This is a genomic window from Streptomyces sp. BYX5S, assembly GCF_054724165.1.
In genome coordinates this window covers 57672-113581 of record NZ_CM138829.1, presented here as the reverse complement: position 1 = coordinate 113581, position 55910 = coordinate 57672, and the positions used below count along the sequence as shown (strand labels likewise).

Here is a 55910-nt window from a genome sequence, read left to right as displayed (position 1 = left end):
AGGCCCTCGGCGTCGTCCCCGCGGCCGTCTTCCTCGCCGCCCGCCCGCACCACAAGGAGGCCGTCGGCGGGGCCCCGTACGTCGTGCTGCACGGTCACCGGCGGCTCGCGGCGGCCCGGATGGCGGGCCTCGACGAGGTTCCGGTGCTGGTCAGGGACGACGCGACGCGGTCCGACGAGGACGCGCTGATCGAGAACGTGCAGCGCGACGACCTCACGGAACTGGAGCAGGCGCAGGCCATCCAGGGCCTGATCACCTCCTACGGCTACTCGCAGCGCCAGGTCGCCGCCCGGATCGGCAAGACACAGGGCTTCATCTCGCAGCGCCTGTCGCTGATGAAGCTGCGCGAGGACATCCAGGAGGCGCTCGCCGACGGCCGCGTCTCCATCGAGGACGCCCGCCGCATCGCCCGCCTGCCGAAGGAGGAGCAGACCCTCCCCGGCGAGCCGGACGCCACCGCGACGGTCCCGGCCGCTCGCAAGGAGAAGCGGGGCCGCGATTACGGCGTAATCAAGATCGACAGCCGGGGCACCCCGGACGACGTGGTCGAGGCACTGCGCCGCCACCTCGCCCCGGCGACCCTCGACCGGATCGTCGAACTGCTCGGCCGCTGAGCGGGCCCGGTCGCTTACCGTGGCCCCGTGCTCGAAGTACCGACCGTGCCGTCCCCGTCCGTGACCCCGCAGCCGCCCGCCGAGGCCGTGGCCCCGCTGATGCGCGGCCTCGACGTGCTGCGGCGCCTCACGGACGCGGACGGCACGCTCGCGCTCGCCGAACTCGCCCGCGCCACCGGCCTGGCCCGCGCCACGGTCGACCGGATCTGCGCGACCCTCGCCCACCTGGGCTTCGTACGCCTCGACGGGCGGGACGCCTCGCTGGCGCCGCCCCTGATGGCCGTCGCCAACGCCTGCCTGGACGCGCTGCGGGTGCCGGAGCCGCTGGGGCCGCTCGCCGACCGGCTGGCGGACGAGCTCGACGAGTCCGTGTCGATCGCGGTCCCCGACGGCGACGCCATCCGCTTCGTCCACCAGGTGCTGCGCAGGCGGGCCCTGTCCATCAGTTTCCGGGTGGGCGACGCCCTGCCGATGGCCGGCTGCGCACCGGGCCTCGTGCTCCGCGACGGCCTCCCCGAAGCGGTCGACGACCAGCTCGTGGAACCGGGCCTCGTCGCCGTGGCGGTTCCCGTGCGGGGGCCGGACGGGGCGGTGGCGTGCGCGGTGAGCGTGGTCAGCCACACGAGCCGGCATGCCGCCGGGGAGCTGGCGGGGGCGGTGCGGGAGGCGTTGGGGACGTGCGTGCGCGGAATGGAAGCCGCGCTGCGGGCTTATCAAGCCCCTGCGGCGATTGAGCAGCGGGGTCCGGGGCGGAGCCCCGTGGCCGAGGCGGACGCTCCCGCAACGATCCAGTCCCTGGCCAGAGGCCTGCGCGTCCTGACCGCCACCCACGCCCAGCGCCTGAACGAGATCGCTCAGGCCACCGGCCTCGCCCGCGCGACCGCCCGCCGCGCCCTCATCACGTACGAGCACCTCGGCTACGTCACCCGCGAGGACGGCACCTACCGGCTCACGCCGCGCGTGCTGGCGCTCGGGTGCGCGCCGCTGTCCCGCACCACGCTCCCCCGGATCGCCGCCCCGCACCTGGCGGCGCTGTCGGAGCGGCTCGGCGAGTCCGTGGGGCTCTCGGTGCCGGACGGCGCGGCCGTGCGGTGCACGGCGCGGGTGGCGCCGCGCCGCGTCATGAGCGTCGACATCGGCGTCGGCTCCCGGCTGCCCGCCACGGACACGGCGGCCGGGCGGCTGCTGCGCGACGGCGGGGAGCGGGCGGCGGCCGACGGGCCCGAGGCCGGGCTGCGGTCGGTCGCCGTGCCGGTGCGGGACCGGGCGGGCCGGGTCGTGTCCGCCCTCGACGTCACCGCGCACCAGGGCCGCGGGGACGACGCGGCGTGGGCGGCGGCGCTCACGGAGACCGCGGCGCGCATCGCGGCCGACCTGCACGTCACGTCACGGTTCGTCACGGTCCCCGTGCACTGAGACGGCGCACTGAGACGGTGCACTGAGACGAGGGTCTCAGCCGGGTACGGACCTTGGTCCCTACGCGCCGCGACGAATGCCCCGCATGCTCATATGTGATGGCATTCGGCAGCTCCGGTGGCCCCAGCGGCTACTACCAGTACGCGACCCGTGGCGCGGCACCCTCCACCGCCCGCCCCGCGGGCGGCTGGCGTGCCGTGGTGCTGCTCGTCGCGGTGCTGGCGCTCATCATCGTCACCCTCGACCTGGCGACGCCCTCGGACTTCCGGGCGCGCGCCCTGCTCGGCCTGGTGCCGATCCTCGTGGCGGTCCTCGCGTCCGTGGGCGTCACCGCCGTCGTCACCGGGCTGCTCGTCTGCGTCTACATCGGCCTCCAGTTCTTCGCGCCGCTGCCGACCGTCGGGGACTGGGCGGTGCTCGGCCCGCTGATGATCGGCACGGGCGGCCTGCTGGGCGTGCTCATCGCGCGCCGCAGGGAGGAGCAGCGCAGCCGCGTCCAGGCGCTCACCGACATCGCCGAGGCCACCCAGCGCGCGGTGATGCGGAGCCTGCCCGAGCACGTCGAGGACCTGTGGCTCGCCGACCTCTACCAGCCCGCCGCCCGCGCGGCCCGGGTCGGCGGCGACTGGTACGACTTCCAGCCCTCGCCGCACGGGGTGCGCGCGGTGCTCGGCGACGTCAGCGGCAAGGGGCTGCCCGCGGTGTCGGCGTCGGCATGGCTGCTCGGCGCGTTCCGGGAGGCGGCGTACCACGAGGAGCGGATCGAGGAGGTGGCGCGGCGCCTTGAGGTCGCCATGCGGCGCTACAGCGCCTGGAACCGGATCACCGACGACGAGGGACTCCCCGACGCGTTCTCCACGGGCCTGCTGCTGCACTTCCCGCCCGCGTCCGCCGAGTACGTCGATGTCGTCAGCTTCGGGCACGAGCCCCCGCTGGTCGTCACCGCCGACGGCGACGTGCGCACCCCCGACCTGCCCACCGGGCTGCCGCTCGGCATGGCGGAGCTGAGCGGCGCGGCACCCCGCGTGGCCCGGATCCCGTTCGCGGCCGGGGACTCGCTGATCCTCTTCACCGACGGCGTGACCGAGTGCCGGGACGCGGACGGCACGTTCTACCCCGTGCGCGAGCGGCTGCCGCGCCTGGTGGACGCGCGCACCGCGAAGGAGCCGCCCGCGACGCTGCTGGGGCGGCTCGCGGCGGACCTGGGCGCGCACCGGCACGGGCCGCCGAGCGACGACACCGCGATCACCGTCATCCGCAGGACCGCGCGGCGGGCGCCGTACCTGGACGAGGCGGACGCCGGGCTGTACCGGTACCGGTCGGCCACCGCGTCCGGTCCGGAGCAGGAGCGGGGGCCGGAGCCCGCGGCTCAGTACGCCACCGACATGCGCTTCCTGGAGTGCGCGTCGCGCTCGACCTCGTCGACGAACGCCAGCGCGTAGTCCTCGGCGCTGATCCGGCTGGCGCCGTCGGCGTCCGTCATGAGCCGGTCGCCGCCGATCCGGAACTCCTCCGTGCGCTCCCCCGGGCCGATCTCCGAGGCCGGTGAGATGTACGTCCAGTCGAGGTCGTCGACCGTGCGCAGGTACGCGAGCACGTCCCGGTGCGCGAGCGCCTCGCCGCGGTAGGCGTCGGGGAAGCCCGGCTGGTCCACGAGCGCCTCGCCGGGCGCGACCTCCAGGCTGCCCGCCCCGCCGACCACCACGAGCCGCGCGACCTGCGACGCGCGCACCCCGTCGACCACGGACTCGTAGAGCGCGAGGAACGGCGCGATGGGGTCCGAGCCGTCGCGGGGCGGCGACAGGGCGGAGGCCACGGCGTCGTGCCCGCCCGCGAGTTCCGCGAGCCGCCGGGCGTCGGTGACGTCCGCCGCGACGGGCGTGACCCCGGCGACGGGCGCGTCCCCGGAGCGGCTGACGGCGGTCACACGGTGGCCGCGGCCCAGGGCCTCGGCGGCGATGCGGCTGCCGACCATGCCGGTGGCGCCCAGGAGCAGGATGTTCATGCGCTCAGCGAAACACGGGGTGCCCCGGTGCGCATGTTGCGGGGCGGGCGCCGCGAGCGGTCAATGGAGGGGCGGGGGACTACCGGAAAGGAGCCTGTCATGGCTCAGCACGCGGCACCCGCCCCGAGACGCCCCGGCACCGGCGGCGCGGCCCTCTCCCCCGCGAGCGCGGCGGTCGTCGTCCCCGTTCTGGCCGGCGTCGCGTACGGCTTCTGGGCGGCGAACATCGACCGTTACGGCAGTGCGGTCACCGGCGGCAACATCGCGCTCGGGTTCGTCACCGGGATCCTGGTGGCGGCCCTGTGCTTCGGCATCCACCAGTGGTCGAAGCGGCAGGCGGGCCGGCACTTCGTGGCGCGGGCCGGGGCCTGGGGCGCGTTCGCCGGGATCGCGGTCGGCTTCCTGCACAGCCTCTCCGACTCCGGGGTCATCTGGTCGGCCGTGCTCGGCCTGTTCGCCGCGGCGGCGACGTTCGTGGGGACGTACTACCGGTACTACTCGGCGAGCGAGTACGCGCCGGTGTGACCGCACCCTCCGGCCGGACCTAGAACGTACGTTCTAGTACCTCTAGTACCAGACCCCGAACTCCCGGGTCTCCGTCTCCCGGTACCACCAGCCGCTCGGGCCGTGGTCGTGATCGTGCCGCGGCCCGTCGGACGGCGCCCGCGAGTCGCAGCTCGGCACGCCGTGGCCGCCGGTGTCGACGTACGCGGCGCTGGCCCAGCCGCGGGCGCCCGTGAACCAGTACCAGGTCGTGGTGCCGTGCACGGACGAGCCGTCGGTGGCGCACTCGATACGGTCCTGGCTGCCCGGCGCGAGCCGGTACACGACGGACGACGAGGTGCTGGGGCCCGAGCGCAGGTTCAGGTCCGAGTGGGAGACGACGGTCCCCCAGACGACGCCGCTGTCGGCGGTGGCGGGCGCCGCGGCCGTGACGGCGAGCACGCCGCCCGCCAGAAGCCCGGCGGCGGCCAGGGCGGGAGTGGTTCGGCGCATGATCGGCCTCCTCGGGTGGCCCAGGATCTTGACGCCCCCACGTCCAGGAAACACCCGATCGGCCCAGTGCTCCACCGGAGATCCACGGCCCCGGCGCCCCGGGCCGGACCCGGCGGCCCCGCCCCGGCAGCCGGCGGCCCGGCCGATGAGTTCCGGCGCCGGGACCGGTCTCTCCTGTGACGTGACCGAGAGGGGCACCCGACATGAGCACCACCGCCACCACCCACGGCCTGGCCATCGAGACCGCGGGCCTCGTCAAGACCTTCGGCGACAACCGCGCCGTCGACGGCGTCGACCTGACCGTCCCGGCCGGGACCGTCTACGGCGTGCTCGGGCCGAACGGCGCGGGCAAGACCACCACGGTCAAGATGCTCGCCACGCTGCTGCGGCCCGACGCGGGCGAGGCCCATGTCTTCGGCCGTGACGTGGTGCGCGAGGCCGACGCGGTCCGCTGCCGCGTCAGCCTCACCGGCCAGTACGCCTCCGTGGACGAGGACCTGACGGGGCAGGAGAACCTCGTGCTGCTGGCCCGTCTGACCGGGCACGGCAGGAAACCGGCGGCCGCGCGGGCCGACCAGCTGCTGTCCGCCTTCGGCCTGTCCGAGGCGGCGGGCCGCCAGGTGAAGAACTACTCGGGCGGCATGCGGCGCCGCATCGACATCGCCGCGTCCATCCTCAACACCCCCGACCTGCTGTTCCTGGACGAGCCGACCACGGGGCTCGACCCGCGCAGCCGCAACCAGGTGTGGGAGATCGTCCGCGCCGTCGTCGCGCAGGGCACGACGGTCCTGCTCACCACCCAATACCTCGACGAGGCCGACCAGTTGGCGTCCCGGATCGCCGTCATCGACCGGGGCCGGGTGATCGCCGAGGGCACCAAGGGCGAGCTGAAGGCGTCGGTCGGCTCCGGCTCCGTGCACGTACGGCTGCGTGACGCGCACCAACGCCCGGACGCCGAGCGGCTGTTGAACACCGTGCTCGACGCCCAGGTGGTCCTGGAGCCCGACCCCGTCGCCCTCACCGCCCGCGTGGGCGGCGCCGCGAACGGCCGGGACGCCGCCGAGCAGGCCTCCCGCGCGCTCGCCGAACTGGCGGCGGCCCGCATCATCGTGGACACCTTCGCCCTCGGCCAGCCCAGCCTCGACGAGGTGTTCCTGGCCCTCACCGACCAGCCCGTGCAGGACCAGGCGCCCGAGGAGGCGACGGCATGAGCACCACGACCACCCCCAGCGCCGAGGCGCAGGAACTCGCCCCGGTCAGCGCCGCGTCCCTCGCCGAGCTGCTGATCGCCAAGGAGCGCCCGCCCCGGCCCAGCGCCCTGGCGGCGTCGCTCACCTTCGGCTGGCGCGCCATGCTGAAGATCAAGCACGTGCCGGAGCAGCTCTTCGACGTCACCGCGTTCCCGATCATGCTGGTGCTGATGTACACGTACCTGTTCGGCGGCGCCCTGGCCGGCTCCCCGACCCAGTACATCCAGTACCTGCTGCCCGGCATCCTCGTGATGTCGGTCGTGATGATCACGATGTACACGGGCGTCTCGGTCAACACCGACATCGAGAAGGGCGTCTTCGACCGCTTCCGTACGCTGCCGATCTGGCGCCCCGCGGTCATGGTCGGCTATCTGCTCGGCGACGCCCTGCGCTACACGATCGCGTCGGTCGTGATGCTCGTGGTCGGCCTGATCATGGGCTTCCGGCCGGGCGGCGGCTTCCCCGGGGTCGTCGCGGGCGTCGCGCTGCTGCTGGTGTTCTCCTTCGCGTTCTCGTGGATCTGGACGATGTTCGGGCTGCTGCTGCGCACCGAGAAGTCGGTGATGGGCGTCAGCATGATGGTGATCTTCCCGCTGACGTTCCTCAGCGACATCTTCGTGAAGCCCGAGACGATGCCGGGCTGGCTCCAGGCCTTCGTCAACAACAACCCCGTCACGCACGCCGCGTCCGCCGTGCGCGGCCTGATGGACGGCGACTGGCCGACGGCCGAGGTGCTGTGGACGCTGGGCTGGGCGGCGCTGCTGATCGCCGTGTTCGGCCCCGTCACGATGCGCCTGTACAACCGCAAGTAGGGACCCGGTGGTCCGTCTGCACGCACCCCGCTCGCGCACCGCGCGGGCGGGGACTTGCCTGGGACGGTGATCCGAAGAACCGCCTCCGCCGTCCTGCTCGTCCTCGCCTGCCTCCTCGTGCCCCTCGGCACGCTCTCCACGTGGGCGAAGTACGAGATCGGCGACAGCGACCGGTACGTGTCCACGATGGCGCCGCTGGCCGGCGACGAGGACGTACGCGGCGCGGTCGCCGACGCGGTGACCAGCGGCGTCATGGACAGCGTCGACCTGGGCGCCCTCGCCCCGGCCCTTGAGGAGTACCTGCGCGACGCGGTCGTCTCGTTCACGGACACCGACGCCTTCCAGGACGCCTGGAACACCGCGAACCGGGCCGCCCACGACGCCGTGCAGCAGGCCCTCGACGAGGGCGCCACGGGCCCGGTCACGCTCGATCTGGCGCCCGTCACCGAGCAGGTCAAGCGGCAACTGGAGGACGACGGCGTGCCGTTCGCCTCCCGGATCCCCGTCGCCCACACCGAGATCACCCTGCTGTCCGCCGACGACCTCGCCGGTCTGCGCCAGGGGTTCCACCTGCTGCAACGCGCGGGCCTGTGGCTGCCCCTGGCCGCCGTCGTCTGCGCCGCCCTGGGCCTCGCCCTGGCCGTCCGCCGCCGCCGGGCGCTCGCCGCGACGGCCCTCGGCGTCGCCCTGGGCGCCGCCGCGCTCCTCATCGCCCTGCCGCTCGCCCGCGCCCTGACCCTGGACGACATCTCCGGCGCCGCGAACAAGGCGGCGGCCGGGGCGGTCTACGACGCGCTGACCTCGCCGATGCGCACCGCGTCGTGGGTGCTCGTGGCGGTGGGGCTGGTGGTGGCGCTCGCGGTGTGGGGCGGCAGGCACCCGTTCGGGCGCGCCCGGAATGCCGTACGGGGGCTGCGGCGCGAGCATTCCCGTGACACGAGGAGGCGCGCCCATGACGAACACACCGCCGGAGAACGAGACATCTACCTGGTCCCAGGCCCACCGCACGCCCGGCCCTGACCCCACCCGCGGCACGGGGCCCCGCACCGACTGGGCGGCGAGCGGCACCCTCTTCGCCGGCGTCCTGATGCTGGTCAGCGGCTGCCTCGGCGTCCTCAACGGGATCGCGGCGATCGCCAAGGACGACGTCTACAGCCGGATCGGCGACTACGTGTACGCCTTCGACCTCACCACGTGGGGCTGGATCCACCTGGTCATCGGCGCGCTCGTCGCCGTCACCGGCTGGGGCGTGCTCAAGGACAAGGACTGGGCGCGCGGCGCGGGCATCGCCTTCGGCGCGCTCTACGTCGTCGAGTACTTCCTGTTCCTGCCGTACGCGCCCGTGTGGTCGCTCATCTCCATCGGCATCGGCGTCTTCGTGATCTGGGCGCTCGCCTCCGACCACGGCCGCACCGCCGAACCGCGCGCCGCCAAACCGGCCTGACGGCCGGCGCCCCCGGCTAGCCTGGGAAGCTCCGCTCCGGCGGAGACGGGCACGCGTACGGGAGCGGGGACGGGGGCCGGACCTTGGAGCAGCGGTACATCACGGACGAGGCGCCCGGCGCCCCGCGGTACGCGCCGCGGGAGGCCGGGCGCCGCCGCGTGCACCGGGCGGGGGCGTGGGCGGCGGCGCTGCTGCTGGCGCTGGTCAGCGTGGTCGTCGGCTGCCGGGCCGCGGACCGCGACGCGTTCACCCCGGTCCCTCAACTCCTCGCGTTCCTGCCCTGGTTGATCGCCCCGACGGCCGCCGCGCTGCTTCTCGCGCTGCTCTCCCGCTGGCGTACCGGTCTCGTCTGGGGCGTGGCCGTGCTCGGCGCGCTCGCCTGGTACCTGGAGCCGTACGGGACGGACGGCGAACCGGACGGCGCGCCCGTCTCCGGCGTCCGGGTGCTCGCGTCCAACGTCCAGTTCAGCCGCGGCACCTTCGCGCTGATCGACACGCTCGCCCGGCACCGCCCCGACATCGTGTTCGTCTCCGAGTGCGGCGCCGCCTGCCAAGACGCCCTCGACCGCGAGTCGCTGCGCACCCGCTACCCGCACCGCCGGGCCGTGGCGGCGGACGGCTCGGAGGGCTCGGTGATCCTCAGTGCGTTCCCGCTGAGGGCGGCGCCCGCGGTGCCCGGGGCGATGGGCATGCCGGCCGCCACCGCCGACGTACGGGGCCACGCGGTGCGGCTGCAACTCGCGCACCCCATGCCGCCGCTGCCCGACCAGGTGGGCGTCTGGAAGACCGAACTGGGGCGGCTCGCGGACGTGGCGGGGCGCACGCGCGGGCCCGCCATCGTGGCGGGGGACTTCAACGCGACGCAGGACCACGCGGCGTTCCGCCGGATCCTCGACGCGGGCGCCCTGCACGACGCGGCCCGCGTCACCGGCCACGCCCGCACACCGAGCTGGCCGTCGACGGCACCGGGCCCGCTGGGCACCCAGATCGACCACGTACTGGTCACGTCCGACTTCTCGGCGGACACGTCCCGCTTCGTCGACCTCGCGGACACGGACCACCGGGCGCTCCTGGTGGACCTGACGCTGCACGGCTGAACGCACCGGGCCGCCGCCCATGGGGAGACGGGCAGCGGCCGGTGCGGGAGACGACGGCCCGCCGCGGTCAGGTCGCGGGTGGGGGCCGGGCCGGACGCCTCGGCTGTCGGTGCGGCTGGCGGTGCGGCTAGGGCCCTTCTGACGGATCAGGCTGGGCCTGGGAGGCCGCATTCTTCGGCTCCGCGAGCGGGGCCTGGTGCGTGCAGCTGCAAGGCGGAGGAGGGCGTCAACGCGGAGCGTTGGCAACCGACGACAACGCCGCAGATGTGCGTGCCAGGCCCCGCGACTCCAGCAAGATCCGTCAGAAGGGCCCTAGCGCAGCGCGAGTTCCGCCTTGCGCAGGGCCTTGGCGAAGCCGTTGGCCCACAAGTTCTCGACCTGTGCCTTCTCGTTGGCGTCCGGATAGGCGTTCGTGCAGGAGGGGCCCGGACCGCCGCCGGACATCAGCTCGCTGCACGGCCCCTCGTAGTGGTCCGGCAGCCCGAGCACGTGGCCGGTCTCGTGCGTGGTCACGCGCGTGGAGTCGTACTCCTGGTTCTGCGCGTAGTCGAGGAAGACGTAGCCGCTGCCGTGCCCGTCCGTGGACGCGTACGAGCCGCGCGAGTCGTTGCCCTCGCGGTAGGAGAAGTCGCCGCCGCCGGACGAGGCCTGGAGCTTCACGTTCGACACGGAGGAGTTCCAGATCGACGTGCTGTTCGCTATCTGCTGCTGGAAGGTGGGCGCCTGCGAGGCGTCGTACGTGACGGTGACGGACGCGGCGCCGGGGTTCGCGGCGCGCTTCTCGGCGACGGACTTCACGACGGCCTCGAAGAACGCCTTGTTGGCGGCGGCCTCCTCGGCGGAACCGGCGTAGTGCGCGCCCTGCGCGGTGGGGGCCGCGGAGGCGGGACTCGCCGCGAGACCGGCGACGGCGAGCCCGACGCCGACGGCGCAGGCGAACAACCGCCGGGAAACGGGCGCCGTGGTGGATGCGGAGGATGACGAAGATGTGGGGGGTGTCATGTCCATGCGTGAGAGTGTGGTGCGCAAGCGCCCCCTGATACAGATGCCAACTACCGATAACCCGGCGTTATCACCCACCAGTTGACCCTGGTGCGGCTCACGGGACGGTTCTACGCTCACCTTCCATGGAGCTGGAAGTGCGGCACCTGCGCGCTCTGTGCGCGATCGAGGACACCGGCAGCCTGCACAAGGCGGCCCGGCACCTCGGCATGACCCAGCCCGCGCTCAGCACCCAACTGCGCCGCATCGAGGACTTCATCGGCGGCCGCCTCTTCGTCCGCGAACGCACCGGCTGCCGCGCCACCCCGCTCGGCCGCACCCTCCTCACCCGCGCCAGACCGCTGGTGGACGGCCTGCGGACGCTGATCGACGAGACCCGCGCGACGGCCGCCGACAGCGCCGGGGGCCTGCTGCGCATCGGCTCCACGGCGAGCCGCGCGATACCGGGGTGGCTGCGCCGGCTGCGCGCGAGTTCCCCGCACGAGCCGTCGCTGCGGATGGACGTCTCGGCGCACGCGCTGCTGCGGATGGTGGCGGCGGGCGAGCTGGACGTCGCCTTCGTCCACGAGGTGGAGGGCTCCCCGCTGCACATCCCGGAGGGCCTGGCCTGCGCGGTCCTCGTCGACCGCGAACCCCAGTACGTGTCCCTGCCCGCGGACCACCCGGCGGCCCGCAGCCCCGTCGTCCGCCTCGCGGATCTGGCGGAGGACCGCTGGATGATCGACCCCACGGTGGACGGCGAATGGGACGGCCTGCTGCGGGCGTTCCGCGCCGCGGGCGTCAACCCCCGTGTCCTGCACGGCGATTACCTCACCGCGTCGACCCTCGTCACGACCGGCGACGTGGTGACGCTCTGCCAGCCCACGTCCCGCGGCCGCCCCGACATGGCGATCCGGCCCCTCGAAGGCGACCCCGTGGCCGTACGTCTGCTGCTGGCCGCGCGCTCGACACCCGTCCTGGAAACGGTCCTTCCCGACCTGCGGGCGGCTTATTGGGAAGCGGCTCGCCAGGCACCGGCGTATCGCACGCGTCTACGGGCCGTCGACATGGTCGACTGAACCCGCACGGAAAGGGCGGAAGTTGTCCGCTCGGTCGAACGGCCCGACCCTGCCCAAGATCACCGTCCGTGGCGGCTAACCTTACGTGTCCGCCCTGGCCAGGGGTTCCAGGGACGTCGGGGACAACTCATGCGGAAGGTTGCGCACATGGGCATTCTGGATCTGCTGCGGAACGCGTTCGGGCGGTCCCGTAAAAAGGACGAGCCCGCTACCGCTCCGGACCCAGCGCCTCCCGCGGCCACGCCCGACCCGGCGCCGACGGTCCCCGCCCCCTCCAAGGGCGAAGCCGACGACCTCGTCTCCGCCGCCTTCGACAACGTCACCGTCCCCAACCCCTCCCGCCCGGTCCGCGGCGAACGCGTGACACTGGATGCGGGGGAGGACGCGGCCCCGGCCGAGGCGGAGGCGGAGGCTGCCGCTGCGGAGGCTCCGGCTACGGCTCCGGTCGAGGAGGAGACGGCGGCTGAGGCTGAGGCCGCCACTCCGGCGGAGGAGAAGCCCGAGGCTGAGGTTGCCGCACCGGCGGCAGAGGAGCCCGAGGCTGCCGCCCCGGCTGAGGAGAAGCGCGAGACTGAGGCTGAGGCTGCCGCTCCGGCGGAGGAGAAGGCCGAGGCTGACGCCCTGGCTGAGGAGCCGAAGGCCGAAGCCAAGGACGCGGCGCCGACCGCCGCCCCGGTCGAGGAGAAGACCGCTTCGCCCAAGGCGAAGGTTGTCGCTCCCCGCGAGGAGGAGCCCCGGCCGAAGGCCGAGCCCGAGGCGGAGACGAAGGCGCCCACCGAGCCCGAGACGGTGGCCGAGCCCGAGGCCAAGTCCACCGAAGAGCGGGCGGCCGAAACCACGGCCAAGGCCGAGGGCGAGACCAAGCCGCAGGCCAAGGCCGAGCCCGCCGCCGAGCCGGAGGCCAAGGCCGAGGGCGAGACCAAGGCCGAGGGCCCGGTTGCGGCCGAGGCCGAGGCCGAAGGCCCGACCGCCACCCCGGCAGACGCCGAACATCCGGCCCCCGCTGTGGGCAGGCGTCCCGCAGGGCGGGACGGGTGGGCACAGCCCCCGGTGCAGGCCGACGAGGACAAGGGGCCCGACGCCGTCGCCGCCGAGGAGCCCCCGGCGCAGGCGGAGAAGGCCAAGGACGCCGACCCCGTCGCGGCAAAGAAGACCACGGCGCAGGCCGAGAAGCCCGAGAAGGCCGACCCCGTCGCGGCAAAGACCCCGGCTCAGGCCAAGAGGACCAAGAAGGCCAACCCCGTCACCGCCAAGAAGACCCCGGCCCAGGCCGAGAAGCCCGAGAAGGCCGCCCCCGTCACCGCCAAGAAGGCCCCGGCTCAGGCCAAGAAGACCAAGACGGCCGACCCCGTCGCGGCAAAGAAGACCACGGCTCAGGCCAAGAAGACCAAGGACGCCAACCCCGGCCTCACCTCCGCCCACTCCTCCGCCGCCACCACCCTCGCGACCCACAACCTCACCGGCACCCGCGCCACGGTCTACCTCGTCCTGGACCGCTCCGGCTCCATGCGCCCGTACTACAAGAACGGCTCGGTCGCCGCCCTCGCGGAGCAGACCGTCGCGCTCGCCGCGCACCTCGACCCCCGCGAGACCCCCACCGTCCACACCGTGATCTTCTCGACGGACATCGACGCCTCCGGCGACCTCACCCCGGACGCGTACGAGGGCAAGGTCGACGCGTGGCACGCGGCGGCGGGCCGCATGGGCCGCACCAGCTACCACCGCGCCATCGAGGAGGTCGTCGCCCACCACCAGAAGTCGGACGACCCCACCGCCCCGGCCCTGGTGGTCTTCCAGACGGACGGCCCCCCGGACGTCCAGCGCCCCGCGAACGAGGCCCTGGCGGCAGCCGCCGCGCACCCGCTGTTCTTCCAGTTCGTGACGTTCGGCGACCCGGAGTCGAAGAACTTCGACTACCTCCGCAAGCTGAAGGCCGAGAACACCGCGGTCTTCCACGCGGGCGAGACCCCGCTGGAGCTCACGGACGCCGAGCTCTACGACGGCCTCCTGGCCGCCTGGCGCCCGTAACCCGAGAACCACCGCGACGAACAGTCGCCACCAGCAACCACCCCCGGCCGTCCGCGCACCAAAACACCGCGCGGGCGGCCCACCCATGTCGGCTACGATTTCTAGATTCCACCCACGTCACAACCCGGGAGCAGCCCCCGATGGCTCGACACCTCATCACCAGCGCCCTTCCGTACATCAACGGGATCAAGCACCTGGGCAACATGGTGGGGTCCATGCTCCCGGCCGACGTGTACGCCCGCTACCTGCGCCAGACCGGCCACGAGGTGCTGTACATCTGCGCCACCGACGAGCACGGCACCCCCGCCGAGCTCGCCGCGAAGGAGCGGGGCATCCCGGTCGCCGAGTTCTGCGCGCAGGCGCACGACGCGCAGAAGGCGGTCTACGACGGGTTCGGGCTCGCCTTCGACCACTTCGGCCGCAGCTCCTCGCAGCAGAACGCGGAGATCACCCAGCACTTCGCCCGGAAGCTGAACGAGAACGGGTTCATCGAGGAGCGCTCGATCCGGCAGGTGTACTCGCCCGCCGACGGCCGCTTCCTGCCGGACCGCTACGTCGAGGGCACCTGCCCGCACTGCGGCTACGACAAGGCCCGTGGCGACCAGTGCGAGAACTGCACGCGCGTCCTCGACCCGACGGACCTGATCGAGCCGCGCAGCGCCATCTCCGGCTCCACGGAGCTGGAGATCCGCGAGACCAAGCACCTCTTCCTGCTCCAGTCCAAGCTCCAGGGCGAGGTCGAGGCGTGGATCGACGAGGTCGCCGACGAGTGGCCGCACCTGGCCTCCTCCATCGCCCGCAAGTGGCTGACCGAGGGCCTCAACGACCGTTCGATCACCCGTGACCTGGACTGGGGCGTCCCCGTCCCGGCGGACACCTGGCCCGAGCTGGCGGCCGAGGGCAAGGTCTTCTACGTATGGTTCGACGCCCCGATCGAGTACATCGGCTCGACGAAGGAGTGGGCCGACCAGGCCCCCGAGGGCGAGACGCGCGACTGGAAGTCGTGGTGGTACGAGCCGGCCGGCGCCTCCGACGTCCGGTACACGGAGTTCATGGCGAAGGACAACGTCCCGTTCCACAGCGTCATGTTCCCCGCCACGGAGATGGGCATCCGTGAGCCGTGGAAGAAGGTCGACTACCTCAAGGCCTTCAACTGGCTGACGTACTACGGCGGGAAGTTCTCCACGTCGCAGAAGCGCGGTGTCTTCACCGACCAGGCGCTGGAGATCCTCCCGGCCGACTACTGGCGCTACTTCCTCATCGCCAACGCCCCCGAGTCCGACGACTCCTCCTTCACCTGGGAGCACTTCACGGCGACGGTGAACAAGGACCTGGCCGACACCCTCGGCAACTTCGTCAACCGCGTCCTGTCGTTCTCGAAGAAGCGCTTCGGCGAGGAGGTCCCCGAAGGGGGCACCCCGGGCGAGGCCGAGGCGAACCTGGGCGCGGAGATCTCCCGCCTCCTCGCCGAGTACGAGGCCCAGATGGAGGCCCTCCAGTTCCGCAAGGCCGCGGCGGCGCTGCGCGCCCTGTGGTCGGCCGGCAACTCCTACCTGGAGGAGAAGGCCCCCTGGCTGGAGATCAAGACCGACAAGGACGCCGCGGCCCTCACGCTGCGCACGGCGATGAACCTCATCCACCTGTACTCGGTGGTCTCCGAGCCCTTCATCCCGTCGTCGGCCGCCGCCATGCGCGCCGCGTTCGACCTGCCCGGCGACGACGCCACGTGGATCACCGCCGAGCAGGCCACGGCCCTGACGACGGTCCCCGCCGGCACCCCGTTCACCGTGCCCCCGGTCCTCTTCGCGAAGATCACCGACGAGGACCTGGAGTCCTACAAGGAACGCTTCGGCGGCGAGCCGACGGCCTGAGCCACCGCGCCGCAGGGCCCGGAACCGCTCCCCGGTTCCGGGCCCTGCGCGCTGCTCAGCTCGCCCAGTCCTTGAGCGGCTCGGTGTCCAGCTCGATCCCCACCGGCTCGGGCAGGGCCACGGCCTTGCCGAACGGCACCGTCACCACCTGCTCGTACCGCACCCCGTCCGGCTGCGAATGGACCTTGACCTCGCACGTGTCCCGGTCGATCAGCAGGTACACCGGAATCTCGGACTCGGCGTAGGCCCGGGGCTTCTCGATCCGGTCACGCCGATTGGTGTCGCTGTCACGAGAGGTCACCTCGGCGACCATGAGTACACCGTCGGTGGAGGCCCATTCACCTTGGCCGACGAACGTGCCGCTGCGCGCCAGAGCACCGTCCGGCCGGGCATTGCCGTTCCGGTAGGACTCCACGCGCAGGCCCTGGTCCGGGTAGAGCCACCAGCCGCTGTCGGCCTGGATGCACAACCGCGACAGCCACTCGATGATCCGTCCGTGATCCCCGTCCGGCACAGCCTTGACCCCCATTTTGCCGTCGATGAACTCCATCCGAAGTGCCTCGTTGGTTCGTATGGCATGACGGGCCAGCTCCTCGAAATCCTCCTGGCTCAGCACCACAGCGGACCGCTCCTCTACGAGACTCATGACGGCCTCCCCCATCCTCGTCATCGCGGATCAGGCATCACGTTCAAGGTACTGGGCGTCACTGACAACGTCCCCTCGATGACAGAAGGTGACCACCCTATGCAGCAGGGGGTGCCGTGTCCGTCGAGTCGTGCGTCTCGTCCGGGGCGACGCCCATCGTCAGGGAAGCGACGACGCCCTTGGCGATGTGCTTCTTCGCGTAACGGAGGCGGAGCAGCCCGCCCTCGGTGCCGTTGTCCGGGTAGATCGTGTCCTCGTCGAGCGTCGTGCGCCTCGTGGTGTTCGACGCGTACGGCTCGACCTCGGCCGCCGCGAGGACGGACGCCTCGGTGAAGAACAGCTGCCCGGTGTGGCAGGTGTGGCCGCCCTCGTACCCGGCGTCCGTCCATGCGCCGTCGACGTGCACCTTGACGTGGATGTGCACGCAGCGGCCCGCGTACCAGCCGGGGAAGACGGTCCGGAAGGCGACGTGGCCGTGCTTGTCCGTCCGCCACGTGCCGCGCAGATAGCGCTCGTCGTCGGTGGGTTCCTGGTGGCCCCCCGGTCCGCCCGAGGGACCGCCCGACGGCGGCGGGCCCGTCGGGGTCCCGGACGGCGGGGTGCCGCCGCCCCCGCCCGAGCCCACGGCCTCGTACCCGGAGTAGACGCCGACGGCGTTGCAGTGCCAGATGTCGACGGCCGCGTCCCGCAGCGGCTCGCAGGTCTCCGCGTCGATCACCTTCAGGTTCAGCAGGAGCGGGATGCCGTCCTGGTCCTCGGTGATGTCCCGGCGGAGCTTGTCCGCGTCGATGTAGTAGGGCCCCTCGGTGGTCTCCGTGGTGAGCCGGTAGCAGCTCTCCGACGCGCCGTCCGCGGTCTCCTCCGCGGCGGCCCCGGTCGTGGCCAGCGTGCCGCCCACACCCACCGCCGCGACGGCCGCGCCGCCCGCGACGATCAGCTTACGGCGCGTCAAGTCATGTCTGTGTTGGGGTACTTGGGGTTCAGTCATGGGCGAGGACGCTAGGGGCCGAAGCTGTCAGGAACCTGGGTGAGGACTGTGAATCGGTGGGCACTTTCCAGCCGTTCCGGACGCCCCCACCGCCTCACGCGTCGCGCAGCCGCAGCACCAGCCATCCCGCCACCAGCGCCCCGCCCGCGTACGCGCCGAGGACCGCGAGGCCCGTCCAGGGGGCGAGGGGGGCGGTGCCGGTGCCGGTGGTCGTCTGGACGGCGAGACCCGCCGTCATCGGGGCGATCCTCTGGAGCCGGTGCAGCTCGTCCAGGGGCATCCGCGCGATGAGGGTGACCAGGTAGGGGCCGTAGAGGAGGGTCATCACCGCGCCGATCGCGGACGCGGCGTGCCGCACCGTCAGCGCCACCCCGACGGCCAGGAGCGCGACCAGGAGCAAGTACAGGGCCGTGCCGAGGGTCGCGCGCCACAATGCCGGTGACGTGAGCGGGAGTTGGGCGGCCTCGGCGGTGAGGGCCGCGCGGCCCGCCCACAGCGAGCCGAGGACCGCGGGCAGCGCGACCACGGCGACCGTCACCGCCACGACCAGCGTCTTCGCCGTGAAGACGACCGTACGGCGCGGGTTCACGGCGAGGGTGAGGCGGATGAGGCGCGGGTAGTCGCCGCAGACCGTGGCGACCCCGATCAGGGCCGCCACGGTCTGCGCGAGGTACACGCCCGACAGGGACAGCGCGGTCGGCGCGAGCGTCCCCTCCTGCGCGGGTTCGGAGCCCGCCGCGACGAGCGCGGTCAGGGCCGTCATCGCGGCGGGCAGTGCGAGCACCGTCCACAACTGGCCGGGCACGGTGCGCAGTTTGGTCCACTCGCCGTGCACGGCGCGGCGCATCAGGACCGGCGTCGCCCTCACACGTCCCTCCTCACCAGCCGCCAGTGCGCCGCGCCCAGCACCACGGCGACGTACAGGCACAGCACGCCGAGGCCGGTCCACGGGGAGACGACCGTGTCGACGAACTGGCGGGTCTGCTGGATCGCGAGGCCCGCCGTCGGGGTCGCGGCGCCGACGAAGTCGCTGAACGCGATGGACGTGCTGTCGGCGACGATCGGCGCGACCACGACCACCGCGAACATCAGGACGAGCGCGGGCACCGTCCGCCGCACCAGCGCGCCCACGCCCATGCTGAGCACCGCGGTCAGCGCGAGGAACGCGGCGCTGCCGACGACCGCGCGGACGCTCGCCGGGTCGGTGAGGGCGGGGTCGGTGAAGAGCGGTGGCGCGAAGCCGTTGTCGCGCTGGTAGGGGCGGGCGAGGAGGAACGCGGCGACGGCCGCCACCAGCCCCACCGCGAACACGGCCGCCCCGAGCACGGTCGCCTTCGCCGCGAGGACCCGGCCGCGGCGCGGGCTCGCGGTGAACGTGGTGCGGGCGGTGCCGGTCCGGTACTCGGAGGTGACCGTCAGGACGCCGAGCGCGATCACGGCGATCGCGGCGATCCGGATGCCGTCGTCCAGCGCCATCCTGACCAGGTCGGGCGGGGTGCCGTCGAGCCCGGCGCCCGCGGTGCCGAACGCGCCGAGGTTGCCGCTGCCGGTGACCGTGAAGGTGCCGCCCCTGTGCGCGTACGGTTCCGGGCGCGCGGTCGGCATGGGCGGGCCGCCGGAGCCCGCCGTCTGCGTGACGTCCGTCTGCCGCCAGTCGGCGCCGCCCGCCGCCGCGGGGACGTCGACGTGGTCGAAGACGGCGCGGCCGCGCGTCGCGACCGGGTGGCCCGCGACGTCCCCCGGCCCGGTCCGCTTCTCGACCATGCCCCACGGCGACGTGACGAACAGGCCCGCCTGCGCCGTCGCGGGCAGCCCGGCGGCCCGGATCGTGCCCACCGTGTGCCAGGCCCGTCCGTCGGCCGAGTGGTAGCCGGTGACCCGGTCCCCGTCCCGTACGAGCCGCAGCCAGCGCGTGCCCGGCGCGGTGTCGGCGGTCCGCTCGTGCCTGCCGTCGACGAACATCCGCACGCCGTGTTCCGGGGTGACGAGCAGCGTCGCGTACGAGGCGCCGCTCGCCGTGCCGTCCTTGAGCAGCAGCCCGGCCTTGGCCCACTCGCCGGTGTCCTGCTGCCGCACCCGCGCGGTGAACGTGCCGTCGCCGGTGGCGGCGCGGTGCACGAACGTGCCGCTGTCGTACGCCTTCGGGCCGCCGTAGCTGAAGTGGTCGCCGCTCGCCGACGCCACGGTCATCAGGAGCGTGAGGGCGAGGGTGGCGAGGAGGGCGAGCCCCGTGCTGCGCACCGACCGCAGCTTCGTCCACTCGCCGCGCAGGACCCGGATCACGATGCCTCCCGGGCGGGTTCGGGGGCGGTGAACTCGGTGACGGAGGCGGTGAGTTCCATGTAGGCCTCCTCCAGTGTGGCGCGGTGCCGGCCGAGTTCGGAGAACGGGACGTCGTGCGCGCCGAGCAGCGCGACGACCTCCTCGGCGGCCAGTCCGGTGACGGTGAGTGCGTCCGGTCCGGTGACGGCGACGGTGGCGTCGGCGTGGGCTGCCGCGAGCACGGTCATGGCTTCGGCGCGGTGCGTTGTGCGCAGGGCGATCCGGTCGCCGGAGGTGGCGTCGAGGAGGGCGGTGACGTCGGTGTCGGCGAGGAGGCGGCCGCGGCCGATGACGACGAGGTGGTCGGCGGTGTCCTGGAGCTCGCTCATGAGGTGCGAGGAGACGAGCACCGTACGGCCCTGCGCCGCGAGGGACTTGAGGAACCCGCGGATCCACTGCACTCCCTCCGGGTCGAGGCCGTTGACGGGCTCGTCCAGGATCAGCACCTGAGGGTCGCCGAGGAGGGCGGCGGCGATGCCGAGGCGCTGGCGCATGCCGAGGGAGAACTCGCCGACGCGTTTCCTGGCGACGGAGGTGAGGCCGACGGTGTCGAGTGCGGTGTCGGCGCGGTGGGCGGGGAGTCCGCTGTAGTGGGCGAGCCACAGCAGATGGTCGCGGGCCCGGCGGCCGGGGTGGACGGCTTCGCAGTCGAGGAGGGCGCCCACGGTGGTCAGGGGGTCGGTCAGCGTGGTGTACGGGCGGCCGCCGATGAGGGCGTGGCCTGCGTCGGGGGCGTCGAGCCCCAGCATCATCCGCAGGGTCGTCGACTTGCCGGCGCCGTTGGGTCCGACGAATCCCGTCACCTTTCCCGGGGTCACCGTGAAGCTCAGCGTGTCCACGGCGAGTGTGCCGCCGTATCGCTTGCACAGTCCTTGGGCCTCAATTGTCGTGTCCGTCATGCCGGTTGACGCTATGCGCCGGGGCGGGGTGGGGTCGTCCCACCGCGGCGTGGTCCGTGGCGTCCCCTCATCCCCCACGCGGGTGACCCCCACCCCGCCTCACACCCCGGGGCTCCGCCCCGGACCCCGCGCCTCAAACGCCGGCGAGGCTGAAAAGCCGGGGCGCCGCCCCGCACCTCGCTGCTCAATCGCCGCAGGGGCTTGATGGACCCACTCGCCGCCGCCTTGGGCAATCTGCCGCCAGGGGCGGCAGGGTGGGCAAGGCGGCACCCCGGCGCGGGCAGCGCCTTCGGTCGGCGCCCACCCCCTCGCAGCCGCTCGCCCCCGGACCACGCCCACCGCCCCGTCCCCCGCCAAGGGGACGCCCGCCGCGGCTTCGGGCGCCGATAATGCCGGGCATGAGGTGGGCGCGGGGGTGGAGGGAGTGGGGGCGGCGGCTCGGGGCGCACCCGGATCTGCCGCTCGCCGCGGCCGGCGCCCTCGCGTTGGCGGCCGTCGTCGAAGTGTTCGCGCAGAGCGGCCCGCGGCCACCCGACCTCCCCGGCCTGCTCGCCCTCGCCCTGGGCGCGACCGCCCCGCTCGCCCTGCTGCGCACCCAGCCCCTGCTCACCGCCGCCGTCGTCACCACGGCCACGCTCCTCACCCCGATCACGTACGACCGCGTCCTCCTCACCGCCCTCCCGGCCCTGGCCACCGCCCTCCACGCGGCGGCCCGGCACGGCCCCGGCCGTGCGACGGTCGCCCTCGCCGCCCCCTTCGCCGGGTACGCCCTGGCCGGCGCCGCGTACGGCACCGTTCTCCTGGTCGGCGCCACGGCCGCGCTCACCGCGGGCCACGCGCACCGCACCCGAGCCGAGCAGGCCCGCCGCACCGCCGCCGACGGCGCGTACGCCGACACCGCGCTCGCCCACGCCGCCCTCGGCGAACGGGCCCGTATCGCACGGGAGCTGCACGACATCGTGGCCCACCACGTCTCGACGATCTCGGTGCAGGCGGAGACCGCCCGCTACACCACCCCCGGCCTGCCTCCGGAAGGCGCCGAACGTCTCCTCGCGATCGGCGACACCGCCCGCCTCGCGCTCACCGAGATGCGCCGCCTGCTGGGGGTGCTGCGCGAGGACGTGCCCGCGCAGCCGCCGCCCGCCCGCGCCCCGCAACCGGGCCTGGACCAGCTGATGGCCCTGGTCGACGAGGCCCGTGAGACGTCCGGCGGCGCGGTGCGGCTCATCGTGCGCGGCAGGGTCACCGCCCTCGACCCGGGCCTGGAACTCACCGCGTACCGCATCGTCCAGGAAGCCCTCACCAACGCCCGGCGGCACGCCCGGGGCGTCGCCGTCGACGTCGAACTGCATTACACGGAGGACGAGTTGAGAGTGCGGATACGCGACTGCGGTCCCGGCGCCGCGCCGCCGGGACCGGCCACCGGTCACGGGCTGCTCGGCATGCGCGAACGCACCACGATGGCCGGCGGCACCCTGCGCACCGGCCACGGCCCGGCGGGCGGTTTCGTCGTGGAGGCCGACCTGCCCGTACGGAGCACGCGGAGCACGGCCCCGTGAGCGCCATCCGCGTCGTCGTCGCCGACGACCAGGACGTCGTCCGCGCCGGGTTCACCGCCCTGCTGAACACCCAGCCCGACGTCACCGTCGTCGGCGGGGCGCCGGGCGGCGCCGACGCCGTGCGGGTGTGCCGCTCGGTCCGCCCCGACCTGGTCCTGATGGACGTACGGATGCCCGGCATGGACGGCATCGAGGCGACCCGGCGGATCACCCGCGATCTGCCCGCGACCCGCATCGTGATGCTGACGACGTTCGACCTCGACGAGTACGTCTACGACGCCCTGGCCGCCGGGGCGAGCGGCTTCCTGCTCAAGGACATGCCCGCCGAGCGCCTCTTCGAGGCGGTCCGCGTCGTCGCGGCGGGCGAGGCGCTGCTCGCCCCGACGGTGACCCGGCGCCTGATCGCCGAGTTCACGCGGCTGCGGCCCCGCGCCCTGCCCGAACAGGCCCGCGCCGTCGACGCGTTGACCCCGCGCGAACGCGAAGTGCTGCGGCTCGTCGCGGAGGGACTGTCGAACCAGGAGATCGCCGCCCGGCTCACCGTCGGCGGCGAGACCGTGAAGACCCACGTCAGCCGGGTCCTGTCGAAGCTGGGCGTCCGGGACCGGGCGCAGGCGGTGGTGGCGGCGTACGAGTCGGGGCTCGTGGTGCCGCGTTCGGGGGCTTCCTGAACGCGTGAGGGCCCGGGGTCCTCACGCCCCCGGGCCCTCACGTCGTGCGCGCGCGGTGCGCTACTTCTTCTCGACCGGCTTGCGCAGCTGGATGTTGAGCTCGCGCAGGCGCGACTCGTCCAGCTCGGTGGGCGCGCCCATCATCAGGTCCTGCGCGTTGCCGTTCAGCGGGAACGAGATCGTCTCCCGGATGTTCGGCTCGTCGGCGAGGAGCATGACGATGCGGTCGACGCCCGGGGCGATCCCGCCGTGCGGCGGGGCGCCGAAGCGGAACGCGCGGAGCATGCCCGCGAACTCGTGCTCGACGGTGTCGCGCTCGTAGCCCGCGATCTCGAAGGCCTTGAGCATGATCTCGGGCTCGTGGTTCCGGATCGCGCCGGAGGACAGCTCCGTGCCGTTGCAGACGATGTCGTACTGCCAGGCCAGGATGTCCAGCGGGTCCTTCTCCTCCAGGTCCTTCATGCCGCCCTGCGGCATGGAGAACGGGTTGTGGGAGAAGTCGATCTTGCCGGTCTCCTCGTCCTTCTCGTACATCGGGAAGTCGACGATCCAGCAGAAGCGGAAGACGCCCTCCTCGAAGTGGCCGGCGCGCTTGGCGGCCTCGACGCGGACCGCGCCCATGATCTTCGATACCTCGTCGAACTCGCCCGCGCCGAAGAAGACCGCGTGACCGGCCTTGAGCTCCAGGCGCTCGGTGAGGACCTTGGCGTTGTCCTCCGTGAGGAACTTCGCGATCGGGCCCTGGAACGTGCCGTCCTCGCCGACGCGGATCCAGGCGAGGCCCTTGGCGCCCTGCTCGACCGCGTAGTCACCGAGGCCGTCGAAGAACTTGCGGGACTGCGAGGCGGTGTCCGGGACGGGCAGCGCGCGCACGTGCTTGCCGGCGAACGCCTTGAACTCGGAGTCCGCGAACACGTCGGTGATGTCGACGAGTTCGAGCTTGGCGCGCAGGTCCGGCTTGTCGTTGCCGTACTTCAGCATCGACTCGCGGAACGGGATGCGCGGGAACGGGGACGTCACCTCGCGGCCGTTGCCGAACTCCGTGAAGATCTCCGTCATGAGCTTCTCGATCGGGCGGAAGACGTCTTCCTGCTCGACGAAGCTCATCTCGATGTCGAGCTGGTAGAACTCGCCCGGCGAGCGGTCCGCGCGCGCGTCCTCGTCGCGGAAGCACGGCGCGATCTGGAAGTAGCGGTCGAAGCCCGAGATCATCAGCAGCTGCTTGAACTGCTGCGGCGCCTGGGGGAGGGCGTAGAACTTGCCCGGGTTCAGGCGGGACGGGACGACGAAGTCGCGAGCGCCCTCGGGGGAGGTCGCGGCGAGGATCGGCGTCGCCATCTCGTTGAAGCCGAGGGCGACCATCTTCGAGCGGATCGAGGCGATGACCTCGCTGCGCAGCATGATGTTGCGGTGCATGCGCTCGCGGCGCAGATCCAGGAAGCGGTACTCCAGGCGGCGCTCCTCGCCCACGCCGTCGTCCTGGTTGATCTGGAACGGCAGCTGCTGGGCGCCGCCGAGCACCTCGACCGTGGAGGCCTCGATCTCGATCTCACCGGTGGGCAGCTCGGGGTTGACGTTGTCGGCGCCGCGGGAGACGACCTTGCCGTCCACGCGGACGACGGTCTCCTTGGTGAGCTTGTCGAGGACCTCGGCGGCCTCGGTGCCGGGGCGGGCGACGAGCTGCGTGATGCCGTAGTGGTCGCGCAGATCGATGAAGAGGATGCCGCCCAGGTCTCGGCGATTGTGCAGCCAGCCGCTCAGTCGGACGTCGGAGCCGACGTCGGAGGCGCGGAGCTCGCCGCAGGTGTGGGACCTGTACCGATGCATCGTCGTTCATCCAGCCTTTGCGCTTGGGGTTCCCCGGGAGACAACCGGGATCTCCCCAAGCCTACCGGCCGTTCCAGCCCCGCCCGCGTTTGAGGCGCGGGGCCCGGGGCAGAGCCCCGCGACCGAACCCCCGGCTCTGGTGGCAGCCAACGATCACCTCTTCCTAGAGTGGGGCCATGCGCACTGGTGAGCCCCTCCCTCCCGTGGAGGACGTCCTCGCCGCTCTCGCGACCGGGCTGTGGCGGTGGGACAGCCGGGCGGGGCTCGTCACCTTCGACGCCGAGGCCGCCCGGCTCATCGGCCTGCCCGCCCCGGCGGAGGGCGGGAACGTCACCGTGTCGGAGGCCGCCGCCCGCGCCCGCTTCCACCCGGTCGACTGGAACGAGATCTTCGGGATCGTGCAGCTCGCCCTCGCCGAGGGCACCCTCGCCGAGGCCCGCCTGCGCATCATGGACGACCGGGGCCAGGTGCTGCGCACCGTACGCAGCCGCTCCAAGCCGATCCCGTACGGCGACGCCCCGGACTCCTACGAGCTGATCGGCACGCTCCAGGAGGTGACCGAGCCGTCCCCGGGGGCCGCCTCCCGTACCCCGGTGACCGGTGACTGGCGGCGCTCCCGCGAGGCGTTCCTGCTGGACGCGGGCCGGGCGCTCGCGGAGGCCGGGTCCACGGAGGAGGTGCTGCGGGTCGCCGCGGGCCTGTCGATGCCGGGGTTCACGCCGGACGGCCTGGCGGTGTTCGGCGTCGCGGGCGACCGGCTCACCGTGATCGGGCACCACGGCCAGGAGGACGGCGACGAGGCCCCGTTCACCGACATGGACCTGGCCACGGACTATCCGGGCGCCGAGGTCGTCCGCACCGGCCGTGCCGTCTACCTGTCGTCCCCGGAGGAGTACCGCAGCCGCTACCCCGCCGCCTGGCCGCTGGCCGCCCGCTTCGAGCGCAAGTCGTGGGCGTTCCTGCCGCTGGTCGTCGCCGGGCACACGATCGGCGCGTGGATGGCGGGCTTCACCTACCCGGTGTCGTTCACGCCCGACGAGCGCTCGGTCCTCACCACGGTCGCCCGGATGCTGGCGCAGGCCCTCTCGCGGGCCGGGGTCGCCGAGTCGGAGCGGGAGCTCACGGACGGGCTCCAGAAGACGATGCTGCCCTCGCTGGGCCCGGAGATCCCCGGCATGACCATCGCCGCCCGCTACGTGCCGACCGGCGGCGGCCTCCAGGTCGGCGGCGACTGGTACGACATGATCCCGCTGCCGGGCGGCGGCATCGCCCTGGTCATCGGCGACGTACAGGGGCACGACGTGCGCGCGGCGGGCCTGATGGGGCAGCTGCGCATCGCCCTGCGCGCGTACGCCTCCGAGGGGCACCGGCCGGACGCCGTGCTCTCCCGCGCCTCCCGTTTCCTCAACGGCATCAGCGGTTCGGCCCTCGACGAGGACGACGACTCGCGCTTCGCGACCTGTCTGTACGTGCAGGCCGACCCGGCCACCGGTGTCCTGGAGATCGCCCGCGCCGGGCACCCGGACCCCGCGATCCGGATGGCCGACGGCACCGTCCTCGTCCGCCCCACCGCCGGCGGGCTGCCGCTCGGCGTCGACCCGGACGCGGACTACCCGACGACCCGCCTCGTCCTCGAACCCGGCGAGACGCTCCTCATCTGCACGGACGGCCTGCTGGAGACGGGCGGACACGACCTGGACACCGGCTGGACGCGGGTGCGTGCCGCCCTGGAGACCGGCCCGGCCGAACGCCTTGAGGAGCTGGCCGACTCCCTGGTGCAGGCGGTGCACGGGCCCTCCTCGCACCACACCACGGGGCCGCTCGCGGACCGGCGCGAGGACGACATCGCGCTGTTGCTGCTGCGCCGCACCGCGCTGTCGACGCAGCCCGCCCTGGCCCGCCGCACCGCGATGACCATCGCCCAGGCCGAGCCCGAGCGGATCGCGGCCGCGCGCCAGCAGTTGCGGGAGCTGCTGCACGACTGGGCCGACACGGATCAGGTCGACTCGGCGGTGCTGCTCGTCTCCGAGATGGTCACCAACGTCCTGGTGCACACCGACGGGGACGCCCTCATGGTCGCCGAGATGACCCGGCCCGGCGCCGCACCCCGCCGCCTGCGCGTGGAGGTCGCGGACGCCTCAGACGACCTGCCGCACAAGCGGCGCCCCGGGGAACTGGCGTCCTCGGGGCGGGGGTTGGTCCTCATGGAGCTGCTCGCCGACCGGTGGGGCGTGGACCCGCGCGGCGAGGGCAAGAGCATCTGGTTCGAGCTCTACGAGCCTTCCGTGGACCCCGCGACGCCCGTTTCACGTGAAACCGGGGACGAGTCCTCGGCCGCCTCCTCGGGCGTGTAACGCCTTCTCAGCTCGCCGATGATGCCGAACGCCGCGGCCACCAGCGGCACGGCGAGCAGCATCCCGAGGACACCCGCGACCGCCGCGCCCGCGGTGATCGCGAGCATCACCATCGCGGGGTGCATCTGGACCGTCCGCGACTGGATCATCGGCTGGAGGATGTGCCCCTCCAGCTGCTGCACCGCGAGGATCACGCCGAGCGTCCACAGGGCGATGATCAGCCCCCGGTCGGCCAGCGCGACGAGCACGGCGACGGCCCCGGACAGCGTCGCGCCCAGGTAGGGGATGTACGCGCCGACGAAGACCAGCGCGCCCAGGCCGACCGCTCCGGGCACCTGGAGGATCAGCAGCCCGATGGTGATGCAGATGGCGTCGATGAGCGCGATGAACGTCGTGCCGCGCATGAATCCCGAGATCGCCTCGAAGGCCCTGCGCCCCATCGCCTCGACGACCTCGCCGTGGTGCGGGGCGATGGCGCGGGCGAGCCCCGTGGCCCGGTTGGAGTCCTTCAGGAAGAAGAAGGTGAGCAGCAGCGCGAGCACGCTCGTGGCGAGCAGCGAGCCGAGCACGGAGAGCCCGGCGAGCACCCCGTTGGCCAGGTTGGAGCCCATCTTGCCGACCTGGTCCTTGGCCTTGTCGGCGACGTCGCCGAGGTCGTCGGCGCCGACGAGGCCGACGTGCTCGCGGAGCCAGTCCCCGGCCTGCCGGAGCGAGTCGACGATCTGCTCGCCGGTGTCGATCAGCGCGGCGACCACGATGTAGCCGGCGCCGCCGACGACGGCGATGAGCGCGACGCAGGTGAGCGCCGCGGCCAGCGCCCGGGGCAGTTTCAGCTTGACGAGCCACTCGAAGACCGGGCCGAGCAGCGCGGCGCCGAGCAGCGCGAGCAGCACCGGCGTGACGGCCGACTGGAAGATGATGACCAGGGCGATCCCGACGGCCGCGACCGCGGCGACGAGGAGCACGACGGTGCACCACGCGGCGAGGCGGCGGGCGGGGTCGGGGAGGATGGGCTTACCGGTCTGCACCCCGCCAGTTGACCATGCGTGTCAACGCCCCGCCCACCGGCCCGGTCCGGCCGAGTGACGGGGCGTCACTTCTGCCTCCGTGTCAGGAGGTGTGCGGCAGTCGCTCCTTGCTGGGGATGACGCCCAGGCGTCCGGCCTGGAAGTCGTCGAAGGCCTGCTGGAGTTCGGCCTTGGTGTTCATCACGAACGGGCCGTAGTGCGCCATGGGTTCACGGATCGGCTGTCCGCCCAGGATGACCACTTCGAGGTCGGGGGTGTTGGCGTCCTGCGTCTCGTCGGCGCGCACGGTCAGGGACGAGCCCGCGCCGAACACGGCGGTCTGGCCCGTGTGCACGGGACGCCGGTCGGTGCCGACGGAGCCCTTGCCCGCGAGCACGTACACCAGGCCGTTGTAGTCCTCGCGCCACGGCAGCGTCGCCTCGGCGCCGGGGCGGACGGTGGCGTGCACCATCGTGATCGGCGTGTGCGTGATGCCGGGGCCCTCGTTGCCGTCCAGCTCACCGGCGATGACGCGCAGCAGCGCGCCGCCGTCGGCGGTCGTGAGCAGCTTGACCTGGCCGCCGCGGATGTCCTGGTACCGCGGGTTCTTCATCTTGTCCTTGGCGGGCAGGTTGACCCACAGCTGGAGGCCGTGGAACAGGCCGCCGGACATGACGAGCGACTCGGGCGGCGTCTCGATGTGCAGCAGGCCGCTGCCCGCGGTCATCCACTGGGTGTCACCGTTGGTGATGGTGCCGCCGCCACCGTGGCTGTCCTGGTGGATGAAGGTGCCGTCGATGATGTACGTCACGGTCTCGAAGCCGCGGTGCGGGTGCCAGGGCGTGCCCTTGGGCTCCCCGGCCTCGTACTCCACCTCACCCATCTGGTCCATCATGATGAACGGGTCGAGGTGCCTGTAGTTGATCCCGGCGAACGCGCGGCGCACCGGGAAGCCCTCCCCTTCGAAACCGGTGGGCGCGGTCGTCACGGCGAGCACGGGGCGCGCCACGGCGTCGGCCGGCGCGGCCACCCGGGGCAGGGTCAGCGGGTTCTCGACGGTCACTGCGGGCATGGCGGCCTCCTCAAGGTCTGCCATCAATTTAGTTGAACGGTGAACATCTGGCAAGTCGTGCGCTATTCCCGGCACACAGAAGGGCCCGGACGTCGGTGACGTCCGGGCCCGGAACAACCAGGTGGCAGGCGGTCAGCCGTCTACGAAGTCATGGCGTCTAGCCATACATGCGGCGCATCGCGAAGTCGACCATCTCCTCGACCGCCTTCGCGTCGAAGACCATCCGGTGCTCGCCCTCCATGTCGAGGACGAAGCCGTACCCGGTGGGCAGCAGGTCGATCACCTCGGCGCCGGTGATGACGAAGTACTTGGACTCCTTGCCCGCGTACCTGCGCAGCTCCTTGAGCGTGCTGAACATCGGGATGACCGGCTGCTGCGTGTTGTGCAGCGCGAGGAATCCGGGGTTGTCGCCGCGCGGGCAGTAGACCTTCGACGTCGCGAAGATCTGCTGGAAGTCCTCGGCGGACATGGAGCCCGTGGTGAACGCGCGGACCGCGTCGGCGAGCGACGGCGGCGACGGCTCCGGGTACAGCGGCGGAGCCTGCTGCCCGTACCCGCCCTGCGGCGGCGCGTACTGCTGCCCGGCACCCGGGCTCTGGTCGTAGCCGTACATGAGGGAAAGACTACCGAGACCCGTGGGGCGCCGGGGCGGGAGCGGACAGGCGCCGCGTTCGTCACAGTTGGCCCGCTGGGGGTTGATTCTTATTACCCACGGGTAGCATCCTGGTGGTTACTAGTTGGTATGCGTACGAGGAACGGTCCGGGCGACCCCGGACGACCCGCCTCCCCGATCTTTACGGAGCCGTCGCCATGGGGCATTACAAGTCGAATCTCCGCGACATCGAGTTCAACCTCTTCGAGGTACTCGACCGCGACAAGCTGTACGGCACCGGCCCGTTCGGGGACATGGATGTCGACACCGCCAAGAGCATCCTCGAAGAGGTCGCCCGCCTCTCCGAGAACGACCTGGCGGAGTCCTTCGCGGACGCCGACCGCAACCCGCCGGTCTTCGACCCCGAGACCAACACGGCGCCGGTCCCGGCCTCCTTCAAGAAGTCCTACAAGGCGTTCATGGACGCCGAGTACTGGCGCCTCGGCCTGCCCGAGGAGATCGGCGGCACCACCGCCCCCCGCTCCCTGATCTGGGCCCACGCGGAGCTGATCCTCGGCGCCAACCCGGCGATCTGGATGTACTCCTCCGGCCCGGCGTTCGCCGGGATCCTCTTCGAGGAGGGCAACGAGCAGCAGAAGAAGGCCGCCGAGATCGCCGTCGAGAAGCAGTGGGGCTCGACGATGGTGCTGACCGAGCCGGACGCCGGTTCGGACGTCGGCGCCGGCCGCACCAAGGCCGTCGAGCAGGCGGACGGCTCCTGGCACATCGAGGGCGTGAAGCGGTTCATCACGTCCGGTGAGCACGACATGTCGGAGAACATCCTCCACTACGTCCTCGCCCGCCCCGAGGGCCACGGCCCCGGCACCAAGGGCCTGTCCCTGTTCCTCGTCCCGAAGTACGAGTTCGACTGGGAGACCGGCGAGCTGGGCGAGCGCAACGGCGTGTACGCCACCAACGTCGAGCAGAAGATGGGCCTCAAGGCCTCCAACACGTGCGAGATGACCTTCGGCGACCAGCACCCCGCCAAGGGCTGGCTGATCGGCGACAAGCACGACGGCATCCGCCAGATGTTCCGCATCATCGAGTTCGCCCGCATGATGGTCGGCACGAAGGCGATCTCCACGCTGTCGACGGGCTACCTCAACGCGCTGGAGTACGCCAAGGAGCGCGTCCAGGGCGCCGACCTCGCCAAGAGCACGGACAAGACCGCGCCGAAGGTCACCATCACGCACCACCCGGACGTGCGCCGCTCCCTGATGACGCAGAAGGCGTACGCGGAGGGCATGCGCACGCTCGTCCTCTACACCGCCACCGTGCAGGACGCGATCCAGGTCAAGGAGGCCGCCGGCGAGGACGCCTCGGCCGAGCACGCCCTCAACGACCTGCTCCTGCCCATCGTCAAGGGCTACGGCTCCGAGAAGGGCTACGAGCAGCTCGCCCAGTCGCTCCAGACGTTCGGCGGCTCCGGGTTCCTCCAGGAGTACCCGATCGAGCAGTACATCCGTGACTCGAAGATCGACACGCTCTACGAGGGCACGACGGCCATCCAGGGCCAGGACTTCTTCTTCCGGAAGATCGTCCGCAACCAGGGCGCCGCGCTGAACGCCCTCTCCGAGGAGATCAAGAAGTTCCTCGCGGTCGAGACCGGCGGCGAGGAGCTGGGCGCGGCCCGCGAGGCGCTCGGCAAGGCCGCCTCCGAGCTGGAGGCCATCGTCGGCCTCATGATCAACGACCTGGTCGCCACGGAGCAGGACGTGAAGTCCATCTACAAGGTGGGCCTCAACACCACCCGCCTCCTGATGGCCTCCGGCGACGTCGTCGTCGGCTACCTGCTCCTCAAGGGCGCGGCCGTCGCGGCGGAGAAGCTGGCGGCGGGTGCCTCCGGCAAGGACGTGCCGTTCTACCAGGGCAAGATCGCGGCGGCGAAGTTCTTCGCGGCCAACGTCCTGCCGGGTGTGACGGGCGCCCGCAAGCTCGCCCAGACGACGAGCGAGTCGGGCCTCGACGTGATGGACCTGGACGAGTCCGCGTTCTAAGCCCTGGCCCACAGAGCCCGACCCCATCGGCGCCCTGCGGCCCCCGTAGTTGCGCGCGCAGTTCCCCGCGCCCCTTTAGGGGCGCGGGGAACTGCGCGAACGGGACCACGACGCGACCGCCGGCCGCCAGGCAAAGGCACCCGGCATACACCGGCGCGCAGGCCGCCGGAGGCAGGCCACCGGGGGCGCGCCCCGGCCGGAGGCACTGGCTACCCTTGGCCGCATGAACGCCTCCTCCCGCCCCTTCGACCGCGGGCACACCGACGACCTGATGTCCTTCCTCGCGGCGAGCCCCACGCCGTACCACGCCGTGGCCAACGTGGCCGCGCGCCTGGAGAAGGCCGGGTTCACCCAGGTGTCGGAGACCGACGCCTGGGACGGCACCACCGGCGGCAGGTTCGTCACCCGCGGCGGCGCCGTGATCGCCTGGTACGTGCCCGAGGGCGCGAGCGCCCACACCCCGTTCCGGATCGTCGGCGCGCACACCGACTCCCCGAACCTGCGCGTGAAGCCGCAGCCCGACATGGGCAGCCAGGGCTGGCGCCAGGTCGCCGTGGAGATCTACGGCGGACCGCTGCTCAACTCCTGGCTCGACCGCGACCTCGGCCTCGCGGGCCGGATCTCGCTGCGCGACGGCAGCGAGCGCCTCGTCAACGTCGACCGCGCCCTGCTCCGCGTCCCGCAGCTCGCCATCCACCTCGACCGCTCCGTCAGCACGGACGGCCTCAAGCTGGACAAGCAGCGCCACATGCAGCCCATCTGGGGCCTCGGCGGCGACGTCCACGAGGGCGACCTGCTGGCGTTCCTGGAGGACGAGAACGGGCTGGGCCGCGGCGACATCACCGGCTGGGACCTCATGACGTACGCCATCGAGGCGCCGTCCTACCTGGGCCGCGACAAGGAACTCGTCGCGGGCCCCCGCATGGACAACCTGCTCTCCGTGCACGCCTGCACCGCCGCCCTCACCGAGGTCAGCAAGCAGGAGGACCTCCCGTACATCCCCGTGCTCGCCGCCTTCGACCACGAGGAGAACGGCTCGCAGTCCGACACCGGCGCCGACGGCCCGCTGCTCGGCTCGGTCCTGGAGCGCTCGGTGTTCGCGCGCGGCGGCGGCTACGAGGACCGGGCGCGCGCCTTCGCGGGAACGATCTGCCTCTCCTCCGACACCGGCCACGCCGTGCACCCCAACTACGGCGAGCGCCACGACCCGACGCACCACCCGCGCGCCAACGGCGGCCCGATCCTCAAGGTGAACGTCAACAACCGCTACGCCACGGACGGCAGCGGCCGCGCCGTGTTCGCGGCGGCGTGCGAGAAGGCCGGCGTGCCGTTCCAGTCGTTCGTGTCGAACAACGCGATGCCGTGCGGCACCACCATCGGCCCGATCACCGCGGCCCGGCACGGCATCAAGACCGTCGACATCGGCGCCGCGATCCTGTCCATGCACAGCGTGCGCGAACTGTGCGGCGCCGACGACCCGTTCCTGCTCGCGAACGCTCTGACGGCGTTTCTGGAGGGCTGAACTCCCGTGTGAAGCGGAGGGGTTGCCGCGGGGTTCGGGGGTACTCGGGCCCCGCACGCACATTCGCACACACCGCAGGAGGCGGACCTGATGAGCCTTGGGGGTTGCATCATCCTGATCGCCGTCGGCGCGATCCTGGCATTCGCGACCGACTGGCAGATGGAGAGCGTCAACCTCGACCTGGTCGGCTGGATCTTCATGATCGTCGGCCTGATCGGGGTGTTCGTGTTCCGCAGTATCGGAAAGCGCCGGGGGCTCGTACCGCCGGCCAGCCGCACGACCGTGATCGAGGACGAACGGGACCGGCGCATCTAGGACCCGCCGTTCCGGATCAGGCCGGGTCTTCCGAGTCGTCCATCCCGGCCAGCACCAGCGGCAGCCGCTCGGCCCCGCCCTCGGCGATCCGCACCGGCACGCCCCAGTCCTGCTGGTGGACGTGGCAGGCCGGGTACTCGTTGGCGGGGTCGTCGTCGCAGGACGCGGCCATCGCCGAGACGTGCAGCACACCCTCGGCGACGGCCGGGTCCAGCGTCAGCTCGCGGGACAGCTCCGTGCCCGCGCCGTCCCCCGCCACCAGCAGCTCCGGCGGCGTGGCGGAGACGAGGAGCCGGGTCGACGGACCGTACCGGGTGTCCAGCTTCTGCCCGGCCGGCGCCTGGAAGACGACATCCAACCGGAGCCGCCCGCCCGCCACTTCGGTCGCCGCGCGCTGCGTCCGGTGCGCGACGGACTCGACCCGTACCGCCTCCTCCGGCAGCCGCAGCCGGGTCAGCCGGTGCCGCGCCGACTCGACCACGACCACGTCGTCCCCGACGACCACCGCGTCGCTCGGCTCGCGCAGGTCGGTGGCCAGCGTGGTCACCTGCCCCGTCGCCGGGTCGTAGCGCCGCAGGGCGTGGTTGTACGTGTCCGAGACCGCGACCGAGCCGTCCGGCAGCGCGGTCACGCCCAACGGGTGCTGCAACAGGGCCTGTTCGGCGGCCCCGTCGCGGTGCCCGAAGTCGAAGAGGCCGGTGCCGACGGCGGTGTGCACGGCGCCGTCCAGGTCCACGTACCGCAGCGCGCTGGTCTCGGAGTCGGCCACCCACAGACGGTCGGCCGTGGCCGCGAGCCCGGACGGCTGGGCGAACCACGCCTCGTCACCGGGCCCGTCCACCAGCCCCTCGTTCGTCGTCCCCGCAGCGACGGCCACGGTCCCCGCCTGCGGGTCGTACGTCCACAGCTGGTGCACGCCGGCCATGGCGATCCAGACCTTGCCGCCGAACACGGCGACGTCCCACGGCGAGGACAGATCGACGTCCAGGGCGGGCCCGCTGGTCGGCGACCCCTGCCACCACTGCTTCCCGGTACCGGCGAGGGTGGTGACGGCCCCGGTCGGGAGGTCGACGGCACGCAGCGCGTGGTTCACGGCGTCGGCGACGACGACGGTGCGGTCGTCGAGCAGCGCGAGCCCCTGCGGCTCGTTGAACGCGTCGGGCCCGAACCCGCGCTCCCCGCTCCCGATCCGCCGCACGACCGACTCCCCGTCGTCCGCGAGCTCCACCAACTGATGCCGCGTCGTGTCACTGACCAGGAAGTTCCCCGACGGCAGCACGAGCGCCTTGCCGGGGAACCGCAGGTCCGTCGCGACCGGCTCCGGCGCCACGTACGGCCCGTCACCGCGCCGCAGCGTCCCCTTCGCCTCGTGCTCGGCCTCCAGCTCCCCGACCAGCTTCTCGATCGCGTGCGCATGCCCCTCACCGGCGTGCTGCGCGACGACGTACCCCTCGGGGTCGATCACGACGAGCGTGGGCCACGCCCGCACCGCGTACTGCTTCCACGTCACGAGCTCCGGATCGTCGAGCACCGGGTGCTCCACCCCGTACCGCTCGACGGCGTCGACGACCGCCCCGTGCTCGGCCTCGTGCACGAACTTCGGCGAGTGCACCCCGACGATCACCACGGTGTCCCGATGCTTCTCCTCCAGCTCCCGCAGCTCGTCGAGGACGTGCAGGCAATTGATGCAGCAAAAGGTCCAGAAATCCAAAATCACGATGCGTCCGCGCAGGTCGGCGAGGGTGTAGCCGGTCCCGCCCGTGTTCAGCCAGCCGCCTTTGCCGACCAGCTCGGGGGCGCGGACACGGGCTCGGCGGGCGGTGCGGGCGGGCGCGGAGTCGTTCATGGTTCAAGCGTGCCACGCATGCCCCGTCGTCGCGTCCACGTGGTCCGGGACGGGGTCGTGGGCGTCGCCCGTGGTGGGGGTGCCGGTGGGTTCCAGGAGGAGGAGGGCCGTGCCGGGGGTGGCGTGGGGCTTGTGCCAGGTGCCGCGGGGGACCGTGAAGACGGAGCCGCGGTGGAGGACCACGTCGCGTTCGGTGCCGTTCTCGCGGAGCGCGATCGTGAGTTCGCCCTCGACGACGAGGAAGAACTCGTCGGTGTCCTCGTGGACGTGCCACACGTGCTCGCCCTCGGCCTTGGCGAGGCGGACGTCGTAGTCGTTGAGGGTCGTGACGATGCGGGGGCTCCAGAGCGCGTCGAAGGTGGTCAGGGCCTGGGCCAGGTTCACGGGTTCCATGGCCTCATGCTGCGCGTGGCGCCGGGGGCGCCGCGAGTGCTAGGAATCGCATATGGCGCCAGGATCCTCGCACCGCCCGCACCGCCCGCACCGTCCGCATCACGTCGTCGTCCTCGTCGACGAGGGCATCAATCCGTTCGAGGTCGGTGTCGCCACCGAGGTGTTCGGGCTGCCGCGGCCCGAGCTGGGCGACCGGGACCCGCTGTACACGCTGGCGTTGTGCACGCCGGAGCCCGGGAACCGGATGAACCACGGGTTCTTCACGATGACGGGGACGGCCGGGCTGGAGGCCGTGGACAGCGCCGACACCCTCGTCGTGCCGGGGCGGCCGGACAATGTCGTGCCGCGTTCCGAGGCGGTGCTCGAAGCCGTTCGGCGGGCCCACGCGCGCGGGGCGCGGATCGCGAGTTTCTGCACGGGGGCCTTCGCGCTCGCCGAGGCGGGGCTGCTCGACGGGCGGCGGGCCACGACGCACTGGCGGTGGGCGGACGAGTTCCGGGCGCTGCATCCGAAGGTGCTGCTGGAGCCGGACGTGCTGTTCGTCGACGAGGGTGACGTGCTGACGGCCGCCGGAAGCGCCGCCGCGCTGGACCTGGGTCTGTACCTCGTGCGGCGCGATCACGGCGCGGAGGTCGCCGCCTCCGTGTCGCGGCGACTGGTCTTCGCGGCGCACCGGGACGGCGGGCAGCGGCAGTTCATCGAGCGGCCGCTGCCCGCGGTGCCGGACAGCTCGCTCGCGCCGGTGCTCACGTGGGCGCAGGAGCGGCTCGACGAACCGCTCACCGTGGCTGCGCTCGCCGCCCGCGCCGCCGTCAGCCCGGCCACCCTGCACCGCCGGTTCCGCGCCGAGCTGGGTACGACGCCGCTGGCCTGGCTGCTGGGTGAGCGGGTGGCGCTGGCCTGCCGGATCATCGAGCGCGGCGAGGAGCGGTTCGACGTCGTGGCGGCCAGGAGCGGGCTCGGCGGCGCCGCCAGTCTGCGCGCGCACCTGAAGCGGGCGACGGGGCTGAGCCCGTCGGCGTACCGGAAGAGGTTCGGGACCGCCGCCGCCGGGTGATCCCGGTGTGGCGGGCGCGTGCCGGGGCGGATCGTGGCCGACGCTGAACAGCTATGAGCGTAAGCAGCGGGCGCATCGGCCGGACCGTCCAGTGGGCCACCGACCGGGTCGGGACCGCCCGGGAACGGTTCCCCTTCGTCACCCGCGTCTCCCAGCAGATCGTGGCCGTGAGTCTGCTCGACTCCGCGACGCGGCTGGCGGCGCAGGCGTTCCTGACGGCGATCCCGGTGCTGTTCGTGGTCGCCGCCTTCGCGCCGTCGGCCGTGCGCGAGCAGCTGCTGGACTCCTCGCGGACCGCGATCGGGCTGAGCGACGACTCGCTGGCGCAGCTGCGGCAGGTCTACGAGGCGGACGGCTCCGGCACCCGGGAGACCTCGGGGGTGGTCGGAGTGCTGGTCACGCTGTTGTCGGCGACCGCGTGCAGCCGGGCGTTGCAGCGGCTGTGCGAGCGGTCGTGGCGGCTGCCGGCGGCGGGGCTGCGGCTCGTGGCGTGGCGGTGGCTGGCGTGGCTGGGGGTGTGGCTGACGGCGATCCTCGCGCAGGGCCTGCTGCGCGACGGGTTCGGGGCGGGCGCGTGGCTCGGGCTCGCGCTGACGTACGTGTCGAGCGTGCTGCTGTGGTGGTGGACGCAGCACCTGCTGCTGGGGAGCCGGGTGGCGTGGCTGCCGCTGCTGCCGGGGGCGCTGCTCACCGGGGCGGGCGTGGTCACGCTGTCGTGGGCCTCGCATCTGTACATGCCGCGCGTGCTGGACCGCTCGCTGGCGCAATTCGGCCCGTTCGGGCTGGTGTTCAGCCTGCTGTCGTGGCTGATCGTGCTGTTCACGGTGGTGTCCGTGGGGATCGCGGTGGGGTACGTCGTCGCGCGCGAGCGGCCGGTCGCGCGGCTGCTGCGATGGGCCCCGGAGTCGTCGTGACCTCCGGGGCCCGGCAGCGGGTGGCTACCGCGGCACGTGACTACCGCAGCGGGTTGCCGAAGAGGGCCTTGGTGTCCGGGGCGCCGAGGTCCTTCGGGTTCACCGCGACCGAGCCGGTCGCCGTGACACCGGTGGCGGTGCCGGGGAACGACCAGACGGCGCCGGACGACTCGTTCTCGCCCGTGGCGGAGACGGCGAGGTCGCGGTGGCCGTCACCGTTGGTGTCGAGCAGCTGGCAGCCGGAGCCGAACAGGTCGCCCGACTCGGCGACGCCGGGCACGTCCGCGGTGTTCTGGTTGAACACCTGGGAGCCAGTGCCGGTCACGCCGTCCGCGGTGCCGTGCAGCAGGGCGACGGAGCCGGCGTCGGTGAGGCCGCTGAAGTCCTCGCCGGGGATGCCGAGGGCGACCTCGGCCTTGCCGTCGCCGTCGACGTCGGCCACGGAGACGCAGGAACCGAGGTGGTCCCCGTCCTCCTGGGCGCCGTAGAAGCCGGGCAGGCTCTGGTCGAAGGTCTGCGTGGCATCGTTGTCGAGGCCGTTCGCGGAGCCGTACGCGACGGTGACCTTCTGCATCGTGTCGCCGATGTCGGAGTCCTGGGGGTCGGAGCCGACGACCAGGTCGTCGATGCCGTCGCCGTTGATGTCACCCGCGGCCAGTTCCCCCTGGGTCGCCGGTGCCCAACCGCGCTTGAAGCCCGAAGCGCTGCCGTAGAGCACGGTGTTGTACCACTGGCCGTCACCGTTGTAGGCACGCAGCGCGAGGTCGTCGCGGCCGTCGCCGTTGAGGTCGCCGACGGCCTTGAAGATGACCGGGCCGGTGGTCGAGTCGGGTCCGTCGACGCAGCCGGAGGGGTCGTCGACGCAGGTCGCGTCGTCCTGGCCGTAGCCCCACCACTCGGACTTGTCCATGAAGTTCAGCTTCTGGGCGGGGGCGCCGGCGCGGGAGACCGGGCCCTTCCACAGGGCGGCGGGCTGGTGCTCGGGGTCGTCGCCGTAGCTGCCCATGTCGCCGAGGAGCGCCAGGTCGGCCTTGCCGTCGCCGTCGAAGTCGCCGATCTGCGGCGACCTTCCGTAGGTGGCTATCTTGGTGCCGCCGGTCAGGCCCGAGGCGGAGCCCCAGACGATGACGCCGCCCGCGTCCTTGCTCTTGGAGCCGATGACGAGGTCGGCGTAGCCGTCGCCGTCCAGGTCGCCCTTGGTGAGCCACTGGCCGAACGCTTCCTTGGCGGTGGCCGAGCCGGGGATGCCGGTGGTGGAGCGGGAGATCACCTTCTTGTTCGCGGCGTTCAGCCCGTTCGCCGAGCCGTAGGTGACGGCGACGTAGCCGGCGCCGGCCTGGCTGGAGACGGTGCCGCCGGGCGCCGCGGTGACGAGGTCGGCGTAGCCGTCGCCGTTGAAGTCGTCCGCGGGAGCGGCCTTTCCTGCCGCGGTGGCCGCCTGTGCGGGAGCCAGGGACACGGCGGTGAGCCCGCCCGCGACGAGAGCCGCGGCCGCCATGCCGACACGGATCCGGCGGACACTGTGGGGTCGTGCGCGCAACATGTGGTTCCTTCGGTCGTAAGGTCACGTCCACCTCTTACGACCCTGGGGCCCCACCGGTGGTTGCACCCGGCATCGAACTCGTGTGCTCTGTAGACGTTCTGAGACATATTCACGAAGCCCGTTCCTCCATCCGGCCCGAAGAAGTGCCGGGGTGGGGGTCCACGGCGCCGGTCGGGGGCACTCTCGACGTATGCGCTACGAAGTGAGAGAGCGGATCCTCGGGATCGGCGAGGACTACTGGATCGAGGACGAGCAGGGCCGCAAGGCGTTCCTCGTCGACGGCAAGGCGATGCGGCTGCGGGACACCTTCGAGCTCAAGGGGCCCGACGGGCAGGTCCTCATCGACATCCACAAGAAGGTCTTCGCGCTGCGCGACACGATGGTGATCGAGCGCGGCGACGAGGAGCTGGCCCGGGTCAAGCGCAAGCGGCTGTCACTGCTGCGCAACCACTACCGCGTGCAGCTCGCGGACGGCAGTACGGAACTCGACGTCAGCGGGAAGATCCTCGACCGGGAGTTCGCCGTCGAGTACGAGGGTGAGCTGCTCGCCGAGATCTCGCGGAGGTGGCTGCGCGTCCGGGACACCTACGGCGTGAACGTCGTCCGCGACGACGCCGACCCCGCGCTCATCATCGCGGTCGCGGTCTGCGTCATCCACCTCGCGGAAAAGGAACGGGGGGTGGTCGACTGACCCCGGGGCACATAGAGCCTTTGAGGAACGGGGGCTGAGGACTGGCCCCGGCCACATAGAGCCCCTCCGGCGATTGAGGAGCGGGGTCCGGGGCGGAGCCCCGTGGCGTAGGCAGCGACGACGTGGCGGGGGCGGGGCTCAGCCCCGGGTACGCGGCGCCTCCAGGCCGAGGACACGGTCCTTCAGCGCGGGGAACCGGTCACGCGTGACCCCGACGCTCGCCGGATCGAACTCCACCCGCAACACCTCCTCCCCGGCCCCCGCCTCCGCGAGCACCTCACCCCACGGATCGACCACGACGCTGCACCCCGCCTGCGGCACCCCCGCATGCGCCCCGGCGCTCCCGCACGCCAGCACGTACGCCTGGTTCTCGACGGCCCGCGCCCTCGCCAGCAGCGACCAGTGCGCACGCCGCCGCTCCGGCCACCCCGCCGACACCACGAGCGTCTGCGCCCCCCGGTCGACCAACCCCCGGTACAGCTCGGGGAACCGCAGGTCGTAGCAGGTGGACACCCCCACCACGGTCTCCGGCAGCCGCACGGTCACCAGTTCCGCGCCCGCGCTCATCAGCACGGCCTCGCCCTTGTCGAAGCCGAACCGGTGGATCTTCCGGTAGGCGGCGGCGAGTTCACCGTCGGGGGAGAGGACGAGCGAGGTGTTGTACAGCGGCCCCTCGGGGTCCCGCTCGGGGATCGACCCGGCGTGCAGCCAGACTCCGGCGTCCCGCGCCGCCTTGGACATCGCCTCGAAGGTGGGCCCGTCCAGCGGCTCGGCCTCCTGTGCGAACGACTCGTAGGCGAACGCCCCGGTCGTCCACAGCTCGGGCAGCACGACGAGATCCGCGGCCCCCGCCTCGTCCCGCACCAGCGAACTCACGCGCTCACGACGCTCGTTGACCGATTCGGCCGTCTTGTCGTCATTTACCGCGATCTGGATGAGCGAGGCGCGCACACTACCACCGTCCTGGCATTCGAGCCGTCGGCTCTACGTCAACAACAGCCCTGCGTTCGTCACACCAAAGCACTGCCGGGGTGCCTACGGGCAGCGTAACTTAGCCTCTCAAGACACCCGCCGCCCGCGCTCGTCGCTCATCTAAACGCCCGTGTACAACCGCTCGAGGGGTCCCCTTCCGTGAGTCTCCACCCCAGCCTTCAGACCTACGCCGATGCCTGGACCCACTCCGTGGAAGCGATATCCGAGCTGGTCACACCGCTCGCCGAGGGGGAGTGGAACCGGGCCACACCGTGCCCCGGCTGGTCGGTGCGGGACATCGTCTCGCACGTGATCGGCGCCGACTGCGAGATGCTCGGCGACCCGCGGCCGATCCACACGCTGCCGCGCGACCTCTACCACGTACAGACCGAGTCGCAGCGCTACCAAGAGGTTCAGGTCGACATCCGCCGGCACCACACGGCACCCGAAATGGTGTCCGAACTGGAGTACACGATCATCCGGCGCTCGCGGCACCTGCGGAACGACTCGCGGGAGCCGTCGGCCATCGTGCGCGGGCCGCGCGGCATCGAGGAGACGCTCGAATTCGCCATGCGGCGGCGGGCGTTCGACATCTGGGTGCACGAGCAGGACCTGCGCTGGGCCCTCGGCAGGCCCGGCAACCTCGACTCCCCGGGCGCGTACGTCACCCGTGACCTGCTGCTGTCCGTCCTGCCGAAGGTCGTCGCGAAGGACGCGGAGGCACCGGCGAACTCGGCGGTCGTGTTCGACGTCCACGGGCCCGTCGAGTTCCTGCGGACGGTCCGGGTCGACGGGGACGGCAAGGGGACCATAGACGGTTCCCCCTCGCTCGGCCCGGCCGCGACGATCACCCTGGACTGGGAGTCGTACGTCCGGCTCTCCTGCGGTCGCGTCACGCCGGAGTCGGTGGCGGACCGGATCAAGACGGAGGGCGACGCGGAGCTGGCCTCCGCGATCCTCACGGCCCTGCGCGTGACGCCCTGACGCCACGCCACGGGGGCCTCGCGACCGGGACGGCCGGCCGCCGCCCCGACCGGGACGCCCCCGCGCGAGGTCACACGGGGACGTGCACCGACGCCACCCGCGACGCCACCAGCCGCTCCCGCTCGGCGCGGGCCGCCCGCTTGCGCAGCCGCAGGATCTGGCTCACCCCGAGCGCTTCGAGGACGAACACCGCGGAGAACGCCACGCGGTAGTTCTCACCGGTCGCGTCGAGGAGCACGCCGACCGCGAGCAGCGTCGTCATGGAGGCGATGAAGCCGCCCATGTTGACGATCCCGGACGCCGTCCCCTGCCGCTCCGGCGGATTCGCCGGCCGCGCGAAGTCGAACCCGATCATCGACGCGGGACCGCACGCCCCGAGCACCACGCACATCAGCACCAGCAGCCACATCGGCGCCCGCCCCGGCCACACCACCGGCATCGCCCACATCACCGCGGTCGCTCCCACGGTGCCGAGCGCCAGCGGCAGGCGCGCCGAGTGGTGCCGCGCCACGATCTGCCCGTACACGAGCCCCACGACCATGTTGGACAGGACGACGAGCGTCAGCAGCTCACCGGCCGTGCCCCGCGAGAGCCCCTGCGCCTCCACCAGGAACGGCAGCCCCCACAGCAGCAGGAACACCATCGCCGGGAACTGCGTGGAGAAGTGCACCCACAGCCCGAGCCGCGTCCCGGCCTCCCGCCACGTCGCCGCGATCTGTCCGCGCACGTAGGCGGCGCCCTTGTGCGTGGCCTGCGCGGGCGGGGGCTCGTGGCCCTCGGGGTGGTCCTTGAGGAACAGCAGCATCAGCACGAGCACCACGACACCGGCGAGCGCGCTGCCCGCGAACGCGGCCGTCCACCCGATCCCGTGCAGCAGCCGCGCGATGACGAGCGTGGAGACGAGGTTGCCGGCCATGCCGACGAGCCCCGCGAGCTGCGCCACCAGCGGCCCGCGCCGCGCCGGGAACCACCGCGTGCCGAGCCGCAGCACGCTGATGAACGTCATGGCGTCACCGCAGCCCAGCAGGGCCCGCGAGACCAGCGCCATCCCGTACGAGGACGAGAACGCGAAGCCGATCTGCCCGACGGTGAACAGCACCACGCCGAGCGTCAGGACCTTCTTGGTGCCGAGCCGGTCGACCATCAGGCCGACGGGTATCTGCATGCCCGCGTACACGAGCAGCTGGAGGATCGAGAACGTCGACAGGGCCGAGGCGTTGATGTGGAAGCGCTCGACGGCGTCGAGGCCCGCGACGCCCAGCGACGTGCGGAAGATGACGGCGACGAAGTAGACGGCGACGCCGATGGACCAGACGGCGACGGCCCGCCGCCCGCCGGGCGGATCGCCGGGCAGGGACAGCGAGGGGGAGGACGGGGAGGCGGCAGCGCTCATCGTTCGTCACCCCGCGCCAGGCTCCGCACCCAGCTGACGTGCCGGCGCACGACGGCGACGGCGGCCTCCTCGTCCCCGGCGCGCAGCGCGTCGAGGATCTCGGCGTGCTCGGCGAGCGTCTTCGCGATGCGGTCGGGGTGCGAGCGCATCACGGCGACGCCCATCCTCAGCTGCCGGTCGCGCAGCTGGTCGTAGAGGCGGGAGAGGATCTCGTTGCCCCCGCTGCGGACGATCTCCGCGTGGAAGCAGCGGTCGGTGGTGGCGGCCTCGGTGAACTGCCCGGCGGCGGCCTGCGCCCGCTGCTCCTCCAGCAGTTCCTCCAGGCGCGCGACGAGCCGCGGCCGGGCCGGGAAGGCCTTGCGCACCGCGTGCTCCTCGACGAGCAGCCGGGTCTCCACGACGTCCTCGATCTCCTGCGCGGAGACCGGCAGGACGAGCGCGCCCTTCTTCGGGTAGAGCTTGAGCAGCCCCTCGACCTCCAGCTTGAGCAGCGCCTCCCGTACGGGTGTGCGGGACACCCCGACGGCCTCGGCGAGCTCGCCCTCGGTGAGGAGCGTGCCGCCTTCGTAGCTGCGTTCGAGAACGCCTCGTTTCACGTGGTCGTAGACGCGCTCGGCGGCGGGTGGACGCTTCTCGATGGCGGCCTTTTCAGTGACGGTCGCAGGCATGCGCACATCATAGATACATCACGTACGCAAGCCGAGGGGCGTCCAGGATTCGGGACGCTCCCCGCACGCAACCACTCGTGCTCCTCACGTGTCTCACAGTGCGCGGCCCCATCCCCAAGAGGCCGCATTTCAGGGACATTTGGAGCTCTCCACTTGAAAATTCGCATAGCGGGCACAGCAGTCCTCGTCGCGAGCACCGTGCTCGCCGGCGGGGCCCTGACCACCACCGCTCAGGCCGCCACCGCACCGGCCAAGCCGAGCATCGCCGCGGCGGGCGGTTACGTGATGAACAACGGGACCGGTTCGAGCCTGTACACGAAGGGCGCGGACACCCGCAGATCCACCGGTTCCACCACCAAGATCATGACCGCGAAGGTGGTGCTGGCCCAGAGCAATCTGAACCTGGACTCCAAGGTCACGATCCAGAAGGCGTACAGCGACTACATCGTCAAGAACACGGCGTCGTCGGCCCGCCTGATCGTCGGCGACAAGGTCACCGTCCGCCAGCTCCTGTACGGGCTGATGCTGCCGTCGGGCTGCGACGCGGCGTACGCGCTCGCGGACAAGTTCGGCTCGGGCTCGACCCGTGCGGCGCGCGTGAAGTCCTTCATCGGCAAGATGAACAAGGCCGCGACGAGCATGGGCCTGCGCAACACGCACTTCGACTCGTTCGACGGCATCGGCCACGGCTCCAACTACTCGACGCCGCGGGACCTCACGAAGATCGCGTCGTCGGCGATGAAGAGCTCGACGTTCCGGTCGATCGTGAAGACGAAGTCGACGAAGCAGAAGGTCACGACGAAGTCCGGCGGCTACCGGTACATGTCGTGGTCGAACACGAACAACCTGCTCGGCTCCTACTCCGGCACCATCGGCGTCAAGACCGGCTCCGGCCCGCAGGCGGGCTACTGCCTGGTCTTCGCGGCGACCCGCAGCGGCAAGACCGTGATCGGCACGGTCCTGAAGTCGACGTCCGTCAACGCACGGACGTCGGACGCCAAGAAGCTGATGGACTACGGCTTCAAGAAGTAGCGATTGAAGCCCCTCCGGGGGCCGTTGAAGCCCCTCCGGCGATTGAGGAGCGGGGTCCGGGGCAGCGCCCCGAGGCCGCAACCCCGTCGCCGGAGGGGCTTCAGACACTCACGCCCAGGTGATGAGCCGCTTGGGCCGCTCCAGAACCGCCGCCACATCGGCCAGCACCTTGGACCCCAGCTCCCCGTCCACCAACCGGTGATCGAAGGAGAGCGCGAGGGTCATGACCTGCCGCGGCTTCACCTTCCCCTTGTGCACCCACGGCTGCAGCTTGATCGCCCCGACGGCGAGGATCGCCGACTCCCCCGGGTTCAGGATCGGCGTACCGGTGTCGACCCCGAAGACCCCCACGTTGGTGATCGTGACGGTCCCGCCCTGCATCGCGGCCGGAGAGGTCCTGCCCTCACGCGCCGTGGCCACCAACTCCCCCAGGGCGGACGCCAGTTCGGGCAGGGTCTTGGCGTGCGCGTCCTTGATGTTCGGCACGATCAGACCGCGCGGCGTGGCCGCGGCGATGCCGAGGTTCACGTAGTGCTTCTGGACGATCTCCTGGTTCGCCTCGTCCCACGCGGCGTTGACCTCGGGGTTGCGCTTGATCGCGACGAGCAGCGCCTTGGCGATGAGGAGCAGCGGGTTGACCCGCAGCCCCGCCATGTCCTTGTCGCCCTTGAGCTCCTCGACGAGCTTCATCGTGCGCGTGACGTCGATCGTCACGAACTCCGTGACGTGCGGAGCCGTGAACTTCGACGCCACCATCGCCTGCGCGGTCGCCTTGCGCACACCCTTGATCGGGATCCGGGTCTCGCGCACGGTGTCGTACGACGCCGGGGCGGGAGCGGCGGTCTCCGGCGCGGCCACGGGCGCGGGCGCCTCGGGCGCCTCGGGCGCGGGCGCGACGGCGGCGTGCACGTCCTCACGGGTGATGATCCCGTCGGAACCGGAGGGGATCACGGTGGCGAGGTCGACACCGAGGTCCTTGGCGAGCTTGCGCACGGGCGGCTTGGCGAGCGGCCGGGTCAGCGTGGCCGTGCCGTTGGTGGCGGTCAGCGGGTCGGACTCGGCTCCCTTGCGGGCCCGCCGCTTCGTGGAGGACTCGGCGACGCCGTACCCCACGAGCACCGGCTGACGCCCGGACGGCGCCTCGGCCGCCTCCGGCTCGGGCTCGGCCGCGGGCGCGGGCGTGGGCGCGGGCTCCTCCCCGGCCACGTCCACCGCGATGATCACCTGGCCGACATCCACCGTCGTCCCCTCGGGGAAGAGCAGCTCCTTGACCACCCCGTCGTACGGGATCGGCAGCTCGACGGCCGCCTTCGCGGTCTCGACCTCGCACACGACCTGCCCGTCCTCGACGGTGTCGCCGGGCTGCACGTACCACTTGAGGATCTCGGCCTCGGTCAGGCCTTCGCCCACGTCGGGCATCTTGAACTCACGAGCCATGATGCAGCCCCCTCTCAGTACGCCAGCGAACGGTCGACGGCATCGAGCACCCGGTCGAGCCCCGGCAGGTACTCCTCCTCCAGGCGCGCCGGCGGATACGGCGCGTGGTACCCGCCGACCCGCAGCACGGGCGCCTCCAGGTGGTAGAAGCACCGCTCGGTGATCCGGGCGGCCAGCTCCGCGCCGGAGCCGAGGAAGACGGGGGCCTCGTGCACGACGACGAGGCGGCGCGTCTTCTCCACCGACTTCTGCACGGCGTCGAAGTCCATCGGCGAGATGGAGCGCAGGTCGAGGACCTCCAGGGACTTGCCCTCCTCCGCGGCGGCCGCGGCGGCCTCCAGGCAGACCTTCACCATCGGCCCGTAGGCGACGAGGGTGAGGTCGCTGCCCTCGCGCGCCACGGTCGCCTTGTGCAGGTCGCCGGGGACGGCCTCGGTGTCGACCTCGCCCTTGTCCCAGTAGCGCCGCTTCGGCTCGAAGAAGATCACCGGGTCGTCGCTCTGGATGGCCTGCTGGAGCATCCAGTACGCGTCGCTCGCGTTCGACGGCGAGACGACCTTGAGCCCCGACACGTGCGCGAACAGCGCCTCGGGCGACTCGCTGTGGTGCTCGACCGCGCCGATGCCGCCGCCGTACGGGATCCGGACGACGACGGGCGTCTTGACCTTGCCGAGCGCGCGGGCGTGCATCTTCGCGAGCTGCGTGACGATCTGGTCGTACGCGGGGAAGACGAAGCCGTCGAACTGGATCTCCACGACGGGCCGGTAGCCGCGCAACGCGAGGCCGATGGCCGTGCCGACGATGCCGGACTCGGCGAGCGGGGTGTCGATGACCCGGTCCTCGCCGAAGTCCTTCTGGAGCCCGTCGGTGACGCGGAAGACGCCGCCGAGCTTGCCGACGTCCTCGCCCATGACGAGGACCTTCGGGTCGTTGTCGAGCGCGGTGCGCAGCGATTCGTTGATCGCCTTCGCGATCGGGAGTTTCTGTACCGCCATGACCGTCAGGCCCCTTCCCCGTCAGTGAACGACGCCTGGTAGGCGGCGAATTGCGCGCGCTCCTCGTCGACGAGCGCGTGCCCGTCCGCGTACACGTTCTCGAAGATCGCCATGAGGTCCGGGTCCGGCATGGCCCGTACGACATCGCGTACTCGCTTGCCCAACGCCTCGCTCTCGGCGTCGAGTTCCGCGAAGAATCCCTCGTCCGTGTCCGTCTGGGACTCCAGGTACGTGCGCAGGCGCAGGATCGGGTCCTTGGCCTCCCAGGCGACGCGCTCGTCGTCGGACCGGTACTTCGACGGGTCGTCGGAGGTGGTGTGCGCGCCCATGCGGTACGTGAACGCCTCGATCAGGGCGGGGCCCTCGCCCTGCCGGGCCCGGTCCAGGGCCCAGCGGGTCACGGCGAGGCAGGCCAGCACGTCGTTGCCGTCCACGCGCACGCCGGGGAAGCCGAAGCCCTGCGCGCGCTGGTAGAGCGGCACGCGCATCTGGCGCTCGGTGGGCTCGGAGATCGCCCACTGGTTGTTCTGGCAGAAGAACACGACGGGGGCGTTGTAGACGGCGCCGAAGTTGAAGGCCTCCAGGACGTCGCCCTGGCTGGAGGCGCCGTCGCCGAAGTAGGCGATCACCGAGCTGTCCGCGCCGTCCTTGGCGACGCCCATGGCGTAGCCGGTGGCGTGCAGGGTCTGCGAGCCGATGACGATCGTGTAGAGGTGGAAGTTGTTGGCTGTGGGGTCCCAGCCGCCGTGGTTGACGCCGCGGAACATGCCGAGCAGGTTCGTCGGGTCGACGCCGCGGCACCAGGCCACGCCGTGCTCACGGTAGGTCGGGAAGACGTAGTCGTCCTCGCGGGTGGCCCGCCCGGAGCCGATCTGGGCCGCCTCCTGGCCGAGCAGCGAGGCCCACAGGCCCAGCTCGCCCTGGCGTTGCAGGGCGGTGGCCTCGGCGTCGAAGCGGCGCGTGAGGACCATGTCGCGGTACAGGCCGCGCAGCTCGTCGTCGGTGATGCCGGCGACGTACCGGTCGTACTCGGGGTTCTTGACCCGCTTGCCCTCTGGGGTCAGCAGCTGCACCAGGTCGCTCTGGGGCGCCTTGGCGGCGGCGGCCGTGGTCTTGCCGGGGGATTTCTTCGCAGACTTCTTCGCAGCGGCCCGCTTGCGCGGCGGGTTCGCCTTCTGCGCAGCGGCAGTGCTGTCGGCACTGTCTACGGTCACGTGTGCTCCTCCGTCGGTCCGGCCCCGGGATTGCCGGATGGCCAGTCGGCTCGGCTCGCCTGATCCGTCCACGCACGGGGTGGGTGCGAGGCGCCGGCAACAGGCGTGACAAGTGCTCCGGCAAGCACCCTTCACCCAGCACGTTACCCAGTGGGTCACACATCTGCGAAACCCCATCTGACCTGCGATTTTGCTTGGATTTCCAAGTAGTTCGTTGGTTGGATTTCCTAGTATTCGCACGAAAGACGAAGCGCCGCAGGTCACAGCTGTGCGACACGTACTGGATCTCAGCCTGGCAGGGGGCCGGAACACCGGCACGTTATCCCGGTCACCCAGCGCGCGGGAAGGGTTCGTGTGTGAGACTGAATCCGTGCGCGAAGACGGAAAAATCCACGTATTTCTGCTCGACGACCACGAGGTGGTCCGCCGCGGCGTCCACGAGCTGCTGTCGGTCGAGGACGACATCGAGGTGGTCGGCGAGGCCGGCACCGCCGCCGACGCGCTGGTGCGCATCCCCGCGACCCGGCCCGACGTGGCGGTCCTCGACGTACGGCTGCCGGACGGCAGCGGCGTCGAGGTGTGCCGGGAGATCCGCTCCCAGGACGAGTCGATCCAGTGCCTGATGCTGACGTCGTTCGCGGACGACGAGGCCCTCTTCGACGCCATCATGGCCGGCGCCTCCGGCTACGTCCTGAAGGCGATCCGCGGCAATGAGCTGCTCACCGCCGTACGGGACGTCGCGGCCGGGAAGTCGCTGCTCGACCCGGTCGCCACGGCCCGCGTGCTGGAGCGGCTGCGGGACGGCGGCCGCAAGGAGGACGACAAGCTCTCCGGCCTCACCGACCAGGAGCGCAGGATCCTCGACCTGATCGGCGAGGGGATGACGAACCGGGCCATCGGCGAGCGGCTCCACCTCGCCGAGAAGACGATCAAGAACTACGTGTCCAGCCTGCTGTCGAAGCTCGGCATGGAGCGCCGCTCCCAGGCGGCGGCGTACGTGGCCCGCATGCAGGCGGAGAAGCAGCACTGACGCCCCGGGACGGGACCTAGGTCACCACGCCCTCGGGGCGGGCTCCCCTGGTCCCCGGGGGCGGCGGCGACGCACAGTGGTGACATGGCCTCCGCACCGCAGCAGGACCCGCAGCAGGACTGGGCCCGCGCTTTCGAACTGCTCGCCCGCGTGCCCTACGGCCGCGTCGCGAGCAGCATGCGCGCGCTGCCCTTCCTCGCCTCCGCCCGCCACATCGTGGCCGACGGCCGCCTGCTGCTGCGCATGCACCGCGGGCACGGCTACCACGAGGCGTGCGTCGGCGGCGTCGTCGCGTACGGGGCGGACAACCTGGGCCAGGAGACCCCCGAGGACGAAAGCCAGTGGTCGGTGCAGTGCGTCGGCACCTGCGACCAGATCACCCCGACCCCCACCGACCTCACCCTCTTCGGCCCCACCGCCTCCGACCCGGTCTACCTATGCGTCACCCCGCAGTTCGTGACGGTGCACGAACTACGGGGTGGATCTGCCGCTTCAAGCCCCTCCGACGGTCGAGACCTTTCAAGCCCCTCCGGCGGTCGAGCCCTTTCAAGCCCCTCCGGCGGTCGAGCCCTTTCAAGCCCCTCCGGCGATTGAGGAGCGGGGTCCGGGGCGGAGCCCCGCGAGCGCACCTACTCGGTGCCGTCACCCCCACCGGTGTCCCCACCGGTGGTGGCCGTCGGCTCGGAACTGCCACCGTTCCCCCCACCGGTCGGCGTCTCCGGATCCGGCTCCTCCGGCGTCTCACTCGTCTCCTCCGACTGCGTCGGCGTCGGCTGAGTCGCGTCGTCCGTCGGCTCCTGCGACTGCGTCGGAGACGGATTCGTCGTGGTCGGCGCTTGCGTCGGCGTGTACCCGGTGTCCCCACCCGTACTGGTGCCCGGCAGCTCCGTCGCCCCCTCGGAGGCGTCGTCCTCCGCCGACTCGCTCGGCTCCGAGGACTTCTTCGACTCCGTCGCGCTCGGCGACTTCTTGTTGCCGGGGTCCTTGCCCCCGCCGTCGTCACCACTGAGCGCCCACGCGACCCCCACCGCGATGGCGATCACCGCGAGCACGGCGACGATCCACAGCTTCCCGCGGCCCCCACCGCCCCGGTTCCCGCTGCCGTCGAAGCCGCCGTCGTCGCCACCCGGCGGCCGCAGCATCGGCTGCGCGGCCGTGCCGGAGTCGCCGGGGTGCTGCATCGCCGTGGTCGCGGCGACGCCCATCGCGGGCGTGGAGCCGCCCTCGTGCGCGTCGACGGGACCGGTGTTCCAGGTGCCGGTGTGGCCGCCCTGCTCGTACAGCATCTGGAGCGCGTACTGGACGAGCCCGCGCATCTCCTCGGCCGTCTGGAACCGGTCGTCCGGGTCCTTGGCGAGGGAGCGCATCACGAGGCCGTTGAGCTCCGGCGGCACCTCGTCCAGGACCTCGGAAGGCACCACGGGGGTGTCCTGGACGTGCTGGTAGACCACGGACAGGGGGGTCTCACCGGTGAACGGCGGGCGCAGCGCGAGGAGTTCGTAGAGCAGGCAGCCGACGGCGTACAGGTCGGAGCGGTGGTCGACGGCCTTGCCGAGGGCCTGCTCGGGCGAGAGGTACTGGGGGGTGCCCATGACCATGCCGGTCTGCGTCATGGTCGACTGCGCGCCGTGCAGGGCGCGCGCGATGCCGAAGTCCATCACCTTCACCGCGCCGGTGTTGGTGATGATCACGTTCGCGGGCTTGATGTCGCGGTGCACGATGCCGTGCTGGTGCGAGTACGCGAGCGCTTCCAGGACACCCGAGACGATGATCAGGGCCTGCTCGGGGCCCGGCGCCTCGGCGTTGAGGAGGAGGTCGCGGATGGTGCGGCCCTCGACCAGCTCCATGACGATGTACGGCACCGTGTTCGGGCCGACGACGTCCTCGCCGGAGTCGTAGACCGCGACGACCGCGTGGTGGTTGAGCCCCGCGACCGACTGTGCCTCACGCGTGAAGCGGGCCTTGGACACGGGGTCCTCGGCGAGGTCGGAGCGGAGCAGCTTGACGGCGACCTGGCGTCCGAGGCGCACGTCCTCGGCCGCGAACACCTCCGCCATGCCGCCCCGGCCGAGTCTGTGGGTCAGCCGATACCGGCCGTCGCCCACGAGTCCGCCGTTACCCCACAATTCCGGCGCATCTGACATACCGCCGCCAGTCGCCTCGGGGTCGGACGGGCCCTGAGCGCGCTGCTGCTGTGCCATCAGTCCTCGCCGTCGTTTCTGTCCGTGCTGCCGGATCCCTATGTCGGAGTACGCGCGGTTGCGAAATACCGACTCCGTCGGGTCACGCTACAGGCTCCGGCCATGCCCCTGTTCCGAGATGGACCGGACATCCAACCCGTTGCCGTGCACGCCTTGCAAATCGTGAGAGCAATTCCTGCGACGGCCCGATGACGATTTCGTGATCACTGGGGGCGACCGGAACCTGTGCCGCTTCCGCGACTCTTGGGGCTACGTAGCGAAATGTGCCGCTACGTATTGACACATGACGGAGAGTGGCGCCCGCCCGGAGGGCCGCGCCAGCCCTCGCGCTTTGCACGTGAGAACCGGAACGCGAACGGGGGCGCCGTGACCGGTCCGGGGACGGGGACGCCCGGTGGCCAAGTTCACGCATCCGCCGGGACGCGGTCCGCACATGCGTCGGGGCCCGCCGTCCGGCGGGCCCCGATGAGCGCTTCGAATGCCTGGAGGTCCTAGAGGTACGGGCCGCCCGAGCGGCCGCCCGCGCGCGGGTCCTCGCCCTCTTCCTCGCCGCCGCCCACGCCGGGCGGCAGGGCGCGGCGCATCTGCTCCAGCTGGGCGCGGGCCGCCATCTGCTGGGCGAACAGCGTCGTCTGGATGCCGTGGAAGAGGCCCTCCAGCCAGCCCACCAACTGGGCCTGCGCGATGCGCAGTTCGGCGTCGCTGGGGATCGTCTCGTTCGTGAACGGGAGGGAGAGCCGCTCCAGCTCCTCGACGAGCTCGGGGGCGAGACCGTCCTCGAGCTCCTTGACCGAGCTGGCGTGGATCTCCTTGAGGCGCTGCCGGCTCGCTTCGTCCAGAGGAGCCGCGCGCACTTCTTCCAGCAGCTGCTTGATCATGCTGCCGATACGCATCACCTTGGCGGGCTGTTCCACCATGTCGGTCACCGGGATCTCGCGGGACTCGTCGTCACCACCGCCGCCGCCAAGCGCCATGCCGTCCTGCCCCACGACCAGGACCTGCGGGTTGTCCGGCGACTGTTCGTTCCTCGGCATCTCCATGCCGCCATTCTCTCGTACGTGGCTGTCACATCTCCGTGGTGCCCCCGTTCCGGGCTGATCCACCACGCAGGAGGCGGCACGAAACCCGGCGTGCCTGATTTATTGCGCTATGTGAGGCTGGTGGCAGACATCGGGACGAACCGGCAGCGGAAGGGGGCGTGCATGCGTCGGCTTCGGTGGGCGATGGTGACCGGACTGCTGACCGCCGTACTGCTGTCGTCGCCGACGGCGACACCCGCGGCCCTCGCCCTCCCGCCGTACGCCGCCGAGCCCTCGCCGCACGGTTCCCTGGCAGGGAGCAGGGCCGGGGTGGGGCGGACGCCACCGGGGCGCGCGCTGCCCAGCCCGACCCCCACCGGGGCCGTGGTGCCCCCGGCGCCCACCGAGCCCCCGCCGACCGTGCCGCGCGAGCCGCGTCCGGAGGAGTCCGCCACGGCCCCGCAGGCCATCGGCGAACCCGGGCCGAAACCCCTGGTGAACGTGTTGCCCCTGGGGGCGGGGCTGCTGCTCACGGGGCTCGGCATCGCGTTCCTGGCGCTGCGCCTGCGCCGCTGAGAGCCTGTGCCGCCGCCCGGCCCCGGGGCCCGTTCCCGGGTCCTACGCGTTCGTGAGCAGGACCTTGCCGATGTGGCCCGACTCCTCCAGGATCCGGTGGCCCTGCGCGGCCTCGCTCATCGGCAGCGTGCGGTCCACGATCGGCCGCACGTGGCCGCCCTCGATCAACGGCCACACGTGCTCGCGCACGGCCGCCACGACCGCCGCCTTCTCGCCCAGCGGGCGGGCCCGCAGCGTCGTCGCGGTGATGGCGCCGCGCTTGCCGAGCAGCGTGGCGATGTTCAGCTCGCCCTTCACACCGCCCTGCATGCCGATGATGGCGAGGCGGCCGTTGGTGGCGAGGGCGTCGACGTTGCGGTTCAGGTACTTGGCGCCCATGTTGTCGAGGATGACGTCGGCGCCCGCCCCGTCCGTGGCGTTCCTGATCTCCTCGACGAAGTCCTGCTCGCGGTAGTTGATGAGGATGTCCGCGCCCAGCTCCGCGCAGAAGTCGAGCTTCTCCTTGGTGCCGGCCGTCACCGCCACCTTCGCGCCGACGGACTTCGCCAGCTGGACGGCCATGGTGCCGATGCCGCTGGAGCCGCCGTGCACGAGGAAGGTCTCGCCGGGGCGCAGGTGGGCGATCATGAAGACGTTGGACCAGACGGTGCAGGTCACCTCGGGCAGCGCGGCGGCCCGGGTCAGCTCGATGCCCTTCGGCACCGGCAGCAGCTGCCCGGCCGGGACGACGACCTTCTCGGCGTAGCCGCCGCCCACGAGCAGCGCGCACACCTCGTCGCCGACCGACCAGCCGGAGACACCGGCGCCGATCGCGGCGATCCGGCCCGCGCACTCCAGTCCTGGATAGGGGGACGTGCCGGGCGGCGGGTTGTAGAAGCCCTGCCGCTGGAGCAGATCCGCGCGGTTGACGGCGCTGGCCACCACCTCGACCAAGACCTCACCCTCACCGGGCTCGGGATCACCAACCTCCGCCCACACAAGCGCCTCAGGTCCACCGGGTTCCGGAATCGTGATCGCATACATGCCCGCGAGGCTACTCCGCCGCCCCTCTTCCAAGCCCCTGCCCTCTTCAAGCCCCTGCGGCGATTGAGCAGCCCTTCCCAAGCCCGTGCGGCCTTCAAGCCCCTGCGGCGATTGAGCAGGCCTTTCAAGCCCCTGCGGCGTTTGAGCAGCGGGGTCCGGGGCGGAGCCCCGGGGGCGCAACGCCGTCGCGGCGAAACGAAACCCGCCCCCGACGGTCAGTCCCTCGGCGTCGGCTTCATATCCGGCGCCACCTGCGTCCTCGGCGTAACCCTCGTAATCGTGATGAGCCGATCCGTCGGCTTCAGCGACCCCACCGCCGAATCGTCGTACCCCAGCACCCGATGCCCCCGCACCACACTCACGACCAGGTCCTCCGTCTCCCTCGGCTGCAACCCCACCTCCGCCTTGGTGACCGTCCGCTCCACCAGATCGAGCCCGGAGCCCTTCTGGATGAGGTCCTCCATGACCATGCCTGCATGCGGACTGAGCACGGACAACCCGAGCAACCGCCCCGCCGCACTCGCACTCGTGATCACCGCATCCGCACCCGACTGCCGCAACAACGGCGCGTTCTCCTCCTCACGCACCGCGGCGACGATCTTCGCCCCCCGGTTCAGCTGCCGCGCGGTGAGCGTCACCAGCACCGCCGTGTCGTCCCGCTGCGTAGCGATGATGATCTTCCGCGCCTTCTGCACCTCGGCCTGCAACAGCACCGAGCTGCGGGTGGCATCACCCGTCACCCCCGCGTACCCGTGCGCGTTGGCGCTCTCGACGACCTTGGGGCTGGGGTCGACCACGACCACCTGCTCGGGCTTCAGGCCGCTCGCGCACACCGTCTCCACGGCGCTGCGCCCCTTGGTTCCGAAGCCGACGACGACAGTGTGGTCACGCAAGGTGGACCTCCAGCGTTTCAGGCGCCATTCCTCCCGCGTCCGCTCGGTGAGGACTTCGAGCGTCGTGCCGACCAGGATGATCAGGAAGAGCACACGCAGCGGCGTGATGACGAAGATATTGGTGAGCCGCGCCGCGTCACTGACCGGCGTGATGTCGCCGTATCCCGTGGTGGAGAGCGTGACGGTCGCGTAGTAGAACGAGTCGAGCAGGTCGACCTGGCCATCGGAGTTGTCGTTGTAGCCGTCGCTGTCGATCCACACGATCAGTGCGGTGACGACGAGCACGGTGAGCGCTATCAGCACGCGCCGGGCCACTTGGAGGAGCGGACGCTCGACGACCTGCCGGGGCAGCTTCACCCGGTAGGTCGCGGTTCGCTCTTCCTCTTGGCGTGCGATGGCGTCATCGCCGGCCAGTTTCACGTGAAACACCCTTCGTTTCCCGCCGGGTTGAGGCCGGGCAGGCCAGGATTCCACGACCACGGAAGGTCGAGGATCTCCACCTCCTGCCCTTCCTTGGCGCCGCCGGGCGGGATGACGGCGAGCCCATCGGCGGCCGCGATTCCCCGCAGCATGGCCGGACCGTTGTAGTGCAGCGGCACCGCCCA

52 protein-coding genes (2 of these 52 cut by a window edge) are annotated in these 55910 nt (G+C 71.9%); 26 read left to right on the top strand and 26 right to left on the bottom strand.

Going from position 1 to position 55910, the window contains the following annotated elements:
* From ACYBSK_RS00530 to ACYBSK_RS00520, 3 genes are all read left to right on the top strand, one after another.
* Positions 1-614, top strand: partial view of a ParB/RepB/Spo0J family partition protein gene (locus ACYBSK_RS00530; protein ID WP_460244802.1) — the 3' portion only. Its footprint begins 211 nt before the window's first position; the window shows 614 of its 825 coding nt (coding positions 212-825); its start codon lies off the left edge, out of view; it ends in the stop codon at positions 612-614.
* Positions 615-641: 27 nt separating this feature from the next.
* Entirely contained in the window at positions 642-2030 is a 1389-nt protein-coding gene (locus ACYBSK_RS00525; protein WP_460244801.1) for an IclR family transcriptional regulator domain-containing protein, read from the top strand.
* A gap of 98 nt (positions 2031-2128) precedes the next feature.
* Positions 2129-3472, top strand: a complete 1344-nt coding sequence (locus ACYBSK_RS00520; protein ID WP_460244800.1) for a PP2C family protein-serine/threonine phosphatase — start codon at positions 2129-2131, stop codon at positions 3470-3472.
* Here ACYBSK_RS00520 and ACYBSK_RS00515 read toward each other — a convergent pair.
* Positions 3400-4035 (bottom strand): NAD(P)-dependent oxidoreductase, encoded by a 636-nt coding sequence (locus tag ACYBSK_RS00515; protein WP_457474806.1) that lies wholly within the window; start codon positions 4033-4035, stop codon positions 3400-3402. The two genes, ACYBSK_RS00520 and ACYBSK_RS00515, sit on opposite strands and share 73 nt — an antisense overlap.
* 99 nt (positions 4036-4134) lie before the next feature.
* Here ACYBSK_RS00515 and ACYBSK_RS00510 point away from each other — a divergent pair, with 99 nt between their 5' ends.
* Positions 4135-4560: a hypothetical protein gene (locus tag ACYBSK_RS00510; RefSeq protein ID WP_457474805.1), complete on the top strand. Its 426-nt coding sequence runs from the start codon at positions 4135-4137 to the stop codon at positions 4558-4560.
* Positions 4561-4602: 42 nt separating this feature from the next.
* Here the strand turns inward: ACYBSK_RS00510 and ACYBSK_RS00505 are convergent, their stop codons facing one another.
* Positions 4603-5031, bottom strand: coding sequence for an SH3 domain-containing protein (locus tag ACYBSK_RS00505; RefSeq protein WP_460244799.1), 429 nt, complete (start codon positions 5029-5031; stop codon positions 4603-4605).
* Positions 5032-5234: 203 nt separating this feature from the next.
* Here ACYBSK_RS00505 and ACYBSK_RS00500 point away from each other — a divergent pair, with 203 nt between their 5' ends.
* The 5 genes from ACYBSK_RS00500 (at position 5235) to ACYBSK_RS00480 (ending at position 9634) form a co-directional block, all read left to right on the top strand.
* Positions 5235-6242 carry an ATP-binding cassette domain-containing protein gene (locus ACYBSK_RS00500; RefSeq protein ID WP_460244798.1) on the top strand — a complete coding sequence of 336 codons (1008 nt, stop codon included), beginning with the start codon at positions 5235-5237 and terminating at the stop codon, positions 6240-6242.
* On the top strand, positions 6239-7093 hold the full coding sequence (locus ACYBSK_RS00495; protein WP_460244797.1) for an ABC transporter permease: 855 nt from the start codon (positions 6239-6241) through the stop codon (positions 7091-7093). Before ACYBSK_RS00500 ends, ACYBSK_RS00495 begins: the two co-directional genes overlap by 4 nt.
* 66 nt (positions 7094-7159) lie before the next feature.
* Positions 7160-8113 carry a hypothetical protein gene (locus ACYBSK_RS00490; RefSeq protein ID WP_460244796.1) on the top strand — a complete coding sequence of 318 codons (954 nt, stop codon included), beginning with the start codon at positions 7160-7162 and terminating at the stop codon, positions 8111-8113.
* The gene (locus tag ACYBSK_RS00485) at positions 8046-8537 is read left to right on the top strand and encodes a DUF7144 family membrane protein (RefSeq protein WP_460244795.1); all 492 of its coding nucleotides are present in this window, start codon (positions 8046-8048) and stop codon (positions 8535-8537) included. Before ACYBSK_RS00490 ends, ACYBSK_RS00485 begins: the two co-directional genes overlap by 68 nt.
* Positions 8538-8620: 83 nt before the next feature.
* A complete protein-coding gene (locus tag ACYBSK_RS00480; protein ID WP_460244794.1) occupies positions 8621-9634 on the top strand; it encodes an endonuclease/exonuclease/phosphatase family protein in 1014 nt (337 codons plus the stop codon).
* Between the two features lie 312 nt (positions 9635-9946).
* Here the strand turns inward: ACYBSK_RS00480 and snpA are convergent, their stop codons facing one another.
* Entirely contained in the window at positions 9947-10636 is a 690-nt protein-coding gene (snpA, locus tag ACYBSK_RS00475; RefSeq protein WP_460247180.1) for a snapalysin, read from the bottom strand.
* Positions 10637-10761: 125 nt separating this feature from the next.
* On the opposite strand from snpA, the gene ACYBSK_RS00470 reads away from it, so the two are divergent.
* The 3 genes from ACYBSK_RS00470 to metG all read left to right on the top strand — a co-directional run bounded on the left by ACYBSK_RS00470 (position 10762) and on the right by metG (position 15593).
* Positions 10762-11694: a LysR family transcriptional regulator gene (locus tag ACYBSK_RS00470; protein ID WP_460244793.1), complete on the top strand. Its 933-nt coding sequence runs from the start codon at positions 10762-10764 to the stop codon at positions 11692-11694.
* A gap of 147 nt (positions 11695-11841) precedes the next feature.
* A complete protein-coding gene (locus ACYBSK_RS00465; RefSeq protein ID WP_460244792.1) occupies positions 11842-13722 on the top strand; it encodes a VWA domain-containing protein in 1881 nt (626 codons plus the stop codon).
* Between the two features lie 140 nt (positions 13723-13862).
* Entirely contained in the window at positions 13863-15593 is a 1731-nt protein-coding gene (gene metG, locus ACYBSK_RS00460; RefSeq protein WP_457474796.1) for a methionine--tRNA ligase, read from the top strand.
* A 55-nt stretch (positions 15594-15648) separates the two neighbouring features.
* Here metG and ACYBSK_RS00455 read toward each other — a convergent pair whose 3' ends face one another.
* The 5 genes from ACYBSK_RS00455 to ACYBSK_RS00435 all read right to left on the bottom strand — a co-directional run bounded on the left by ACYBSK_RS00455 (position 15649) and on the right by ACYBSK_RS00435 (position 20448).
* Complete coding sequence (locus tag ACYBSK_RS00455) at positions 15649-16239, bottom strand: Uma2 family endonuclease (protein ID WP_460244791.1); 591 nt, start codon at positions 16237-16239, stop codon at positions 15649-15651.
* A 97-nt stretch (positions 16240-16336) separates the two neighbouring features.
* A complete protein-coding gene (locus ACYBSK_RS00450) occupies positions 16337-17227 on the bottom strand; it encodes an intradiol ring-cleavage dioxygenase (protein ID WP_460244790.1) in 891 nt (296 codons plus the stop codon).
* A gap of 94 nt (positions 17228-17321) precedes the next feature.
* The gene (locus tag ACYBSK_RS00445; protein WP_460244789.1) at positions 17322-18095 is read right to left on the bottom strand and encodes a hypothetical protein; all 774 of its coding nucleotides are present in this window, start codon (positions 18093-18095) and stop codon (positions 17322-17324) included.
* Complete coding sequence (locus tag ACYBSK_RS00440; protein ID WP_460244788.1) at positions 18092-19510, bottom strand: DUF1349 domain-containing protein; 1419 nt, start codon at positions 19508-19510, stop codon at positions 18092-18094. The genes ACYBSK_RS00445 and ACYBSK_RS00440 overlap by 4 nt, the downstream gene beginning before the upstream one ends.
* Positions 19507-20448, bottom strand: a complete 942-nt coding sequence (locus ACYBSK_RS00435) for an ATP-binding cassette domain-containing protein (RefSeq protein WP_460244787.1) — start codon at positions 20446-20448, stop codon at positions 19507-19509. Before ACYBSK_RS00435 ends, ACYBSK_RS00440 begins: the two co-directional genes overlap by 4 nt.
* A gap of 398 nt (positions 20449-20846) precedes the next feature.
* Between ACYBSK_RS00435 and ACYBSK_RS00430 the strand changes: the two genes are divergently transcribed.
* Both ACYBSK_RS00430 and ACYBSK_RS00425 read left to right on the top strand, forming a co-directional pair.
* Entirely contained in the window at positions 20847-22007 is a 1161-nt protein-coding gene (locus ACYBSK_RS00430; RefSeq protein ID WP_457474790.1) for a sensor histidine kinase, read from the top strand.
* Positions 22004-22678 carry a response regulator gene (locus tag ACYBSK_RS00425; protein WP_457474789.1) on the top strand — a complete coding sequence of 225 codons (675 nt, stop codon included), beginning with the start codon at positions 22004-22006 and terminating at the stop codon, positions 22676-22678. The genes ACYBSK_RS00430 and ACYBSK_RS00425 overlap by 4 nt, the downstream gene beginning before the upstream one ends.
* 60 nt (positions 22679-22738) lie before the next feature.
* Here the strand turns inward: ACYBSK_RS00425 and aspS are convergent, their stop codons facing one another.
* Entirely contained in the window at positions 22739-24505 is a 1767-nt protein-coding gene (gene aspS, locus ACYBSK_RS00420) for an aspartate--tRNA ligase (protein ID WP_457474788.1), read from the bottom strand.
* Positions 24506-24681: 176 nt separating this feature from the next.
* Here aspS and ACYBSK_RS00415 point away from each other — a divergent pair, with 176 nt between their 5' ends.
* Entirely contained in the window at positions 24682-26859 is a 2178-nt protein-coding gene (locus ACYBSK_RS00415; RefSeq protein WP_457474787.1) for an ATP-binding SpoIIE family protein phosphatase, read from the top strand.
* Here the strand turns inward: ACYBSK_RS00415 and ACYBSK_RS00410 are convergent.
* The 3 genes from ACYBSK_RS00410 to ACYBSK_RS00400 form a co-directional block, all read right to left on the bottom strand.
* Positions 26778-27887, bottom strand: coding sequence for an AI-2E family transporter (locus tag ACYBSK_RS00410; protein ID WP_457474786.1), 1110 nt, complete (start codon positions 27885-27887; stop codon positions 26778-26780). The two genes, ACYBSK_RS00415 and ACYBSK_RS00410, sit on opposite strands and share 82 nt — an antisense overlap.
* An 82-nt stretch (positions 27888-27969) precedes the next feature.
* Complete coding sequence (locus ACYBSK_RS00405; RefSeq protein ID WP_457474785.1) at positions 27970-28938, bottom strand: pirin family protein; 969 nt, start codon at positions 28936-28938, stop codon at positions 27970-27972.
* 157 nt (positions 28939-29095) lie between these two features.
* The gene (locus ACYBSK_RS00400; protein ID WP_457474784.1) at positions 29096-29551 is read right to left on the bottom strand and encodes an SseB family protein; all 456 of its coding nucleotides are present in this window, start codon (positions 29549-29551) and stop codon (positions 29096-29098) included.
* Positions 29552-29748: 197 nt separating this feature from the next.
* Between ACYBSK_RS00400 and ACYBSK_RS00395 the strand changes: the two genes are divergently transcribed.
* The 3 genes from ACYBSK_RS00395 to ACYBSK_RS00385 all read left to right on the top strand — a co-directional run bounded on the left by ACYBSK_RS00395 (position 29749) and on the right by ACYBSK_RS00385 (position 33424).
* Positions 29749-31587 carry an acyl-CoA dehydrogenase gene (locus ACYBSK_RS00395; protein ID WP_460244786.1) on the top strand — a complete coding sequence of 613 codons (1839 nt, stop codon included), beginning with the start codon at positions 29749-29751 and terminating at the stop codon, positions 31585-31587.
* Positions 31588-31810: 223 nt separating this feature from the next.
* A complete protein-coding gene (locus ACYBSK_RS00390) occupies positions 31811-33109 on the top strand; it encodes a M18 family aminopeptidase (protein WP_457474782.1) in 1299 nt (432 codons plus the stop codon).
* 90 nt (positions 33110-33199) lie between these two features.
* Positions 33200-33424, top strand: coding sequence for a DUF6458 family protein (locus ACYBSK_RS00385; RefSeq protein WP_457474781.1), 225 nt, complete (start codon positions 33200-33202; stop codon positions 33422-33424).
* A 16-nt stretch (positions 33425-33440) separates the two neighbouring features.
* Here ACYBSK_RS00385 and ACYBSK_RS00380 read toward each other — a convergent pair whose 3' ends face one another.
* Together ACYBSK_RS00380 and ACYBSK_RS00375 are read right to left on the bottom strand one after the other, a co-directional pair.
* Complete coding sequence (locus tag ACYBSK_RS00380) at positions 33441-35270, bottom strand: NHL domain-containing thioredoxin family protein (protein ID WP_460244785.1); 1830 nt, start codon at positions 35268-35270, stop codon at positions 33441-33443.
* Between the two features lie 3 nt (positions 35271-35273).
* The gene (locus ACYBSK_RS00375; protein ID WP_460244784.1) at positions 35274-35663 is read right to left on the bottom strand and encodes a cupin domain-containing protein; all 390 of its coding nucleotides are present in this window, start codon (positions 35661-35663) and stop codon (positions 35274-35276) included.
* A gap of 52 nt (positions 35664-35715) precedes the next feature.
* Between ACYBSK_RS00375 and ACYBSK_RS00370 the strand changes: the two genes are divergently transcribed.
* Both ACYBSK_RS00370 and ACYBSK_RS00365 read left to right on the top strand, forming a co-directional pair.
* Positions 35716-36720, top strand: coding sequence for a helix-turn-helix domain-containing protein (locus ACYBSK_RS00370; RefSeq protein ID WP_460244783.1), 1005 nt, complete (start codon positions 35716-35718; stop codon positions 36718-36720).
* Between the two features lie 53 nt (positions 36721-36773).
* Positions 36774-37634, top strand: coding sequence for a YhjD/YihY/BrkB family envelope integrity protein (locus ACYBSK_RS00365; protein ID WP_460244782.1), 861 nt, complete (start codon positions 36774-36776; stop codon positions 37632-37634).
* 40 nt (positions 37635-37674) lie between these two features.
* On the opposite strand, the gene ACYBSK_RS00360 is transcribed toward ACYBSK_RS00365, so the two are convergent.
* Entirely contained in the window at positions 37675-39177 is a 1503-nt protein-coding gene (locus ACYBSK_RS00360) for an FG-GAP-like repeat-containing protein (RefSeq protein ID WP_460244781.1), read from the bottom strand.
* Between the two features lie 190 nt (positions 39178-39367).
* Here ACYBSK_RS00360 and ACYBSK_RS00355 point away from each other — a divergent pair, with 190 nt between their 5' ends.
* Entirely contained in the window at positions 39368-39868 is a 501-nt protein-coding gene (locus ACYBSK_RS00355) for an LURP-one-related/scramblase family protein (protein ID WP_457474775.1), read from the top strand.
* Positions 39869-40006: 138 nt separating this feature from the next.
* Here ACYBSK_RS00355 and ACYBSK_RS00350 read toward each other — a convergent pair whose 3' ends face one another.
* Positions 40007-40819, bottom strand: a complete 813-nt coding sequence (locus ACYBSK_RS00350; protein WP_460244780.1) for a carbon-nitrogen family hydrolase — start codon at positions 40817-40819, stop codon at positions 40007-40009.
* Positions 40820-40999: 180 nt separating this feature from the next.
* Here ACYBSK_RS00350 and ACYBSK_RS00345 point away from each other — a divergent pair, with 180 nt between their 5' ends.
* A complete protein-coding gene (locus tag ACYBSK_RS00345; protein WP_460244779.1) occupies positions 41000-41824 on the top strand; it encodes a maleylpyruvate isomerase family mycothiol-dependent enzyme in 825 nt (274 codons plus the stop codon).
* 70 nt (positions 41825-41894) lie between these two features.
* Here the strand turns inward: ACYBSK_RS00345 and ACYBSK_RS00340 are convergent, their stop codons facing one another.
* Together ACYBSK_RS00340 and ACYBSK_RS00335 are read right to left on the bottom strand one after the other, a co-directional pair.
* Positions 41895-43217 carry an MFS transporter gene (locus tag ACYBSK_RS00340; RefSeq protein ID WP_460244778.1) on the bottom strand — a complete coding sequence of 441 codons (1323 nt, stop codon included), beginning with the start codon at positions 43215-43217 and terminating at the stop codon, positions 41895-41897.
* Positions 43214-43885 (bottom strand): GntR family transcriptional regulator, encoded by a 672-nt coding sequence (locus ACYBSK_RS00335; RefSeq protein WP_460244777.1) that lies wholly within the window; start codon positions 43883-43885, stop codon positions 43214-43216. The genes ACYBSK_RS00340 and ACYBSK_RS00335 overlap by 4 nt, the downstream gene beginning before the upstream one ends.
* Before the next feature lie 153 nt (positions 43886-44038).
* Between ACYBSK_RS00335 and ACYBSK_RS00330 the strand changes: the two genes are divergently transcribed.
* Positions 44039-44917 (top strand): D-alanyl-D-alanine carboxypeptidase family protein, encoded by an 879-nt coding sequence (locus ACYBSK_RS00330; RefSeq protein WP_457474770.1) that lies wholly within the window; start codon positions 44039-44041, stop codon positions 44915-44917.
* Positions 44918-45025: 108 nt separating this feature from the next.
* Here ACYBSK_RS00330 and ACYBSK_RS00325 read toward each other — a convergent pair whose 3' ends face one another.
* From ACYBSK_RS00325 to pdhA, 3 genes are read right to left on the bottom strand one after another with little or no spacing between them, the layout of a single operon-like run.
* Positions 45026-46354 (bottom strand): dihydrolipoamide acetyltransferase family protein, encoded by a 1329-nt coding sequence (locus ACYBSK_RS00325; RefSeq protein ID WP_460244776.1) that lies wholly within the window; start codon positions 46352-46354, stop codon positions 45026-45028.
* Between the two features lie 14 nt (positions 46355-46368).
* Positions 46369-47349 (bottom strand): alpha-ketoacid dehydrogenase subunit beta, encoded by a 981-nt coding sequence (locus tag ACYBSK_RS00320; protein ID WP_457474768.1) that lies wholly within the window; start codon positions 47347-47349, stop codon positions 46369-46371.
* A 5-nt stretch (positions 47350-47354) separates the two neighbouring features.
* Positions 47355-48563 (bottom strand): pyruvate dehydrogenase (acetyl-transferring) E1 component subunit alpha, encoded by a 1209-nt coding sequence (gene pdhA, locus ACYBSK_RS00315; protein ID WP_460244775.1) that lies wholly within the window; start codon positions 48561-48563, stop codon positions 47355-47357.
* 370 nt (positions 48564-48933) lie between these two features.
* Between pdhA and ACYBSK_RS00310 the strand changes: the two genes are divergently transcribed.
* Together ACYBSK_RS00310 and ACYBSK_RS00305 are read left to right on the top strand one after the other, a co-directional pair.
* A complete protein-coding gene (locus ACYBSK_RS00310) occupies positions 48934-49593 on the top strand; it encodes a response regulator (protein ID WP_457474767.1) in 660 nt (219 codons plus the stop codon).
* Positions 49594-49677: 84 nt separating this feature from the next.
* Positions 49678-50187, top strand: a complete 510-nt coding sequence (locus tag ACYBSK_RS00305; protein WP_460244774.1) for a pyridoxamine 5'-phosphate oxidase family protein — start codon at positions 49678-49680, stop codon at positions 50185-50187.
* 35 nt (positions 50188-50222) lie between these two features.
* On the opposite strand, the gene ACYBSK_RS00300 is transcribed toward ACYBSK_RS00305, so the two are convergent.
* Together ACYBSK_RS00300 and ACYBSK_RS00295 are read right to left on the bottom strand one after the other, a co-directional pair.
* On the bottom strand, positions 50223-51794 hold the full coding sequence (locus tag ACYBSK_RS00300) for a protein kinase domain-containing protein (protein WP_460244773.1): 1572 nt from the start codon (positions 51792-51794) through the stop codon (positions 50223-50225).
* A gap of 491 nt (positions 51795-52285) precedes the next feature.
* Complete coding sequence (locus tag ACYBSK_RS00295; RefSeq protein WP_457474764.1) at positions 52286-52834, bottom strand: bacterial proteasome activator family protein; 549 nt, start codon at positions 52832-52834, stop codon at positions 52286-52288.
* Positions 52835-52996: 162 nt separating this feature from the next.
* Here ACYBSK_RS00295 and ACYBSK_RS00290 point away from each other — a divergent pair, with 162 nt between their 5' ends.
* Entirely contained in the window at positions 52997-53389 is a 393-nt protein-coding gene (locus ACYBSK_RS00290) for a hypothetical protein (RefSeq protein WP_457474763.1), read from the top strand.
* A gap of 42 nt (positions 53390-53431) precedes the next feature.
* Here the strand turns inward: ACYBSK_RS00290 and ACYBSK_RS00285 are convergent, their stop codons facing one another.
* The 3 genes from ACYBSK_RS00285 to ACYBSK_RS00275 form a co-directional block, all read right to left on the bottom strand.
* Positions 53432-54412, bottom strand: a complete 981-nt coding sequence (locus ACYBSK_RS00285; RefSeq protein WP_460244772.1) for an NAD(P)H-quinone oxidoreductase — start codon at positions 54410-54412, stop codon at positions 53432-53434.
* 215 nt (positions 54413-54627) lie between these two features.
* On the bottom strand, positions 54628-55725 hold the full coding sequence (locus tag ACYBSK_RS00280) for a potassium channel family protein (RefSeq protein WP_457474761.1): 1098 nt from the start codon (positions 55723-55725) through the stop codon (positions 54628-54630).
* Positions 55722-55910: the end of a molybdopterin molybdotransferase MoeA gene (locus ACYBSK_RS00275; RefSeq protein WP_460244771.1), read on the bottom strand. Its footprint extends 1416 nt past the window's final position; only the last 189 of its 1605 coding nucleotides appear in the window; its start codon lies beyond the right edge, outside the window; its stop codon occupies positions 55722-55724. The genes ACYBSK_RS00280 and ACYBSK_RS00275 overlap by 4 nt, the downstream gene beginning before the upstream one ends.

Coding starts and splice junctions, on each gene's coding strand:
- ACYBSK_RS00520 (WP_460244800.1), top strand. CDS start 2,129: ATGGCATTCGGCAGCTCCGGTGGCCCCAGCGGCTACTACCAGTACGCG.
- ACYBSK_RS00515 (WP_457474806.1), bottom strand. CDS start 4,035: ATGAACATCCTGCTCCTGGGCGCCACCGGCATGGTCGGCAGCCGCATC.
- ACYBSK_RS00510 (WP_457474805.1), top strand. CDS start 4,135: ATGGCTCAGCACGCGGCACCCGCCCCGAGACGCCCCGGCACCGGCGGC.
- ACYBSK_RS00505 (WP_460244799.1), bottom strand. CDS start 5,031: ATGCGCCGAACCACTCCCGCCCTGGCCGCCGCCGGGCTTCTGGCGGGC.
- ACYBSK_RS00500 (WP_460244798.1), top strand. CDS start 5,235: ATGAGCACCACCGCCACCACCCACGGCCTGGCCATCGAGACCGCGGGC.
- ACYBSK_RS00495 (WP_460244797.1), top strand. CDS start 6,239: ATGAGCACCACGACCACCCCCAGCGCCGAGGCGCAGGAACTCGCCCCG.
- ACYBSK_RS00485 (WP_460244795.1), top strand. CDS start 8,046: ATGACGAACACACCGCCGGAGAACGAGACATCTACCTGGTCCCAGGCC.
- snpA (WP_460247180.1), bottom strand. CDS start 10,636: ATGACACCCCCCACATCTTCGTCATCCTCCGCATCCACCACGGCGCCC.
- ACYBSK_RS00470 (WP_460244793.1), top strand. CDS start 10,762: ATGGAGCTGGAAGTGCGGCACCTGCGCGCTCTGTGCGCGATCGAGGAC.
- ACYBSK_RS00465 (WP_460244792.1), top strand. CDS start 11,842: ATGGGCATTCTGGATCTGCTGCGGAACGCGTTCGGGCGGTCCCGTAAA.
- metG (WP_457474796.1), top strand. CDS start 13,863: ATGGCTCGACACCTCATCACCAGCGCCCTTCCGTACATCAACGGGATC.
- ACYBSK_RS00455 (WP_460244791.1), bottom strand. CDS start 16,239: ATGAGTCTCGTAGAGGAGCGGTCCGCTGTGGTGCTGAGCCAGGAGGAT.
- ACYBSK_RS00450 (WP_460244790.1), bottom strand. CDS start 17,227: ATGACTGAACCCCAAGTACCCCAACACAGACATGACTTGACGCGCCGT.
- ACYBSK_RS00435 (WP_460244787.1), bottom strand. CDS start 20,448: ATGACGGACACGACAATTGAGGCCCAAGGACTGTGCAAGCGATACGGC.
- ACYBSK_RS00430 (WP_457474790.1), top strand. CDS start 20,847: ATGAGGTGGGCGCGGGGGTGGAGGGAGTGGGGGCGGCGGCTCGGGGCG.
- aspS (WP_457474788.1), bottom strand. CDS start 24,505: ATGCATCGGTACAGGTCCCACACCTGCGGCGAGCTCCGCGCCTCCGAC.
- ACYBSK_RS00415 (WP_457474787.1), top strand. CDS start 24,682: ATGCGCACTGGTGAGCCCCTCCCTCCCGTGGAGGACGTCCTCGCCGCT.
- ACYBSK_RS00405 (WP_457474785.1), bottom strand. CDS start 28,938: ATGCCCGCAGTGACCGTCGAGAACCCGCTGACCCTGCCCCGGGTGGCC.
- ACYBSK_RS00400 (WP_457474784.1), bottom strand. CDS start 29,551: ATGTACGGCTACGACCAGAGCCCGGGTGCCGGGCAGCAGTACGCGCCG.
- ACYBSK_RS00395 (WP_460244786.1), top strand. CDS start 29,749: ATGGGGCATTACAAGTCGAATCTCCGCGACATCGAGTTCAACCTCTTC.
- ACYBSK_RS00390 (WP_457474782.1), top strand. CDS start 31,811: ATGAACGCCTCCTCCCGCCCCTTCGACCGCGGGCACACCGACGACCTG.
- ACYBSK_RS00385 (WP_457474781.1), top strand. CDS start 33,200: ATGAGCCTTGGGGGTTGCATCATCCTGATCGCCGTCGGCGCGATCCTG.
- ACYBSK_RS00380 (WP_460244785.1), bottom strand. CDS start 35,270: ATGAACGACTCCGCGCCCGCCCGCACCGCCCGCCGAGCCCGTGTCCGC.
- ACYBSK_RS00375 (WP_460244784.1), bottom strand. CDS start 35,663: ATGGAACCCGTGAACCTGGCCCAGGCCCTGACCACCTTCGACGCGCTC.
- ACYBSK_RS00370 (WP_460244783.1), top strand. CDS start 35,716: ATGGCGCCAGGATCCTCGCACCGCCCGCACCGCCCGCACCGTCCGCAT.
- ACYBSK_RS00365 (WP_460244782.1), top strand. CDS start 36,774: ATGAGCGTAAGCAGCGGGCGCATCGGCCGGACCGTCCAGTGGGCCACC.
- ACYBSK_RS00360 (WP_460244781.1), bottom strand. CDS start 39,177: ATGTTGCGCGCACGACCCCACAGTGTCCGCCGGATCCGTGTCGGCATG.
- ACYBSK_RS00355 (WP_457474775.1), top strand. CDS start 39,368: ATGCGCTACGAAGTGAGAGAGCGGATCCTCGGGATCGGCGAGGACTAC.
- ACYBSK_RS00340 (WP_460244778.1), bottom strand. CDS start 43,217: ATGAGCGCTGCCGCCTCCCCGTCCTCCCCCTCGCTGTCCCTGCCCGGC.
- ACYBSK_RS00335 (WP_460244777.1), bottom strand. CDS start 43,885: ATGCCTGCGACCGTCACTGAAAAGGCCGCCATCGAGAAGCGTCCACCC.
- ACYBSK_RS00325 (WP_460244776.1), bottom strand. CDS start 46,354: ATGGCTCGTGAGTTCAAGATGCCCGACGTGGGCGAAGGCCTGACCGAG.
- ACYBSK_RS00320 (WP_457474768.1), bottom strand. CDS start 47,349: ATGGCGGTACAGAAACTCCCGATCGCGAAGGCGATCAACGAATCGCTG.
- ACYBSK_RS00305 (WP_460244774.1), top strand. CDS start 49,678: ATGGCCTCCGCACCGCAGCAGGACCCGCAGCAGGACTGGGCCCGCGCT.
- ACYBSK_RS00300 (WP_460244773.1), bottom strand. CDS start 51,794: ATGGCACAGCAGCAGCGCGCTCAGGGCCCGTCCGACCCCGAGGCGACT.
- ACYBSK_RS00295 (WP_457474764.1), bottom strand. CDS start 52,834: ATGGAGATGCCGAGGAACGAACAGTCGCCGGACAACCCGCAGGTCCTG.
- ACYBSK_RS00290 (WP_457474763.1), top strand. CDS start 52,997: ATGCGTCGGCTTCGGTGGGCGATGGTGACCGGACTGCTGACCGCCGTA.
- ACYBSK_RS00285 (WP_460244772.1), bottom strand. CDS start 54,412: ATGTATGCGATCACGATTCCGGAACCCGGTGGACCTGAGGCGCTTGTG.